Annotated in this window: 54 protein-coding genes; 21 read left to right on the top strand and 33 right to left on the bottom strand. The window is 42.6% G+C overall.

The features are described 5' to 3' along the window. The first annotated feature begins 49 nt into the window (after positions 1-49). Positions 50-598 carry a HEAT-like fold family protein gene (locus J3P43_RS07220; RefSeq protein ID WP_255900762.1) on the top strand — a complete coding sequence of 183 codons (549 nt, stop codon included), beginning with the start codon at positions 50-52 and terminating at the stop codon, positions 596-598. A 110-nt stretch (positions 599-708) separates the two neighbouring features. Next, positions 709-1,989 carry an MFS transporter gene (locus tag J3P43_RS07215; protein WP_255900759.1) on the top strand — a complete coding sequence of 427 codons (1,281 nt, stop codon included), beginning with the start codon at positions 709-711 and terminating at the stop codon, positions 1,987-1,989. Positions 1,990-2,037: 48 nt separating this feature from the next. Here the strand turns inward: J3P43_RS07215 and J3P43_RS07210 are convergent, their stop codons facing one another. From J3P43_RS07210 to J3P43_RS07170, 9 genes are all read right to left on the bottom strand, one after another. After that, positions 2,038-2,424 (bottom strand): VOC family protein, encoded by a 387-nt coding sequence (locus tag J3P43_RS07210; RefSeq protein ID WP_255900758.1) that lies wholly within the window; start codon positions 2,422-2,424, stop codon positions 2,038-2,040. Between the two features lie 15 nt (positions 2,425-2,439). Continuing rightward, positions 2,440-2,679 carry a hypothetical protein gene (locus J3P43_RS07205; protein ID WP_255900756.1) on the bottom strand — a complete coding sequence of 80 codons (240 nt, stop codon included), beginning with the start codon at positions 2,677-2,679 and terminating at the stop codon, positions 2,440-2,442. 22 nt (positions 2,680-2,701) lie between these two features. Next, positions 2,702-3,121: a DoxX family protein gene (locus J3P43_RS07200; RefSeq protein WP_255900754.1), complete on the bottom strand. Its 420-nt coding sequence runs from the start codon at positions 3,119-3,121 to the stop codon at positions 2,702-2,704. A 47-nt stretch (positions 3,122-3,168) separates the two neighbouring features. Further along, positions 3,169-3,564, bottom strand: a complete 396-nt coding sequence (locus J3P43_RS07195) for a DUF1801 domain-containing protein (protein ID WP_255900753.1) — start codon at positions 3,562-3,564, stop codon at positions 3,169-3,171. Further along, on the bottom strand, positions 3,561-4,112 hold the full coding sequence (locus J3P43_RS07190) for an SRPBCC family protein (RefSeq protein WP_255900752.1): 552 nt from the start codon (positions 4,110-4,112) through the stop codon (positions 3,561-3,563). Before J3P43_RS07190 ends, J3P43_RS07195 begins: the two co-directional genes overlap by 4 nt. A gap of 113 nt (positions 4,113-4,225) precedes the next feature. Then, complete coding sequence (locus J3P43_RS07185; RefSeq protein ID WP_255900749.1) at positions 4,226-4,759, bottom strand: SRPBCC family protein; 534 nt, start codon at positions 4,757-4,759, stop codon at positions 4,226-4,228. Positions 4,760-4,790: 31 nt separating this feature from the next. Beyond that, positions 4,791-5,282: an SRPBCC family protein gene (locus J3P43_RS07180; protein ID WP_255900748.1), complete on the bottom strand. Its 492-nt coding sequence runs from the start codon at positions 5,280-5,282 to the stop codon at positions 4,791-4,793. Continuing rightward, positions 5,279-5,599: an ArsR/SmtB family transcription factor gene (locus J3P43_RS07175; RefSeq protein ID WP_255900747.1), complete on the bottom strand. Its 321-nt coding sequence runs from the start codon at positions 5,597-5,599 to the stop codon at positions 5,279-5,281. Before J3P43_RS07175 ends, J3P43_RS07180 begins: the two co-directional genes overlap by 4 nt. Before the next feature lie 202 nt (positions 5,600-5,801). After that, positions 5,802-6,308 (bottom strand): DinB family protein, encoded by a 507-nt coding sequence (locus J3P43_RS07170; RefSeq protein WP_255900746.1) that lies wholly within the window; start codon positions 6,306-6,308, stop codon positions 5,802-5,804. Positions 6,309-6,602: 294 nt separating this feature from the next. On the opposite strand from J3P43_RS07170, the gene J3P43_RS07165 reads away from it, so the two are divergent. Together J3P43_RS07165 and J3P43_RS07160 are read left to right on the top strand one after the other, a co-directional pair. After that, positions 6,603-7,274 (top strand): lipid-binding SYLF domain-containing protein, encoded by a 672-nt coding sequence (locus tag J3P43_RS07165; protein WP_255900744.1) that lies wholly within the window; start codon positions 6,603-6,605, stop codon positions 7,272-7,274. Positions 7,275-7,319: 45 nt separating this feature from the next. Then, positions 7,320-7,790, top strand: coding sequence for a hypothetical protein (locus J3P43_RS07160; protein WP_255900743.1), 471 nt, complete (start codon positions 7,320-7,322; stop codon positions 7,788-7,790). A 42-nt stretch (positions 7,791-7,832) separates the two neighbouring features. On the opposite strand, the gene J3P43_RS07155 is transcribed toward J3P43_RS07160, so the two are convergent. Then, entirely contained in the window at positions 7,833-8,084 is a 252-nt protein-coding gene (locus tag J3P43_RS07155; protein WP_255900742.1) for a hypothetical protein, read from the bottom strand. A 204-nt stretch (positions 8,085-8,288) separates the two neighbouring features. Between J3P43_RS07155 and J3P43_RS07150 the strand changes: the two genes are divergently transcribed. Together J3P43_RS07150 and J3P43_RS07145 are read left to right on the top strand one after the other, a co-directional pair. Beyond that, positions 8,289-8,609 (top strand): hypothetical protein, encoded by a 321-nt coding sequence (locus tag J3P43_RS07150; RefSeq protein WP_255900740.1) that lies wholly within the window; start codon positions 8,289-8,291, stop codon positions 8,607-8,609. A gap of 387 nt (positions 8,610-8,996) precedes the next feature. Further along, positions 8,997-11,684: a glycoside hydrolase family 55 protein gene (locus tag J3P43_RS07145; protein WP_255900739.1), complete on the top strand. Its 2,688-nt coding sequence runs from the start codon at positions 8,997-8,999 to the stop codon at positions 11,682-11,684. A 17-nt stretch (positions 11,685-11,701) separates the two neighbouring features. On the opposite strand, the gene J3P43_RS07140 is transcribed toward J3P43_RS07145, so the two are convergent. Further along, positions 11,702-12,100, bottom strand: coding sequence for a response regulator (locus J3P43_RS07140; RefSeq protein WP_255900738.1), 399 nt, complete (start codon positions 12,098-12,100; stop codon positions 11,702-11,704). A 175-nt stretch (positions 12,101-12,275) separates the two neighbouring features. On the opposite strand from J3P43_RS07140, the gene J3P43_RS07135 reads away from it, so the two are divergent. Both J3P43_RS07135 and J3P43_RS07130 read left to right on the top strand, forming a co-directional pair. Then, the gene (locus J3P43_RS07135; protein ID WP_255900737.1) at positions 12,276-13,223 is read left to right on the top strand and encodes a hypothetical protein; all 948 of its coding nucleotides are present in this window, start codon (positions 12,276-12,278) and stop codon (positions 13,221-13,223) included. Between the two features lie 218 nt (positions 13,224-13,441). Then, the gene (locus J3P43_RS07130; RefSeq protein ID WP_255900735.1) at positions 13,442-13,879 is read left to right on the top strand and encodes a VOC family protein; all 438 of its coding nucleotides are present in this window, start codon (positions 13,442-13,444) and stop codon (positions 13,877-13,879) included. Between the two features lie 38 nt (positions 13,880-13,917). Here the strand turns inward: J3P43_RS07130 and J3P43_RS07125 are convergent, their stop codons facing one another. Both J3P43_RS07125 and J3P43_RS07120 read right to left on the bottom strand, forming a co-directional pair. After that, positions 13,918-14,181 (bottom strand): CBU_0592 family membrane protein, encoded by a 264-nt coding sequence (locus J3P43_RS07125; protein WP_255900734.1) that lies wholly within the window; start codon positions 14,179-14,181, stop codon positions 13,918-13,920. Positions 14,182-14,224: 43 nt separating this feature from the next. Further along, entirely contained in the window at positions 14,225-15,580 is a 1,356-nt protein-coding gene (locus tag J3P43_RS07120; protein ID WP_255900733.1) for a hypothetical protein, read from the bottom strand. A gap of 156 nt (positions 15,581-15,736) precedes the next feature. Here J3P43_RS07120 and J3P43_RS07115 point away from each other — a divergent pair, with 156 nt between their 5' ends. Together J3P43_RS07115 and J3P43_RS07110 are read left to right on the top strand one after the other, a co-directional pair. Then, entirely contained in the window at positions 15,737-17,092 is a 1,356-nt protein-coding gene (locus tag J3P43_RS07115; RefSeq protein ID WP_255900731.1) for a hypothetical protein, read from the top strand. Positions 17,093-17,157: 65 nt separating this feature from the next. Further along, positions 17,158-18,312 (top strand): PQQ-dependent sugar dehydrogenase, encoded by a 1,155-nt coding sequence (locus J3P43_RS07110; RefSeq protein WP_255900730.1) that lies wholly within the window; start codon positions 17,158-17,160, stop codon positions 18,310-18,312. Here J3P43_RS07110 and J3P43_RS07105 read toward each other — a convergent pair. Next, positions 18,309-18,761: an SRPBCC family protein gene (locus J3P43_RS07105; RefSeq protein WP_255900729.1), complete on the bottom strand. Its 453-nt coding sequence runs from the start codon at positions 18,759-18,761 to the stop codon at positions 18,309-18,311. The genes J3P43_RS07110 and J3P43_RS07105 overlap by 4 nt on opposite strands. 142 nt (positions 18,762-18,903) lie before the next feature. Here J3P43_RS07105 and J3P43_RS07100 point away from each other — a divergent pair, with 142 nt between their 5' ends. Beyond that, on the top strand, positions 18,904-19,329 hold the full coding sequence (locus tag J3P43_RS07100; protein ID WP_255900728.1) for an SRPBCC family protein: 426 nt from the start codon (positions 18,904-18,906) through the stop codon (positions 19,327-19,329). A gap of 69 nt (positions 19,330-19,398) precedes the next feature. Here the strand turns inward: J3P43_RS07100 and J3P43_RS07095 are convergent, their stop codons facing one another. The 4 genes from J3P43_RS07095 to J3P43_RS07080 form a co-directional block, all read right to left on the bottom strand. Then, positions 19,399-20,256 carry a FimB/Mfa2 family fimbrial subunit gene (locus J3P43_RS07095; protein WP_255900726.1) on the bottom strand — a complete coding sequence of 286 codons (858 nt, stop codon included), beginning with the start codon at positions 20,254-20,256 and terminating at the stop codon, positions 19,399-19,401. A gap of 140 nt (positions 20,257-20,396) precedes the next feature. After that, entirely contained in the window at positions 20,397-21,338 is a 942-nt protein-coding gene (locus J3P43_RS07090; RefSeq protein WP_255900725.1) for a YihY/virulence factor BrkB family protein, read from the bottom strand. 196 nt (positions 21,339-21,534) lie between these two features. Continuing rightward, positions 21,535-22,593 (bottom strand): PAS domain-containing sensor histidine kinase, encoded by a 1,059-nt coding sequence (locus J3P43_RS07085; protein ID WP_255900724.1) that lies wholly within the window; start codon positions 22,591-22,593, stop codon positions 21,535-21,537. 68 nt (positions 22,594-22,661) lie between these two features. Continuing rightward, a complete protein-coding gene (locus J3P43_RS07080) occupies positions 22,662-23,120 on the bottom strand; it encodes a hypothetical protein (protein WP_255900722.1) in 459 nt (152 codons plus the stop codon). Between the two features lie 210 nt (positions 23,121-23,330). On the opposite strand from J3P43_RS07080, the gene J3P43_RS07075 reads away from it, so the two are divergent. Then, positions 23,331-25,418, top strand: coding sequence for an LTA synthase family protein (locus tag J3P43_RS07075; RefSeq protein WP_255900721.1), 2,088 nt, complete (start codon positions 23,331-23,333; stop codon positions 25,416-25,418). Here J3P43_RS07075 and J3P43_RS07070 read toward each other — a convergent pair. Further along, positions 25,409-26,290 carry a bifunctional 5,10-methylenetetrahydrofolate dehydrogenase/5,10-methenyltetrahydrofolate cyclohydrolase gene (locus J3P43_RS07070; protein ID WP_255900720.1) on the bottom strand — a complete coding sequence of 294 codons (882 nt, stop codon included), beginning with the start codon at positions 26,288-26,290 and terminating at the stop codon, positions 25,409-25,411. The genes J3P43_RS07075 and J3P43_RS07070 overlap by 10 nt on opposite strands. Positions 26,291-26,372: 82 nt before the next feature. After that, the gene (gene lepA / locus J3P43_RS07065) at positions 26,373-28,160 is read right to left on the bottom strand and encodes a translation elongation factor 4 (RefSeq protein WP_255900718.1); all 1,788 of its coding nucleotides are present in this window, start codon (positions 28,158-28,160) and stop codon (positions 26,373-26,375) included. Between the two features lie 55 nt (positions 28,161-28,215). On the opposite strand from lepA, the gene J3P43_RS07060 reads away from it, so the two are divergent. After that, a complete protein-coding gene (locus J3P43_RS07060) occupies positions 28,216-29,103 on the top strand; it encodes a fructosamine kinase family protein (RefSeq protein ID WP_255900717.1) in 888 nt (295 codons plus the stop codon). A gap of 2 nt (positions 29,104-29,105) precedes the next feature. Here the strand turns inward: J3P43_RS07060 and J3P43_RS07055 are convergent, their stop codons facing one another. Both J3P43_RS07055 and J3P43_RS07050 read right to left on the bottom strand, forming a co-directional pair. Continuing rightward, a complete protein-coding gene (locus tag J3P43_RS07055) occupies positions 29,106-30,125 on the bottom strand; it encodes a cytochrome d ubiquinol oxidase subunit II (RefSeq protein ID WP_255900715.1) in 1,020 nt (339 codons plus the stop codon). Positions 30,126-30,135: 10 nt separating this feature from the next. Beyond that, on the bottom strand, positions 30,136-31,455 hold the full coding sequence (locus J3P43_RS07050; protein ID WP_255900712.1) for a cytochrome ubiquinol oxidase subunit I: 1,320 nt from the start codon (positions 31,453-31,455) through the stop codon (positions 30,136-30,138). A gap of 185 nt (positions 31,456-31,640) precedes the next feature. Here J3P43_RS07050 and J3P43_RS07045 point away from each other — a divergent pair, with 185 nt between their 5' ends. Together J3P43_RS07045 and J3P43_RS07040 are read left to right on the top strand one after the other, a co-directional pair. After that, a complete protein-coding gene (locus tag J3P43_RS07045; protein ID WP_255900711.1) occupies positions 31,641-32,072 on the top strand; it encodes a DUF983 domain-containing protein in 432 nt (143 codons plus the stop codon). Between the two features lie 79 nt (positions 32,073-32,151). Continuing rightward, positions 32,152-33,309 carry a putative sensor domain DACNV-containing protein gene (locus J3P43_RS07040; RefSeq protein ID WP_255900710.1) on the top strand — a complete coding sequence of 386 codons (1,158 nt, stop codon included), beginning with the start codon at positions 32,152-32,154 and terminating at the stop codon, positions 33,307-33,309. Between the two features lie 539 nt (positions 33,310-33,848). On the opposite strand, the gene J3P43_RS07035 is transcribed toward J3P43_RS07040, so the two are convergent. From J3P43_RS07035 to J3P43_RS07010, 6 genes are all read right to left on the bottom strand, one after another. Then, complete coding sequence (locus J3P43_RS07035; protein WP_255900707.1) at positions 33,849-34,310, bottom strand: hypothetical protein; 462 nt, start codon at positions 34,308-34,310, stop codon at positions 33,849-33,851. A 244-nt stretch (positions 34,311-34,554) separates the two neighbouring features. Continuing rightward, positions 34,555-35,526 carry a PorP/SprF family type IX secretion system membrane protein gene (locus tag J3P43_RS07030; protein WP_255900706.1) on the bottom strand — a complete coding sequence of 324 codons (972 nt, stop codon included), beginning with the start codon at positions 35,524-35,526 and terminating at the stop codon, positions 34,555-34,557. 7 nt (positions 35,527-35,533) lie between these two features. Then, a complete protein-coding gene (locus J3P43_RS07025; RefSeq protein ID WP_255900704.1) occupies positions 35,534-36,511 on the bottom strand; it encodes a T9SS type B sorting domain-containing protein in 978 nt (325 codons plus the stop codon). Between the two features lie 77 nt (positions 36,512-36,588). Beyond that, positions 36,589-37,353: a hypothetical protein gene (locus J3P43_RS07020; RefSeq protein ID WP_255900702.1), complete on the bottom strand. Its 765-nt coding sequence runs from the start codon at positions 37,351-37,353 to the stop codon at positions 36,589-36,591. Positions 37,354-37,367: 14 nt separating this feature from the next. After that, entirely contained in the window at positions 37,368-38,426 is a 1,059-nt protein-coding gene (locus tag J3P43_RS07015; RefSeq protein WP_255900700.1) for an immunoglobulin domain-containing protein, read from the bottom strand. Positions 38,427-38,464: 38 nt separating this feature from the next. Then, complete coding sequence (locus J3P43_RS07010; RefSeq protein WP_255900699.1) at positions 38,465-39,511, bottom strand: Ig-like domain-containing protein; 1,047 nt, start codon at positions 39,509-39,511, stop codon at positions 38,465-38,467. Between the two features lie 395 nt (positions 39,512-39,906). On the opposite strand from J3P43_RS07010, the gene J3P43_RS07005 reads away from it, so the two are divergent. Next, positions 39,907-40,494 carry a porin family protein gene (locus J3P43_RS07005; RefSeq protein ID WP_255900696.1) on the top strand — a complete coding sequence of 196 codons (588 nt, stop codon included), beginning with the start codon at positions 39,907-39,909 and terminating at the stop codon, positions 40,492-40,494. 105 nt (positions 40,495-40,599) lie between these two features. On the opposite strand, the gene J3P43_RS07000 is transcribed toward J3P43_RS07005, so the two are convergent. Together J3P43_RS07000 and ytxJ are read right to left on the bottom strand one after the other, a co-directional pair. After that, positions 40,600-41,700, bottom strand: coding sequence for a metallophosphoesterase (locus J3P43_RS07000; RefSeq protein WP_255900694.1), 1,101 nt, complete (start codon positions 41,698-41,700; stop codon positions 40,600-40,602). 40 nt (positions 41,701-41,740) lie between these two features. Then, the gene (ytxJ, locus tag J3P43_RS06995) at positions 41,741-42,094 is read right to left on the bottom strand and encodes a bacillithiol system redox-active protein YtxJ (RefSeq protein WP_255900692.1); all 354 of its coding nucleotides are present in this window, start codon (positions 42,092-42,094) and stop codon (positions 41,741-41,743) included. A 449-nt stretch (positions 42,095-42,543) separates the two neighbouring features. On the opposite strand from ytxJ, the gene J3P43_RS06990 reads away from it, so the two are divergent. The 5 genes from J3P43_RS06990 to J3P43_RS06970 all read left to right on the top strand — a co-directional run bounded on the left by J3P43_RS06990 (position 42,544) and on the right by J3P43_RS06970 (position 51,797). Continuing rightward, entirely contained in the window at positions 42,544-48,267 is a 5,724-nt protein-coding gene (locus J3P43_RS06990) for a HAMP domain-containing protein (protein ID WP_255900690.1), read from the top strand. Positions 48,268-48,336: 69 nt separating this feature from the next. Next, positions 48,337-49,575: a hybrid sensor histidine kinase/response regulator gene (locus J3P43_RS06985; protein WP_255900689.1), complete on the top strand. Its 1,239-nt coding sequence runs from the start codon at positions 48,337-48,339 to the stop codon at positions 49,573-49,575. A 9-nt stretch (positions 49,576-49,584) separates the two neighbouring features. Next, the gene (locus J3P43_RS06980; protein WP_255900685.1) at positions 49,585-51,042 is read left to right on the top strand and encodes a sensor histidine kinase; all 1,458 of its coding nucleotides are present in this window, start codon (positions 49,585-49,587) and stop codon (positions 51,040-51,042) included. Positions 51,043-51,045: 3 nt separating this feature from the next. Continuing rightward, complete coding sequence (locus J3P43_RS06975; protein WP_255900684.1) at positions 51,046-51,489, top strand: response regulator; 444 nt, start codon at positions 51,046-51,048, stop codon at positions 51,487-51,489. 59 nt (positions 51,490-51,548) lie between these two features. Then, on the top strand, positions 51,549-51,797 hold the full coding sequence (locus J3P43_RS06970) for a hypothetical protein (protein ID WP_255900683.1): 249 nt from the start codon (positions 51,549-51,551) through the stop codon (positions 51,795-51,797). Between the two features lie 18 nt (positions 51,798-51,815). Here the strand turns inward: J3P43_RS06970 and J3P43_RS06965 are convergent, their stop codons facing one another. The 3 genes from J3P43_RS06965 to J3P43_RS06955 all read right to left on the bottom strand — a co-directional run bounded on the left by J3P43_RS06965 (position 51,816) and on the right by J3P43_RS06955 (position 57,612). Continuing rightward, entirely contained in the window at positions 51,816-52,820 is a 1,005-nt protein-coding gene (locus J3P43_RS06965) for a PorP/SprF family type IX secretion system membrane protein (RefSeq protein WP_255900681.1), read from the bottom strand. 3 nt (positions 52,821-52,823) lie between these two features. Next, a complete protein-coding gene (locus J3P43_RS06960) occupies positions 52,824-56,885 on the bottom strand; it encodes a PKD domain-containing protein (RefSeq protein WP_255900680.1) in 4,062 nt (1,353 codons plus the stop codon). 127 nt (positions 56,886-57,012) lie between these two features. Continuing rightward, positions 57,013-57,612: a DinB family protein gene (locus J3P43_RS06955; protein WP_255900679.1), complete on the bottom strand. Its 600-nt coding sequence runs from the start codon at positions 57,610-57,612 to the stop codon at positions 57,013-57,015. Between the last annotated feature and the right edge of the window lie 59 nt (positions 57,613-57,671).

Here is a 57,671-nt window from a genome sequence, read left to right as displayed (position 1 = left end):
CGTAAACAGTTGATACACGACGCGGAAGAATTATTTTTACTGAATTGATATGACAGAAAAGGAGCTCTTAAAGATTTTCAAAAAGCCTATCGGTAAAAAGGATGTTCTGTCTCTGGCACATCAGTATTCTGAATTTCCTGATTTTACAAGACACCTCATCGAACTATCTTTTCATTCTGAACAAGAAGTCGCCTTTCGATCCGCCTGGGTTCTCGAGTACTGTATGATGTTGTATCCTAAGGCCATGACTGACCATCTGGATTATTTCCTTGAGGCTTATCCCAAACAAAACAACCTAAGTTGCAAGCGCCATTTTACTAAACTTATGATGTCTCTTTCTGAACCTGGTAATCACAAGCTCCTACATCAATGTAATTTGAATCCGGTAATTGAAACGACTTTTGAGTGGTTGATTAATCCCGGGACACCGGTAGCCGTACAGGTAAACTGCTTAGATATTCTCTTTAACTTAAGATCCCATGGCGATTGGATTGAAGGGGAATTGAACGCACAGATCGAGTTTTTGCTCAAAGATGGGACTGCGGCGATGCAGAGCAGGGGCAAAAGAGTTTTAAAACAATTGAATAGCATTAAATAAAAGACGGTATTTTAGGCTACCTCCAACAGATTGGCTGTAATATTGAGTAAGAAGATTGAAACGATCTGCGAAGATCTTGAATGTAATTGCAACGATTATTAAATGATTAAATGGAAATGAAATCCAAGGAAAAAGTATTTACAAAATACCAGGTTTTTATTATTGCTGTTTTGGCGGTACTGCAATTCACCATTGTGCTTGATTTTATGGTGCTTTCTCCTTTAGGGGCCATTCTCTTAAAAGAACTGGACATCAGCACTTCACAGTTTGGCCTGGTGGTCTCGGCTTATGCTTTCAGCGCCGGCGCTTCGGGCCTTCTTGCTGCCGGTTTTGCCGATAAATACGATAGAAAGAAGCTCCTGATGTTTTTTTATACAGGCTTTATTCTGGGTACGGCTTTATGTGCCATGGCTCCTAATTATTCTCTGTTATTAATTGCACGTATTATTACCGGCATCTTCGGCGGAGTGATAAGTTCTGTGAGCTTTGCCATTATAAGTGATTTATTTAAGCTTGAAGTTCGCGGGAAAGTTATGGGCTTTGTTCAATCCGCTTTCGCGGGAAGTCAGGTATTTGGAATTCCTGTTGGATTGCTTCTTGCCGATAAGTTTGGATGGCATGCACCGTTTTGGCTGATAGTGGGCTTTGGTCTTGCTCTCGGCATTATCATTATGGCTTATATGAAGCCTGTGGATGCTCATCTTCAGATTAAATCGGACAGGAACGCCTTGCAGCACTTGTTCAAGACACTTCGAAACCGCGATTATATTAAGGCCTTTACCGGAACCACCTTACTTGCAACCGGCGGTTTTATGTTAATGCCCTTTGCCGCCGCCTTTTGTGTGTACAATGTTGGTATAACTAATCAGCAACTTACGTTATTGTATTTTATCACCGGCGTTTTTTCAATGATTTTTGGACCCATTATAGGTTCGATGAGCGATAAGGCAGGCAAATACCAAACGTTTGTAGTAGGCTCTCTCATTAGCATGGTGATGGTGGTAATTTACACCAATCTCGGAATTACGCCGCTTTGGATTTTGATCTCGGTTAACGTGGTATTATTTGTTGGTATTGCATCCAGGATGATCTCTGCCTCGGCTTTGATAACGGCTATGCCCAGCCTTCAGGACCGGGGCGCGTTCATGAGTGTTAACTCGGCCGTTCAGCAAATCTCGGGCGGAATAGCAGCCGCCATTGCGGGGTTGATCGCCATGAAACATAGTTCGGGAAGGATTGAGCACTACGATACGCTTGGCTACCTGGTGGTGCTTACCATGATTATAGCAATGGGACTATTTTATGTGATAAACCGGCATATCCAGAAAAACGCTCAAAGTGCTGATGCTTCGCCTGTGGTTTCGGAAGTTTTATCGTCGGACCCGCTTTAACTGGTAATCAATTTGACAAGTGCCGATCGCGATTACCCATCGGACAGCTTAAACGTTCTTGTTTTGTAAAATAGACAAAATGTTTCCTGCAGGATCTTTAAACCAGGCGATATCGAGTTCGCCGCCACGGAGAATATGATTCTGATCGGTTTGTATACTCCCGTCGTTATAATTTTCGAAAGTAACACCACGCGCTGATAGTTCCGCCACGGCCCGATCTATATTATCCACCGGAAAATTCAAAATAGTAAATGTAGCCGGACTATGGTTGGTTTTAGGATAGATAAGTATGGGATTGCTGTTTGCGATTTGAAGTTCAAGCAATCCCATAGTGTTGTATATAACTTCGAAGCCGAGCACTTCAGTGTAAAACCGGTGCGCTTCTTCCAGTTGATCTACCGAAAAGCTGCTGAAGGTGTTTTGTAGATGTAGCATTATTTTTTTTATCAATTATCCAGCCAGCAGATCGGCTTCGTCGGGTAATATTTCTGCAATACACCCAAAAGTTTTAAGGAAATCAACAATCAACTGCGAATCGATATATCCAGCCCTGTACTCAACCCGTAAAATTTTGTCACAATCATCGAGATCAAAATTCACATCGTAGTCTACAAAGGCCATCCGCAGTTGATCGATCAGCACATCCGCCTGAGCGTGGTTAATCACATTTGTTTTAAATACCTCAACCATATGCTTTTTTAATGATGATGTTTCAATAATTGTCTTTGCCGCCGAAGAGGAACCGGTCAACAGAGTATCTGCCGCTTCCGGCAACGGATACTACAATAGATAAAGTCATAAATACGAAGGCTAATTCTTTTGTCTGAAAAGGATCTTTGCCATGTGCGATAAAGAATGCCACAACCATGGTAATGAAGATTGGGATAACTGAAAGCCGTGTTAAGAAACCAAAAACGATGAACAGGGCACAGAAAAACTCGGCGAAAATAACCAGGTTGAACGAAAGCTTTGACCCAATGCCGATGATGTCGCCAAACATGGGGAGAATCTGATCGTAAGCGATGAGTTTAGAATAACCATGATGAGCCATTAGGCCACCGAAAACGAGGCGCAATAGCAAAATTGCAGTGTCTGTGTTTAGAGGATGATAACTGAGAATGCGATTTTTCATTTTGTAGTAGTATATAGATTGATGTGTTTCTGAATTTTGGCTGGAATTTAAGAATTAGATATGATTTCAACCCAGGTATTTACCGCTCGAACAAGTTCCTTTTTTTTTGACTCAATATCCTCCATGCTGTAAAAGTAGGCCATGCGTCGATCTTTGTAATCGCCCTGAAGAAGGCCGCTTTGATCGTTAAGAATAATGCCGTTATGAAAAACCAGGTGAACATACTTCGGCTGTCGGTGATTAAATGTGGCCATTCCGGTTTTATCTAACCCGGCAGTGCAAAAGAAACTCGGGGCTGCCCATTTTATATGCTCGGCAATGGCACTATTGGCATCCATAACTATTTTCCTAACAGCTTCTATTTCAGCTTTAAGCGGATGTTTCAGTTTAAGCATCCATTCATTCACCTCGTCCGATTTGTTTTCTGGTAGCTTGTTCTTCATAATGATTTTGCCGGTACGGTTGTTTGATTTTTTTCAAGAATGTTCTTCAAATTATTCAGGCTTATTTCCAGGTCTTTCTTCAATGTGCCTTTTAGTAAGAGCGTCATCAGATTTAAGGGATAGTTATTTCTGCCCGTCATTTTCCAGGTAACCCTCGTTTTATTGTCCTCCACCGCCTGAGTGGTTATTGAGGTATATGCTTTCCCCTCGAATGGGCGTTTAAATCTTATTTCTAGATCCAATTTTTCATTTTCCGTTATTCCAGTAATTTCCTGTTCGCCCTCGCCGGCTTTATTGTTGCCGTTCCAGGCATAAATAAAACCTGGAGATCCGTCAGCTCCCCTGTATTCTCTTTTCATTTCCAGGTCGGCCATCACCCATTTACTGTATAGTTCCTGGTTTTTGATATACCTGATATAGTTAAAAACATTCTCGCTCCGTTTGTTGACTACGGTTTCTGCCTCAACACCATAATCTTTACTTAAAAAGAGGGCGATAATAAGCGGAGCTCCGATGATGACTGCGAGTACAATTAAAGTTGTTTCCATTTTCCGTGTTATCTATAGCTGCAAACATATAGATGCTGATTGATGTGAGCAGGGTGTAAACACGGCAATTAAGGGGCTGATAACGACATCAAGTCCACGCGACCTAGCGATATTTACGGGGTTAAGTCGCCAATCATTTTAAATAGATGCTCTTCCAATTGGTCAAATGTTCCGCCGTAGCCTTCTTGCATAGAACTATGTCCGGCTGTGAACGTGCGTTGCTGATCTGGATTCGCGTTTACAGGATAGCTTCTCAGGTTCATTATCGTGTTATTATCCTGTTCATGAAAGGTAAATTCATTTACAATTTCTAATGGCCAGTCGTCGCTAAATGGTGGCCTGGTAATATTGCCATCTGGATCGGAAAAGGAGTTGATAAACACTATTCGATTGGGATATGCTATTTCCTTAAAATGAAAAATTCCCCACATTTCCGAACTATCACTCGATTTCATATTATAGTGAAATGTACCGCCCGGTCTCAGATCGAGTTTGTGTATAGTGATGCTGAATCCCTTCGGTCCCCACCACTGCGCCAGATGTTCGGCTTCGGTGAAGGCTTTGAATACAAGTTCGAGAGGAGCGTTAAACGTCCGGGTGATAATCAATTCATTGTTTGCTGACTGGTCTTTCATTTCTGTCGACATATTACCTTGTTTTATGTTGCTTAATCTCCTTTTATAGCGTTTGTTCCAAACGATTCAACATATCAACCCAGCTAGGATAAGCGCCGGTGCGTTTAGCCAGCTCTTCAGCTACAGTTTGGTAAAGCGTCAGTTTGGTTTTACCGTCCTGTTCAGAAAAAATCACCGTTACCGTGGTCTCCATAGGCCATTCAGGGTCCATGCCTGCCTGCACGGCATCTATCAGATTCCCAGCTTCATCAGCAATAGCCATTGTATAAACAATCTTTTCGTTTTCAACTAACTGTTTGTATACACCTTTGCACCAGCAGTCTCCGTAACCTGGACTATTAACGCAGGAATGAAAGGTTCCTCCCTCACGGATATCAAGTTCGCGGAAGCTGATAGTGCAGCCGCCTGGAGCAAACCAGTTTTTGAGATGGTTGGGGTCGGTCCAGGCTTTGTAAACCAGGTCTATGGGGGCGTCAAAAATCTTAGTAATGATTACCTCCTGATCTGTCTTGGGTTTAGCTGTTGTGTTTTTCATTTCTCTTTCGTTTGTATTTGAATTAAATAATCATCAAGGGAATCTAGTCTTTCAGTCCAGATTTTTCTATACTGTTCTACCCAATCCGCCACTTCCTTCAGTTTATCAAGCTTTGCTTCACAATAGCGCTCGCGGCCTTGTTGCTTTACCGTGATAAGGCCGCATTCGGTAAGTATTTTGATGTGTTTGTAAATCGCAGTTCGGCTTACGTCGAATTTTTCCGTTACTGAGTTTATATTTAACGGCTTATAAGCGATCATTTGAAGGATCTCTCGTCTGGTAGGGTCAGCTATAGCCTGGAATGAATCACGTCGCATTATGGAACCTTTTGGTTTCACAAATATTATGAAACCTTTTGGTTTCCTAAAAATTATCTGAAAATAAATATTGATGGTGATTGCGCCGGCTCAAAAGGGGAAGTAAGGGCGGAGTAGGTGGTAATACGCAGTCGTTTGATTTGACTTACGATATGACAACGTAAAGAATCTCGTAGAGTGCAGAACACTCTACGAAATATTATTACATATATTTCATGGCTTCATATCCCATTAATCTTCTCCATAGAGCAATCTGTCCGATACAATTCGCTTCACGATAGATGATAAAAGTGATAAGTTCGTAATAGGTCATGTTTACCCCGGGCATCATCTCAAAGAACGTATCGAGTTTTTCTGTGCTGACGCTTGACAAAGCCTCTCGCAGTTCGGGACTGATTTGATCCCAATCCTGCCGGAAAGTATTGAGCGAAGGATACTTTACATCGTCTTTGATACCCTGGTTGTCTTTGAAAAGATCTTCTGCCTGTTGTTTTCTCTGAATACCCAGGGCATTTGCAAGTTCAAATCGTTGTTGCACTAAACTGCCGGTAAGCCAGGCGACGTGATTCGCCCTTGTGTTTAAGCGGTTATGGGCGTCCTCGTCCGATATACCTTCAAGTGCACTTTCCAGAAAAGTGGTGTGCATATCATAAAGACTCATCAACGACTGCATCCTGCTGTCGGTTACTGTTAGGCTTGCTGTTTCCATTTTCTTGATGTTTGATTTACACAAACTTACGTCCTTTTTTACATTAACTGCAGGTGTTTTTACGTCAATAAGAGGGTCTAATCCGACCGTCTTAAGAAAAAAAATTATTTCTCTTTCGATGTCACATATTGTTGATTTTCAGCGTTTAATATATATGTCCTGCTGAAGGGCATGTTTTCATAGGTAGATAAGCCGGTTAGCGATAACCGGCTTCTTTTTTTAGTTAAATCTGTAATATGTTTCCGACAGGGCACGGACTTTGCTTCGACAAGCTCGGAAAACAAACGATTTGCCATGAAAACACTTAGTTATTTCTATCCGGTATTTTTTTTAATGTTGTCGGTTCCATCGGTTTTTGCGCAGGAGAAACAGGATGAAAAGCTTCAAAAGTCGGCGGCGGTTTTACGAGATTTCGCTGACATGAAGGAGAGTATCCCGGTTCAGCTGATGCAGAAGGCCGAAGGAATAGTGGTGATTCCTAATCTCATCAAAGCCGGCTTAGGTATTGGAGGTCAAAGAGGGAAGGGCGTTGCGATGCTCAAAAGAGCTGATGGAAGCTGGAGTGATCCGGTTTTTGTAACCCTGACCGGCGGAAGCATAGGGTTTCAGGCAGGGGTTCAGGCAATCGATCTGGTTATGGTTTTTACAAAAGGCAGTACCTTGAACAATCTTACAGATGGTGAATTTACGCTCGGAGGAGCTATTGGAGTAGCTGCCGGCCCCGTTGGCAGAAGCTCATCGGCAACAACCGATACTAAATTAGATGCAGAAATTTATTCCTACTCGCGAACTAAAGGTCTTTTTGCGGGTTTAACTTTAAATGGTTCGCGCCTTTCGGCTGATGACGATGCAAATAAAGCATTTTATAAGGCTGACCACGCGCCCGCATCAATTTTTAGCAGAGGATCAAATTCTGATCATATGGCTGTGATATCGTTAAAAAACGCCTTAAAGGCTTTCTATTAACTCAGATTTATCGAGCCAGCAGCAGCTGGCTCGTATTTTTTCAAAATGAAAAAGGATAAGCAAAAAAAGAGTAAGAAGTTAAATCAAGACTCGCTTCGGGAAGAACTGATTCAACGAATAAACCAATCGGTAGAAACATTAGGTTTTAATTCCAAAAAATTGAGGGCCGAGGTAGAGCAAGCTGCAAAGCGCATCGCAAAGCAAATTGCCAAAACTGCGAAGAAAAAGAGGGAGGGTCTTCATGAAATAGTAAAGGCTGGCACCGAAAGCAGAAAGCAGCCGCATGAATTTGAATTGCATGATACCGAGACATTTGCTGACGAGACCTCAAAAAGCGACTCTCCATCGTTTGCTGTTATAAATGAGCGGGAAAATTATTCGAATATCAAAAGAGCAGTGAAGAGCAGCAATAGAAACGCGAATATAAGCCCCGTGGCTTCGGCGCACGGGAAGGCAGTCGACAAGGTCGAAAGCGAAGAAACAGATCTGGATAGCCAGATTGGTTCTGTTTCCTGATTTTTGCTGTTAAGATTATTGTGACGGAACATTTATTCTTATTCAAGAGTGGAACAGCTCTTGAAAATCCGTATCAAAGTCAAGTTCATGATTCTGCGTAGTGCTGAAAAATACCCTTTGACCAGTGATTAATACTATATATGCTACTTTACAAAACCTGGGTATGCTTTCTCGTTTTAGCCTTTTCGGGATATTTAGCCGTACCATAAACTCGCCGCCATACACAGACCTATAAAAGTTGAATGTTTCGTCGGTGTTTCCGTTGAAGGTGATATAAAGTTGTGCTTTTTTCAAAAGTTCTACCTCTGTTCGAACGGGCTGATCTAATCAAAGATAAGTAGCTTGAAAGAGGTTTTTAACGGTACAACGCGTCAAAAATAGGGCAGAAACCGACACGCGGTAAACTACTCAGCCTTTGGGGCTGCATTCTTATAACCATAATCGTAACATTGTTAAGAACATAGCTTAGACACGATTGTTCCTAAGTAAATATCCACCATGATACAACAGAACAAAGGAAAGATCAGTATTCGCCATGGAAAGAAAAATGGAGAGCAATTAGTTTGGAGTGATATAATCGGTGAAAAGGAATATCTCTACCCAGGCGAAGCCCGTGAGGCTTTAGAAGAAGTTACATGGGACACAGCGGAACAGATTTGTAATCAGAAACTTAATGATTCATACGCTCTTCTATTTGAGCTTTCGGCAAAAAAAGATGACGATTGGGAGAAATTAGATGAACGATTGTTGCTCTATTTTATTGAAGAAGAGCAGGAAAGCATCAATCAGGCAAAGGCAAGGATCGAGCGCCCATCCTGAAATTTACCTCAGCGATAGAAATTTAATCCATTGCCCGGCCTGAAAGCCTTGTTCCGCGATCCAGATCAGTAAGACCAATATGATAAGCGTAATAACTACAGTTTGAAATTTATTTTGAACTTCAGTTGTCATGTTGTTGGTTTATATTTAAAAGTATAAAATTATTTGAAGAAAGACGGTCTGTGTTATAAGCGATCGCTGATGTCGCTATGTTGCTGATATTCAATTCGCCTTTTAACCTGATTAAACCTTTTCTTGTCTTATACCATAGCCAAATCATCCCCTTCAGACCTCTTGTCAGAAAACGTTTACATTCCCATTAAGAACTTGGTAAACAATAAAGCCTGTAATAAGTTATTTAGTGACCTATCTATTTTGTGAGTACGAATGACTTTAGAAAGAAGCAATTGGATTTTCTTGTGTGTGATCTTTTTGTCGCTTTGGGCTTGTAAGGTTAACATTCCTACAGAACTGCCCGCTTATACCGACTATAAAATGCCTATGCCCGGCCTTGCTGCACCCGGCGAACCTTTTACACCAGTGATGGCTGGGCCGGCTAAAGACAACACGCCCTTATCCGGCGAATGGACGCGTACAGCCGGGCCAGACGAGTCGGTTATTTTAAGCGGAGAGGCACTCACGGCCTATCGGAGGGCGAATGAAGGCAAGGATTCGCGATTTAAAGTCTATAGTTCTGGCGGCTCAATAACCGATGCAAACGTGCTTCGGGCAGAGTCGGATAAAGCCGTTATCACGATCAATAAAAATATTCAAAAATGGGGAATGTATCTGGTGTGGCCGGGGAATAAGGCAGGATATGGAAAACCAATCGCTATTAATAAGACAGAAGCGTGGTGGATTGGCCCGGCGGAGGTAAGTCGCGGAAGCAGGGTTTCTGTTTACGGGCGCAACCTTTCTCAATATAATGATACAATTTCATCCTTTATATATCTAAAGTCTTCACAAGGCTATGGACTATGGGCCAAAATCGTGAAAGTGAATCCCTACAAGGTTGATTTCATGATTCCTCCCAATATGCCAGAGGGCGATTATGAAGTCTGGGCTCATAATGGACATGGCGGTAAATATGGGTGGAGTGCACCGCTGAAGCTAAAGATAGCGAGAGAATATCAATGGAGTGATAAGGTGTTTAATGTGAAGAATTATGGCGCATCAGGGAATGGTGTAAGTGACGACACAAAAGCAATTCACCGGGCTCTGGCCGAGGCCAAAAACACTCCGGGCTCAACTGTGTATTTCCCGGAAGGTACATATCTGATAAGCGGGATGCTTAGTATTTCGGATAATTCGAGATGGCGGGGAGTCCAAAAAGATCGCAGCATTATTAAATGCGGCCCCAATTTTTTTACAAGGAACGCCGTGGTTTCTGGCAGGGCTACCAATTTTCAGATAAGCAACCTTACATTCGACGCGAACAATAATATCAAGGGAGAGGGCCCTGAATTCAGAGAGGAAGCCATAAATCTTGACGTAAGTTCTAAAGTGAAATTGGATAATCTGAAGATTCTGTGTAAAGGTTATAGTGCCTTAAGACTTGATCATGCCAACAACGTCGAGATAACAAATACTACAGTTATAGCACGCAAATCGTTTCTCGGCAGCTGTTCCAACCTGATAATCGATAAGTGTGATTTTTATCTTACTAATGATGCGGAAATGGCCCTCCATTCCTGGGACGGAGTGAACATAAGTGTTACCAACTCTACTTGTCGCGACTTGGATAATCGCGATGTTAATAATGGTCAGGGGTGGGGGAAAGGGCGTTTTTTCCATTCGGCAGGAAATGGAGGCAGCACAAGGCATACATATCTGGAAAATAACAGAACCCTTGATCTCGCAGTTCGGCCGGTTGGAACGGATCAGAATTCGGGGGAGCAGTTTTTATGGGAAGGCTTCTCGGCTAAGTGGTATGGTAAGGTAGTGTCATCAAAACCTTCTTCAACCACCTTACACAAATTTTCTAAGGCCTTAGTTCCCTTCAAAACTACAGCTGTGATAACCAAAGGCCGGGGCGTGGGCCAATCCCGTCTTATTTCGGCTGTTAAAGATGGAATTATTCTCTTGGATCGGCCCTGGAATCTCCCGCCAGATAAATCAAGCACTATCGCTATTGGACATTTCGCCGACAGAATAGTGATGTACAAGAATTACATAGATGGAAAAGCCGAATCAGTGCATAGCGAAAATATCACGGCATCCACAGGAATACAGCCTTACGGCGGAGTGTTAAATTTTATTGCCGACGGTAATATTATAACCGAAGTCAGGTCGGGATTGGCTAACTGGTCTACTCAACATTCCATAGGTATTGATCCCAATTATTTTAACTTATATGTTAATAACAAAATCACGCTCAGCAGATGGGGCATTGTTAACGCCCTGCTTGAAGTAAAGCGTCCGGAAATGGGATTAATGGGTACTACATACCGCCGAAATGTGATAAATACGGCGTTGGAGGCGGGGATTAAAGTTTGGTTAAGTCCCTCCGCAAAGCCAATAATGGATAATTTTTTATACGAGCATAATTCATTTATCAACGTCCCGAAAGGATTTTTGAAAAGCAATGGCGCGAACCTTTCAACACAAACATTATATAAGAACCAGTTTAGGTCTATGCGTGGATCAGCAGCCGTCGATTTAAGTCCCGGAATTAAACTCTTTAGCAACTCTTATACCGGTTTCGCGAGCGCTTATTCAGGAACCCCCAGGCAACTGGTCGTGGCTCCGCTGCGTGTTATCGAAATCTATGGCGTAAGTAAGGGTAGCGTTTCGTCCGTGCCGTTTGTGCTTTGGAATACAGGTACATCAAGGTCGAGAGTGCGTATTAATACAAATGCACCATGGCTAAAAGTATCAGATGCAAACCCTTTGATCGAGACGGAAAAGACAGGGGTGGTCACCTTGGAAGCGGACCCGGAAAAATTGCCTGCAGATACTCATACCACGAGTGTTTCAGTAATTTCCGGTAAAGAAGAGAAAAAATATACCGTGATTTTTAATGTTGCTGAATCGGCAGAAAAGATGATTAACAAACAGGCGGGCAACGACTTTTAACTGAAGCTCAATAGGGTTTAGAGCTCTGTCACCATTTTTTCCAAATCAGTAATTGCGAACGGCTTGTTGATATAGCCATCGGCAAATGACCTTTTTGCAATCTCTGCCAGTCCGTCTACTCCCGAAATAAGTACTACGGGCACTGTTCGTAACTGATTAATTGATTTTAAAATCACACAAAGTTCGCTTCCCTTAACGCCAATTAGCCATTCATCCAGAATAATTACATCGGGAGCGATGTCGATGATTTGCTGAATAGTCTCCGAGGTCCAGGTTGGAAAGGCATAGGTCTCGTAACCAAGATCGTTAACAACCATTTGCATAATTTCCAGACATGACACATCATCGTCTATCATTAAAACTTTTTTTGGCTTCGCAATTGAAAAGCCGTTTTGACTCAAAGATTCGTTTGTCAATTTTGTTGGTGCTTAGCTAGTCAGTTCATAAACACTTAAAACGGTAAATTGATTGCATTCGTGACGGCTTTTTTAATTTTTTATTTTCAAAAAGGCTTGCAACACAGTTTAATGGCTTGCTAATTTCTATATTTATCCCAGAATATTACTTAAACAAGCTGGTTGTTGCCCAAAAATGTCAAAGGTTCTGATCCGTCGCATTACGCTGATTATATTGACTGTTATCACTTTTAACTCTTGCCAAAAAGACGGTTTTTATATTTCTAAGCCAGTGGCTGAAAATGAAGCTCAAGCCGATATTTCTACTAGTTCAAGCCCTTCGGGAACGACATATAACCATTATCACGGCCTTTACATAGACTCGACATCATCTATTATGGGCGATACAGTAAAAGAAAACAGCTTATTGCGATGGTGTCTCAGCAAGCGCATTAATACACTTAGCTTTTACGATTTGACACAAGCCATGACTCCAGCAAAAGCCGGGCACCTGGCCAGGTTTTTGAAACTTGCTAAAACGCAGTACGGGATAAAGGAGAATACCGCTGTTGTAGGGTCGGATGCTTTTATTTCGAGTTACCTGGATTCTTTTAATCGCTCAAAAACAGACACCCTTGAGCGTTTTAATACCCTGAACCTCGAAAAAGAATGGTGGAATGGTGACGGTACTTTCAAAAACTATGTAAAAATTCTCACCAAACTGAAGCAATGGGGGCGGGCACAAACTCCAATGGTTAAAACCGAGGAATATATAGGATGGTTTGTGAGGCCCTCGGGGAAAGAATTGTACATGGCCAATGAGTTGGTTAAAAACAGCGACCGGATACTGGTACATGTTTATCAACAGGCATTATCATTTCAATATGTCCTTGGCAGGCTCAGCTATCTCGGGCAGGCAGCAAAATCGCAAGGGAAAATCTTTCCAATAGTGATTATCTTCAGCGCTGAGCCAGGTTTTTCTGCTGACTATTTCAGGATTTATGATTTCGAAGATGCTTATGGAATCATTACCAGTGGATATTTAAATTCAGATTTTCCGGGTAAAGAAAATATTAAACTAGTTGGTTATCAGATTTTTGACTACTCTTATGCAAAGAGTGTTAAGCCAATAATGTTGTGGTAATCAGATCATCTGACGTCTGAAATTTCCTTCGATTGAGCTGTGCCTTTAGTTTGCTCACCTTTTTTTAAGAAGCTGTTCCGGGATGAGCGGTCTGATATACTTGATGTCAGTAGCCCTTAACAGCCCAATTGACGGATTCCACCCTATATATTGTCGCTAATAAGTCTTTGCAGCCAATGCCAACCGTGTTACCTTTGGAGAAATGAAAGCTAAATATTATGGCACGCACAAGCACCTATCTTAATTTTCAGCGTAACACCGAAGAAGTGTTTAATTTTTACAAAACCGTTTTTGGAGGAGAATTTATAGGCGGTATAAATCGTTTTGGCGATATTCCGCCTTCAGACGAGACGCCTCCGGTTGCAGATGAGGACAAAAAGCTGATTATGCATATTGAACTTGCGATTGTTGGCGAACATGTGTTAATGGGTACAGATGCACCTGAGAGCATGGGTTTCAGCGTAAAATTCGGAAACAATGTGCATATAAATCTTGAACCCGATACCAGGAGCGAAACTAAAAGGTTATTCGACGCCTTGTCTGCCGACGGGCAGGTGACTATGGAACTTCAGGATATGTTCTGGGGCGCTTACTACGGCAGTTGTACCGATAAATTCGGAGTGCAGTGGATGTTTAATTGCGTTGAGAAGAAGTAAAAATAAGATTCCGCAAAGTTGAAGGGCTTTGCGGAGTTTTACGGTATCTGCAGTAAGCCTACCGTTCTTAGTATTCCAACTATTCCAACCAGGATCCAAAAGCCGTTCAGCACGGTATAAGCTTTTTCTTTCTTCAAAATGGCGCACCACGAAAGAAGCAGGGCATCGGCGGTATTGAATATCCAAACAAACAGAAAGGGACTTTCAGGTCCAAGCCAGCTTACCAGTGTGAAACTGATGATGCGCATGATCACACCGATCATTTCCAGGGTGCCGATATGCTTTAAAATATATAGATTCAACTTATTCACTTAACAACTGATACTTTCCCGTGCATTAATGAATCTAATAATTAGTATAGAACTGTCTGATCTTGGCTGTTAGCTGCTGATAAATCGGCTGAGTAAACTCCATGAACAAATCCTGCGGAGCCGGTGGCGGAACTTCTTTGTTTTTTATGATTTGATGATGCTGTTTTTCAAGCGCACGCTGATCTCCGTTGTAATACCCCCATTGCGATTGCCAAACGAAGGCTCCCGGCAATTTTTCCTGGCTAATTACTCTTTTGGTAAAGCCGTCTAAGATTCTGAAATCCAGCAAGCCTTTTGACTCTACCGTTCTGGTAAAGACATGCATAGTTGCTTTTGCCTGCCCATAAACCTTCCTGACGTCTTTTTTAGTTCCGCCGCCTGAACCTGGCTGAGGAGAACTGCTGTTACAGGAGCCCATTTTATCGCCATGTTCCAAATGTGCTTTTAGTGCACTTTCGGCAATTTCCAGAGTTTGAGCTTTATCGGAACCCGGAACGGTATGGCAGATTGTTACCTTGCTTTCCTTAGAACTGGTGCTAGCAGCGTTTTGCGTGCTAGTCTGCGGAACTTCTACCTCGTATGTAGCTAAAAGAATGCTGTCTTTTATAAGCGCCATTTCTTTTTCATGCATATAGGTCTGCCCAACTACAAAATCATCGAACGCTAGTTGTATAACGTGATGCGGCTTGGTGATACCAAGACGTTTTGCCTCTTTAACCGTATAGAACTTTACAAATCGATTAACCGGCGCCTGTAATAAAAACTCATTGATCTTATTGTCAAAAAATTCGTTGCTCAGCTTGAGCGCCTGACTTTGCATTGGTATTGGTTCGACTATTACATTAATTGATGCATAATATTCAGCTTCCTTGAGCTTCTCGGTTACATCTTTATAAGCTCTCAGCCAATTGTTGGCTTCCATAAAATGGTTAAATGCAATTTTCGCTTCATTTCGATCCCCTGATTTTCCTTTGTCAAGCGCTAATAAGCCGGCCTCGTATCTGTCGGCTGCAGCTTTCAGTTTTGCACTCTCATATTCCATAGTGTAGTTCACCGGCGAAGCGACAGCAGACAGGCATCCCGGACAGCGGGAAATTTCGTCGTACAAGGTGTTAAGCAGAGCATACTCACGGGCTATAGGTTCCCATTTGAAACGTTCGTACGAAATCTCAAGATTTTTAATCCGGTTTAAGTGCCATTGCCGGGCCAGAGGGTAAGTTTGTCCCAGAGTCTCCTGCGACTTTTTATGCGTGTTGTTACTGCGCAATCTTTTAACAGCTTTGTACACGGCCTCGTCGTAATTCCCCTGTTGAAGGGCTTTTTTACCGGACGTGCAGGAGGCAGCAAAGAGCAAACCAGAAACGAGGAAAAAAATAATAGATCTAGTCATGTGTGATAAGCAGAACAAATTAAAGAAATTTAAACCCTCTATACGCTTCCAGGGCTAAAATGGTTGCACTGAACCTGCGATAGGGAAATATTTGACTTGTTCTAGTGCCTTTTGTTTTTCATCCGATTATGTATTTTAGAAAACTAAATCCTCACAATGAAATCTATCCTCTATGTTTCTCTGTTCGCCTTTTCAATTTCTAATGTTATTGCTCAAGGCATCCGGTTTGAAAAAGATTCAGTCGAAACCCTTATTATCAAATCCAAACAAATCTCTAAGCCTGTAATGATACTCGTCGACGGTCCCAGTCCAGCAAAATCCAGCGAGGCTGCCCGGCAAAGAAAATTTCTTAATAAGCCGGAACTGGTCAAAATCTACGAACAAAACTTTCTGAACCTAAAGGCAGACTATGGAAGTCCTTTATCGCAACGATTAGCTACTGAGTATAAAATTACAAGGTATCCTGCATTCGTGTTTTTAAGCAATGGCATAGAGGTTCATAAGAGCTTCGGCTACCTTGGTGATGAAAAGAAATATCTCAGTCTGGCTACAACGGTACTTAAAATGATAGAAAGCCAGCAAAATATGGCCGCATACAAAATGCGGTACGACGCAGGTGATCGTACAAAGCCCCTTATCATGAGATATATCAAGTCGCGCATACGACTGGGATATTACGACAATTCAGATCTTATTAATGAATACATTCAGCACCTTACCCTCGCTGAGATCAATCAATTTAAAGAGATGTTATTCATTATAGAAGCCGGACCGGTGGCAGGAAGTCAGGCGCTGCAATTGTCGCATATGTATAAACAACTGCGAGATAGTATTTACCGAACCATTCCGAAATCTCTTGCTATTGCCATTAATAACCGCACAATCAAAAACTCCTTAGATCGGGCTATTGCTAAGAAAGATCACAATCTGGCCCAGCAAGCAGCGAGCTTCGCATCTGCAAGCCATGGTGCCGATTACAAAAGGGGACAACGATCTTATCAGTCTAATATGCTTGTGTTTCAAAGATCTATAAAAGATACTTCCAGTTATTTTAGAGCCGCCGGCTACTTTTATGATCAATATTATATGAGCCTCGGTGTTGATTCCGCACAACGCAGGCATAAGCGTCACCTTGACTCATTGAAACTGGTTCGGAAGCAGCTGGAACGTAAAAAAACAGATTCATTAAGCTTGGTTTACAGAATCAGCCATATGGCAAATCCGACCGCGGTTGAGCTGAACAGAGCTGCATGGCAGCATTATTTAACAGGTACGAAAAACCCCGACCATTTGTTAAAGGCAATTTCCTGGAGCCGACGTTCGCTAGCGATTGAGCCAGCCTATTATACTCATGATACGCAGGCTCACTTACTATACCGTTTAGGATTCTATGCTGAAGCGGAATATGAGCAACGAAAAGCCATAAAACTGGCCAAAGAAAAGAAGATGAGCAGCCAAACAATCAAGCGGTTAAATAGCGAACTTCATAAAATCACTTCAAAAACTCTATGATCTTACCAAGCCAGATATTTTCGAAGCAATTTCGGGCATCGATTGTTAGATAAAAAAACATCAATATGAGTATGTTCCCAGTAATTCTGTTTACGGTCCTATCATTGTCTTCATGCAGTGCAGATTCGCCTTCGTCAAGTGGTACTGCGGATACATTGGCTACTAACGAGCAAACAAATTCAACGCAAAACTCTGCACCTGTTAAAGTGGTTACTCTTTATTCCGGCCTAACAAATCCCTGGGGCATGACCTGGCTGCCCGACGGGCGTCTGCTGATAACAGAAAAACGTGGAGAGATCCTGGTTTTTAAAGATGATAAGTTTACGGGCGAAAAGATTTCCGGAGTGCCCAAGGTATCAACCCGCGGACAGGGCGGCTTGATGGATATTCAGCTTCATCCCAATTATCGGGAAACCGGCTGGATCTATTTTGCCTATTCTAAACCCCTGGAAGTTGGCGCGGCAACGGCCGTCATGCGGGCCAAATTGCAAGGCAATCAGTTAGTGCAGCACCAGGAATTATTTGTAGCGGGACCTGCGCTTTCATCAGGTATTCACTATGGAAGCAGGATTTCTTTTGATAACGAAGGTTATATGTATGTAGTAGCAGGAGAGCGTGGGACTAACAAGCGTGTCCAGGATCTGAGTACTAACTACGGTAAGATCCATCGTCTGTTTGACGACGGAAGGGTTCCTACAGACAATCCTTTTGTGAACCAGGCTGATGCGAAGCCCTCTATCTGGTCTTATGGTCACCGAAATCCTCAGGGAATGGCTTATGATAAGGAAAATAACCGTTTATGGGCAGTCGAACATGGTCCGAGGGGAGGAGACGAGCTTAATCTGATCGAAAAAGGGAAAAATTATGGATGGCCGCTGGTGACTTATGGTATAAATTACAACGGTACTAAAATATCTGACAAGCAGGAGATGGAGGGTGTGCAAAATCCTGTTAAATATTGGGTTCCATCTCCGGCACCTTGCGGGATGGCCCTGGTAACCAGCGACAAATATCCGGGTTGGAAAGGGAATTTACTTATTGCCAATCTGGCTTTCAGATTCCTGAATCGCGTTAGCCTCGATGGAACCAGGTTTGCTTCCGAAGAGAAGTTGATGGAAGATTTTGCCAGAATAAGGCATGTAGCACAAAGTCCCGATGGGTACATTTATGTAATTACCGAAGCTCCCGGTAAGCTGGTAAAGTTAATGCCCGGAAGCTAGCGCTTAAACCGGTCTTCGAGTACTTTTTGGCGATAACTGAAAATTTCGCGAACTTTTTTGTGAACAAATAATTTCCCTGCAACCCAGCCGAAAACGGATTTTCCAATACGATAATCCAGGGTATCTGTCATTAAAACCCCTTCGTTCAATGCTTCAAAGCGATGCTCGTGCCGCCAAAGGGCGTATGGGCCTTTTCGCTGTTCATCCACAAATACTTCTTTTTCTTTAACCAGAGTTATTTCCGTACACCACTTAGTTGAGATGTTAAGCATGGGCTTAATTTTGTAAGTGATCATTAAACCTTCATAAATAGTTTCAGGAACCTCCGATGTAATTTCAAACACCAGATTTGAAGGTGTTATTTTATTTAGATTTTTTGGATTTGAGAAAAAATTCCAGGCTTCTTCTAAACTAATGGGTAAAAACTGCTGTTGTTTTAGCTTATGCATGTGTTGTTAAATACGTGGTAGGTTCATAAATGGTTTTAATGTCGGAAAATTACCGCTTAATGTCGTTCTCAGACATGGTGCTTCGCATCAAACACAGGTATGTTTGTATCAAAGGAACAACATAAACTCAAGATCTAAAAAGATGGAAACAGTTAAAACAAACACAATTACTGTAGAAGCTACAGTTAATGCCCCGGTTTCAAAAGTTTGGAAGTTATGGACGGGTGCCGAACATATTACCAACTGGTGCAATGCTTCCGACGACTGGCACGCTCCGTATGCAGAAAATGATTTAAAAGTTGGGGGAAAGTTTACTACTACCATGGCTGCAAAAGATGGAAGTTTTAGTTTTGATTTTGGAGGTATCTATGATGTGGTGGAAGAAAATAAACTGATCGAATACACCATGGGCGATGGCAGGCATGTAAGCGTTACATTTGAGCAGCAAGGAAATCAAACGAAAGTGGTAGAAACATTTGACGCAGAAAATCAGAATTCGGAAGAAATGCAGCGAAGTGGCTGGCAAGCCATCCTTGACAATTTTAAAAAGTATACCGAGGCTAATTAGAAAAAAATGCACGGTCGGTGCTCTTAAACACGAACCGTGCATTTTGTAGCTCATAGGTTGAGCCTCTTTTTATAAAGCGGCTGCCGATAGTGTATTTTTACCCAGGTCAACTGCTGAATTAAATTCCGCATTCGCCGGACCGAACAAGTATCCGGAAAGAGTGGTCTTTCCATTCTTAAAGCACTTTACACTGCTTATCTCCCTCCCGGGAACGTAGTTGCCTTTCTTATCTACATAACTTATATATATAGAGAGAGGAGTGGATGTGTTGAAAACGTTAATAGACAGTTTCTCTGTTTTGCGGATGTTGGCTGCGGCTGTCAGGCTTATGTTTTTTTGCTTCCGTGCAGGTGTAAACGATACGCCGTCAAAATCTATATATTTATTGTCAAACCAGGTAACCTGGATATTCTCAACATTATCCGGGATAAATTCATCCAGCAAATCAATTTCAAGCGAAGCGTTTAAGCGATCTAAGTTTACGTTCTGGTTTATTTTTGCCTCTGCAACCGTTACCTCAACTGTTTTATGATATACATTGAAGGTACTGGCATAGATAAAACTCGAAATTTCGCCGGGTGTGTCTGCGATATGAGTATCCAGTGGCTTGTCGGAAGCAAAAAACACATATTTATATTTTCCAGGTGGAAGATTTTCCTTTACAGTAACTAAGGTAGGCGACTGGATCAGCTGTCTGTCGGCGCTGCTGCGGATCCGGTAACCCTCAGAATTATAAATAAAATAGTGAAAGTTTTTGAGAGTGTCCGCTACAGAGGTCGCAGCGTCCGTTTTTTCGGATGTGTATGATACTGAAAAAGATACATCGAATTTTTCATCTTCAAGGTCTGGGACGGCCTCGGCATTCTTTTCACAGCCAAAAAGCAAAGAAATACAAACAAACAGGGGAAAAAATAACATTTTCATCATACGCGCCTAATCTTTAACGATGTTATATTGAAGTAAATGGATTGATGCAGGCTCTTTTCGAAATTGAAAAAGAAGCTTTGTTATTAGCAGGCAATTGTGATGCCAGCAAATTCACCTTAGGTTCGAAAAGTTGAATAATCTTATATTGGGTCTTTTTTCTCTCTTAAATTGCCTTCGGCTAAGTGATCATCGTCAATGCGAATGGCGTTTGCATTAGGCTCGATGCTGTGACCATATTTTTTAGCGTATACCTGTGTGAATTCTGCTCCGAAAAACATAATTAAGCACGAGTAGGATACCCAAAGCAAGATCAGGATAATTGAACCCGCGGCACCATAGGTAGAACCTGGTTCAGCCTGTCCAAAATAGAAAGCCAGTGCATACTTTCCAAGCACAAAAAGCAATGCTGTAATTATTGCACCGGTCCAAACGCTGCGCCATTCTATTTTTACGTCTGGAAGAAATCTGAATAATAAAGCGAATAAAAGACTGATAATACCGAGAGTAATTAGAAAATTAATTACATAAAATAGGTAGAGGAAGATGTCAGGCAGACGCAGTTTTATCCAGTCGCTTAAAGCGGTGAGTCCCGCAGTTAACGTTAATGATATTAACAACAGAAAACCAATAGCCAGGATAATTCCGAAGGAAACAGCCCTGGCTTTGACAAGTGTTTTTATTCCTGATTTTTTCGGGTCGGCTTTTACTTCCCAAACCCTGTTTAACGATTTTTGCAGGGCCATAAAAACTCCGGTTGCACCAAACAGCAGTGTAGCAATACCAATAATTAGTGCAATTCCTTTATTGTCTTGTTGTTGAGAGCTCACAATCATGGCCTGAACATCTTTAGCCGTATCGGCGCCGATCATGCTTCCTATTTGTCCTGATAATTGATTTTGAACCTCCTCACGTCCAAAAGCGATCCCAGCAACTGTTACTATGATAATAAGAAGCGCCGGCAGCGAAAAAATGGAATAATAAGCCACGATAGCACTTAAATCGAAGGGCTCATCGTCCATCCAGTCTTTATATGTCTCCTTGAGCAGATTCGGTATATCCCTTATTTTAAACTTATTTTCCATGGGCAGATGTTTCGGTTTAAACAGGGGGAAATATTGAATGTTTAAGAAGAGTTGAATTTGGAGCGTGGGAATTGGTGTGGAGCTTTGGTCTTGAGATAAGCAGAGTTCATATAATGGATTACAAATCCGGTGTTAAAGCATCTGGATTACCCATCCCGACGGAGCGATGCGAAATTGACGGCCGCATGCCCCCCAATTATCCCTTAGGTATTTCTACATAAAACGTCGTACCCTCGCCCTCTTTGCTTTGAACCCTGATAGAGCCATTATGCCAACCCAAAATTGTTTTCACAACAGACAGACCCGTTCCTGTCGTGGGTTCTCCTTTCAATCCTATTCTGCCAACTCCAGAGAATTCCTCGAACAGGACAGGAAGAAATTTTTCCGGTATCCCAATGCCATTATCCGAAAAGGTAAAGAGAATAGAGTCGATACTTTCAGTCACCTCTACTGCTATAATTCCACCGTCATCGTGTGTGAATTTGAGTGCATTGGTTACCAGGTTGTTCACTACCTGGAAGAATTTAGACTCGTCAATATTAATAAACACTGCTTCGGAAGAGCTTGAGAATTTAAACGTCCTTTTGGAATTCTTTTGAGAGCGCTGAAGCTCTTCTATATATTCCTTAAATTTTAATGCGATATTCACCCGGCTTTTCACTAATTCGACTTCCGCAGTTTCTAAAAATTCCCGCGATGTAAGATCTTTTATTAAGCTTATAGACTGCCTGATGATTTTTGAAACGGTTTGAGTCAGTTCCAGGAGATGCGGGTCATCGATCTTCTTATCGATCACCTGGGTTATTGTATTTGCAATTCCAAGGGGCCCTCGCAAGTCGTGCGAAAGGATATTAAGTACAGAGTTTTTTTTATTTGCGAATTTTTTTAGTGTGTTAAAGTTGTGGTTCTCGGCGGTGATGTCTGCTGCATATCCGATAATCAGTTTTTTTGAGCCCGGGGCCATCAGCGAGGCCGACAGCCTGAGCCAACGCTCTTCATTATTGACTGACATCCGTAATTCGATGTTTTCTTTTTGGTCGCCTTGTAACAGTTCCCAATAAAATTTCCTCAGGTAGTCTCGTTCGTCTGCCGGAATTAATCTCCAAACAGCATCTCCGGAAACAGGTCCGTCATCGCAACCGATTAAACGTCTGAAGGACCGATTGAAATACGTGAACTGTTCAGCGCCAGGGTCGTAAACGAAATTAATGAGCGGAGAATGTTCAACTATAGTACTATAAATATCTTCAGACATATGCTATCTGTGATCCTGTTTAATCAGCAAACACAAATGGAACACCTAAGTAAAATTAAAGTTTTTAACTAGTTAGATGTTACTACTGTCAGGTGTTGAAAGTTTCTTGATGGTAAATCTTCTTTGAAATTGTCGTCAGAACTGTAAACTGCCATGCCCAGTTCAGTAATATATCGGCAGTTTCCGGGATGTTCTGGTGAAAAAAACATGGGCATATCAAAACCAAGCTGAACGTAATACTGAGTAATGAAATTTTGAATAGGCAATCTGTTAGCCGTTTCTCTAATCGTTTCGGTGAGCATTTTGAGTGGTTTCAGCACGAGTTTAATGTCATAGAGCTCAAAATTATCGTAAAGGGGGATCCATCTGTTCTGCTTTTCAATACTAATTTGGATGGAATGCGAATTTACTCCCATAAGAACTCCTTCTACAGTGTCAACTCCCACTTCTTTGCTTGTTAAAATAACTTTATGCCCGATATACCTGGTATATACTTTCAGCCTGTCCGAGATACTTAATTCAACCATAATATTTAGGTGAGCAAATATAATGCTAAAAATATTAGTATATTGAAATTGTTTAAAAATCATCCGGCATGCGTCGGAAGTTTTTAGTATTCAAGGTATTAAGAAGTGTGTTTTGGTCCTTGACAAGGCGTAGTTAACAAATAACACCTGCAATTGATTTAAATGTTTTACAATTAATTAATAATGCGTTAATTTGCAGGTTAAATTACCATGGACTATCAAATTAATCGGTTTTTCAACAATTTTTATCGACTGTTTAAAATTTATGTTTTCTACCTGGCGGTATTCACATTGTTCCGGCTCTGGTTTTTAGTCAGATTAGGCGATTTTAAGGAACTCATAAAGCTGCCGGGCGACATTTCACTTGCATTTTTAAGAGGAATGCAGTTCGATACCATGATTATCTGTTACCTGCTCTTAATACCTTTCCTCATTTACCTTGCAGGCATTTTTATCAGCAGCAAAGAATATACCCGCAAATCAACTTCTTTTATTATTTGGTATACCGGAATCATGCTCGCCTTATCGCTTGTGATTCTGTTTATCGACCAATATTACTATAACTATTTTCAGACGCATATTAGTGTGATCATTTTTGGTTTGGCCGACGATGATTCACAGACGGTGATGAGCTCGGTTTGGACAGATTACCCGATCATCAGGATAGCTATGGCCTGGTTGGGATTGATATTTGCTTTCAAATACTATCTTAAACGCATCAATGCCCGCCCGGATCTCAATTTTAACGTTAATTCAAATCTTAAAGTTGCCAGTGTAATTATTCTTATGGGTATATATTTTCTCGGCATCAGAGAATCTCTGGGAACATACCCACTTCGTATCGAAGACTCTCATGTGTCGGATAATAAGTTTATCAACTTCTTAACCATCAATGGGATATATGCTTTTAAGAACTCGTACAGGGAGCGTAAGCAAAGCGAAAATATTGTAGAAAACGAGTTGAAGAATCTTAAAGCACTCGGGTATGAGAGTCCTGCTTCAGCTGCAAGAGATTACTTCGTTGCTGATTCACTTGCTCACATTTCTGACGAAACGGCCTTTGAAAAATTGTTTGACAAAACGCCTTATAATCCTCAGCTTGAGAAAAATAAACCAAACGTGGTGTTTGTTTTTATGGAGAGCATGAGCAACCACAACATGGATTTTGACTCTGAGCAAATGAATGTGTTGGGAAACCTGAGGAAGCATTTCAAGGAAGATGTGCTTTACCGAAATTTCGTATCGAGCGGCAATACCACCATTCAGAGTTTGGAGTATTTGATGGTCAATTCGCCGATCAGTCTCTCACAGTCAAAATATCGCTTCACACAGTTTCCGTCATCCGTAGCAATCCCGTTTAAGAATGCAGGTTACCAGACTAACTTTATTACCGGAGGAAAGGTTAATTGGCGTGAGATGGATAAATTCGCAGCCAAACAGCGTTTCGATCGAATTAAAGGCATGAAACACATTCAGGCGGAACTCGCAAAATGCGAGGCAAACAAATGGGGTGTGTATGATGAATATCTCTTTAATTACGTTTACGAACAATTATCGGCAGAGAAAGAGCAACCCAAGTTTTTCTTCGTTCAAACTACTACTAACCATACACCTTTCGAGCTTCCCTTGTCTTACAAGCCCTATAAAATTAATATTGCTGATAGTTTAAAAGAAAAGTTGCTGGTTAAGGAGGAATTGGCAGTAAAAAATCTGAATGCCTATCAATATGCTAACAACAGCCTTGGAATTTTTCTGGACAAGATCAAAAATTCGGACTTAGGGAGGAATACTATAGTGGTAATGACCGGCGATCATAACAATTTAATGTTGTTTGATTTTGACGAGTTGCATCAGTTGCAGCAACGCGGAGTGCCTTTGTATATGTACATTCCAGAGAAATACAAACCTCAAGCCGCTTTAGACACGTCCGTATTTGCTTCGCATAAAGATGTATTTCCTACAATCTTCAATCTTGCACTTTCCAATCAGACCTATTTTAGCGTAGGCAACAATTTATTGAAAGCCACAGATGCTGATAAAGCAAAATACTTCGCCATGAATATCGGTTCATCCACTTCGTTCAGCGATTATGCTGCAGTTAATTATTCAACCTTAAGTGCGTTTTATAACTGGCAGAATAAAAATACCAAAGTGTTGGGTAAGGTTAGGCGATCAGCGGAAGCTGACGAGTTATTACGCCGCTCGCGCGCCAATTATGCTCTTTCCATGTTCTATATCCTGGATCAAATAAGCAAGGATAAAAAACAAACGAAGGGAAGAAAGTTAGCTCAGCTATAAATTTCTTTTTTGGCAGAAGCCAGGGTGTTTTTCAACAGGCCGATGATGGTCATTAAACCAACACCTCCCGGAACCGGCGTAATCCATGAAGCTTTTGGAGCCACGTTCTCAAAGTCAACGTCACCGTAAAGTTTGTATCCAGATTTAGTTAGGGTTGACGTTTCTCGATTAATTCCAACATCAATAACAACGGCGCCATCTTTCACCATGTCGGCTGTAATGAAATTCTTTTTGCCGATGGCCGCTACGATGATATCTGCAGAGCGCACGGTTTCTTCCAGATTTCTTGTTCTGCTGTGAGTGAGTGTAACGGTGCAATTGCCCGGATATGCATTACGAGCCATTAAAATACTCATAGGGCTGCCAACAATATTGCTTCTACCTACCACTACGCAATGCTTGCCCGAAGTTTCTATTTTATATTCCTCCAGCATCAATAAGATCCCGTAAGGAGTAGCTGGAATAAAGCAGGGGAGGTTACGCATCATTCTTCCGAGGTTTACCGGATGAAAACCGTCCACATCTTTTCTGTAGTCGATTGTTTCGGTAACCTTTTCGGGATCGATATGCTTGGGAAGAGGAAGCTGAACAATCAATCCATCCACATCAGAATCTTTGTTGATCTCTTCGATTTTAGCCAATAATTCTGCTTCGCTTACCGATTCATCATAACGGAAAAGAGATGATTTAAAGCCTACTTTCTCGCAGTTCTTCATTTTGCTAGCTACGTAAGTTTCACTTCCGCCATCGTTGCCAACCAGGATCGCAACTAAGTGCGGTTTGCGTCCTGTAGTCGCTAAAACTGCAGCAGCTTCTCTGGTGATCTCTTCTTTAAGTTTTTCTGATACGAATTTTCCGTCTAGTAATTCCATGCCCCAAGCCCCCTAAAGGGGGAAATTAAGTGTTTAATGTTTATTTCATGATACCCTGCACCCCCCTTCAGGGGGGCGGGGGTTAATCTAATTTCAACACCGCCATAAACGCCGACTGGGGTATTTCTACGTTACCAACCTGGCGCATGCGTTTCTTTCCTTTTTTCTGTTTTTCTAGGAGCTTTCGTTTCCGGGATATATCACCACCGTAGCATTTTGCCGTCACGTCTTTACGTAAAGCTTTTACGGTTTCGCGGGCAATGATCTTGGCCCCGATAGAAGCTTGAATAATGATCTCAAACTGCTGACGGGGGATGAGTTCTCTTAGTTTTTCGCAGATCCTCTTACCGAAATCATAAGAGTTTGTACGGTGAATCAACGACGATAGCGCATCCACAGGTTCAGCGTTTAAGCGGATATCCAAACGCACCAGATCTGATTTACGATAGCCAATCTGATGATAATCAAAAGAAGCGTAGCCTTTAGAGATAGTTTTTAAACGATCATAAAAATCGAACACTATTTCTCCCATAGGAAGTTCGAATACCAGTTCTACTCTGTCTGAAGTAAGGTATGATTGATTGACAATTATTCCTCTTTTCTGAATACAAAGCGACATTACCGGTCCTACAAACTCAGATTTCGTGATGATATTGGCCTTGATAAAAGGCTCTTCAACAAAATCTATTTTAGATGGATCGGGTAAATCAGAAGGGTTGTTTACCAAAATTTCTTCTCCCCGGGTGGTGAATGCTTTGTACGATACGTTGGGTACGGTGGTGATCACCGTCATATCGAACTCACGCTCCAGGCGCTCCTGGATGATTTCCATGTGAAGCATTCCAAGGAATCCGCAGCGAAACCCAAAACCAAGAGCTGCCGATGATTCTGGCTCGAATACGATTGATGCATCGTTCAACTGTAGCTTATGCATGCTTTCGCGAAGCTCTTCAAATTCGTCGGTATCTACAGGATAAATACCAGCAAAAACCATCGGTTTTACCTCTTCAAAACCCTGGATGGCATCTTTGGCCGGGCGGTCTTTATGAGTGATGGTATCTCCAACTTTAACTTCACGCGCTTCTTTAATACCTGAAATGATGTAGCCGACATCTCCGGTTTTAATAACATCTTTAGGTTGTTGCTGAAGCTTTAATGTTCCCACCTCGTCGGCAATATATTCTTTGCCAGTAGCCACAAACTTTACTTTGTCACCTTTGCGTATTTCTCCGTGAACCACTTTGAAATAGGCAACAATACCGCGGAAAGAATTATATACAGAGTCGAAAATCAAAGCCTGCAATTCGGCCTCGGGATTGCCTTGAGGCGGATGAACGCGCTCAATAATTGCCCTTAAGATATCATGTACCCCCATCCCGGTCTTACCTGAAGCAGGAATAATTTCTTCGCGTTTACAGCCAATGAGCTCAACAATCTGGTCTTTTACTTCCTCCGGCATCGCTCCGGGAAGGTCCATTTTATTTAAGATCGGGATGATTTCAAGATCCTGCTCAAGAGCAAGGTAAAGATTCGAAATGGTTTGAGCCTGAATGCCTTGTGCTGCATCGACAATCAGTAAAGCACCCTCGCAGGCTGCTATTGAACGCGATACTTCGTATGAAAAATCTACGTGTCCCGGCGTGTCAATCAGGTTTAAAACATAATCTTGTCCGTCCAGTTGATAATTCATCTGGATAGCATGGCTTTTTATCGTGATGCCGCGCTCGCGCTCAAGGTCCATGTCGTCTAATAACTGGGCCTGCGATTCACGCTGAGTGATAGTATTGGTGTATTCAAGCAGCCGATCAGCTAATGTGCTCTTTCCGTGATCGATGTGCGCTATAATGCAAAAATTCCGAATATGCTTCATTGAAGCGCAAAGATAGTTTTTTGAAGGGATATTTGATGGCTAAGCTTAATTTTGAATGATGTTTTTAACGGAGCAATCAAGGGGTTTGATAACTGATGCGGTAAAGAGATATACCGGTCGGCTGGAGGAGTTACAGTTGCTTAGACCCGTTCATGGCGGGAGCATAAATAAGTGTTACCAGATGGGGTATGGTGAGGCTCGTTTCTTTCTAAAGGTTAATTCTGCCAGGCAGTACCCGGGAATGCTGCGGGCGGAGGCAAAGGGGCTGCGAACAATCGCCGACACACACACAACTAAGGTTCCGCTGATTATTGAAGTTTTTGAAACTCAAGAGGAACAGGTTCTGGTATTGGAATGGATAGAAAGTGGTCCGAACACTTCTTCATCTCAGGAATCGCTGGGCCGTTCGCTCGCTAATTTGCATTCTCATACGAGTGATCATTTCGGACTCGAATATGATAATTACATGGGCTCTCTGCCACAATCTAATACAATGGCGGTTTCCTGGAGCGATTTTTTTATTAATCAACGACTTAAACCGCAAGTAGAATTAGGACAGAGAAGCGGGGTGTTGAGCAAAGAGATTTTATCTCTTTTCGATTCGTTATACCAAGGCCTTGATGGTCTTTCGCCTGCCGAAAAACCGGCTTTTATTCATGGAGATCTGTGGGGCGGAAATTACATGATTAGCAGCGAGGGGGAGCCGGCGTTGATAGACCCTGCCGTGTGTTATTCAAACCGTGAAGCGGATATTGCAATGACCATGCTGTTCGGCGGTTTCCAAAGTCTGTTTTACGAAGCATATAATGAGGTTTTTCCTCTGGAGCCGGGTTGGAAAGAGCGCCTGGATTTATGGAATTTATACCCGCTTCTGGTTCACCTTAATTTATTTGGCGTCTCATATCTGCCTCAGATTAAAGCGATATTGATAAAATACGTATGACGTTAATGCATGACAGTTTCTGACGCTTTCTTTTGGAAACTATATATCAGATAACCTAAGGCGGGAAGTATGAATAAGCTTCCCAACAGCAGCGCCCAGGCAAGTGCTTCTATGGTTTTATCGTGCCCCCGATGCTCAAGCAATGACAGGTAGTCGCCGTTCTTTAGTATGACGATATTAGGGAAATGGCGGTAGGTGGTGGTTAATAAAATCATACTCACCTGAAAACCGGCGAGGATACGAAGGATGCGGGTCTTTCCCTGGTTCAGCAATCGCCAGAATACAACCAGAGAAATGGTGGCTGCAGCAATGGCCGTTATTCCTACTATATCTCCGAAAACCCAGTCAACCAAAGGAATTCCTTCAAAATGTGCGGCGATGAAAACTAAAGCTCCGCAAGCAAATGCAGCAATATTCATAAAACGGGCTTTTTGCATGAACCTGCGCTTATCCAGATCGTTATCCGTTTCGCCAATGATATAAACCGCTGCAAGAAATCCACAAATCGAAACGGTGAAAAATCCTACAGCGACAGAAAACCAATTAAGCCAACTGGCAATATAGGCTTCCTCAAAGGTGCTTGCATTAGGGTTAATCTGACCCGAAACAGCGCTGGCAGCTATTATTCCCAAAAATAAGGGGGTGATAAAACTTGAGTAAACGAATATGCGGTTGTAGATATGCTGCATATCGTCAACAACTGCATCATAGTGCCGGAATGTAAATGCCGTTCCTCTGGCGATAATTCCGAGCAGCATGATAAGAAGCGGAATATGCAGATGTACAGACATTGTAGTATAAATATCGGGGAACCCAACAAATAAGATTACGATAGCAATAATTAACCACATGTGATTGGCTTCCCAAATTGGGCCAATTGCCCTGTACATGGTTTTTCTTGTCCTGTTAAGGTTTTTCTCCGAGGTGAAAAGTTCGACGATCCCGGCGCCAAAATCAGCTCCGCCCATTAAAAGATAAAGCAGGATAGCGGTCCAGAGAAAAATTATGACTACATATAACATATATATCAGATTAGTTGTGCCCGGGAGTGTCGTAAAGCTTGCCTACCATTTTAATTTGCCGGTAAAGCATAAATGCAACAATTACGGATAGCGAAAGATACACTGCTGTAAATAAATAAAACGAATACACGATCCCTGGCATTGGGGTTACCGCATCAGCTGTTCGCATTACGCCGTATATAATCCAGGGTTGACGACCCACCTCAGTTACTGTCCAGCCGGCTTCAACCGCTATAAACCCCAGCGGAGTGGAAGCTACGAACAGTTTTAAAAGCCACTTAGTTCCCAGCCATTTTTTCTTCTTCCAAATGCCGATAAAATAGAGAACCGACACAAGCATCATCAGCATTCCCATACCTACCATGATCTGGAATGCATAATGCGTAATAGCAACCGGGGGATGATTTTCTTTAGGGATTTTATCGAGCCCCGTTACCTCGGTGTTAAAATCGCCGTGTGCCAGATAACTTAAGGCTCCGGGTATTTTTATAGCATACTTTACGGTCTGACTTTCCTCATCAGGGATTCCTCCAATAATAAGAGATGCCTTTTCCTCGGTTTTGAAATGAGCCTCCATGGCAGCCAGTTTAGCAGGTTGACGCTGTGCAACATCTTTTGCCGAGATATCTCCGCTGAGCGGTTGAAGAACAGCTGCCACTGTGCCAAATATCGCAGCGATCTTAAAAGATTTGCTGTGAAACAGAATGTTTTTTCCTTTTAAGATCATTAATGCGTGAACGCCTGCAACGGCAAAGCCCGTTGCGGCAAATGCGGCGATAGACATATGGAGGGCCTGGGAGAACCAGGCATCATTAAACATGGCTTTTATAGGATCGATGTTAATATATTGGCCGTTTACGTAGTCAAATCCGGCGGGACTGTTCATCCAGCCGTTTGCCGCTACCACGAGTATCCCGGACAGTAATCCGCTTACTCCGACAATTACACCGGTAAACCAATGAAACCATGGATTAAAGCGATCCCAGCCGTATAGAAAAAAGCCAAGTGCGATGGCTTCAATGAAAAATGCAGTTCCCTCGAGCGAAAAAGGCATGCCGAAGATAGGGCCGGCATGCTTCATGAATTCTGGCCATAATAAACCCAGCTCAAAGGATAGGACCGTGCCTGATACAGCTCCGGTCGCGAAGAAAATTGCCACACCTTTGCTCCATGCCTTGGTGATGTTTTTGTACGTTATGTCCCTTGTTTTAAGCCAGTAATAATGAGATACCGCCATAAAGAATGGCATAACCATCCCGATACAGGAAAAAATAATATGAAAGCCAAGCGATAATGCCATTTGGGATCTGGCTGCGATAAAATCATCCATAATGAGAGAATATGGATCAAATATAGACTGAATTGAGATGGTTTAAATCAGGAAATGAACCAAATGCGTTCTGAATTGTAATTTATATTGTTTCTATTTTACATTTTGCTGAAATAGATTCATCAAAAGGATATATACTTTTACTCTGCTTTGGGAATTAGCCCGGCTTTTGTAGATAACATATTATGGAAGACCTCCATTTAGATAATCAAGTGCCATCAGAGTTCTCGGCGGCTTTGCAGGCAAAATGCCCCAGATGCAGACGAGGAGATATGTTTTCAACTTCTATGTATGGTTTTAAGCTTCAGAAGATGAATGAAACCTGTCCGCATTGCGGTTTGAAATTTGAGCGAGAGCCGGGGTATTTTTATGTCTCGATGTTTATTAGCTACGCAATGAACGTGATACAAATGATTATTGCGGCCGTCCTGACATATCTGGTAACGAAGAACCTTGAGGATCCGCTCCTGTATATTGTAGTGATTTTCCCCCTGATATTTTTTCTTTCACCTGTTAATTACCGGTTTTCAAGAGTTATCTTGCTTTATTGGTTAACTCCGGGGCTGTATTATAATCCGGATATGAGCCGCGATAAGAGTAACTCTTTAAAAGCTTAATAGTCTCTGTCTCTGCGGTTTTCTTATAAATAGAGAATCACCACAAAGAAAATTATTTTTAATTCTTAAAATACAACCGATGAATACACAGTCCGGTTTGTCTGAACCCACGTATAAAGCGGCGCATTTAGTCTCTGAAACTATCGCCGCTCATTTTATAAGTCATTTAAAGGAAGCGCGGGAGGAAGGCGAACCCGACCTGGCGCCTGAACCGTCGCCAGAGGTAATTGAAGCGATTATTGATGTTGGCTTTTGGACAAGCTTGCGAAAAGAAGAGGGACATTCTCCACGGATATCTATGGCTTATTTGCCTCCGGAAAAGGCCGCCGAACCGTTAGTTTTTGGCGAACGTTTACCGTTGAAACCCAAAACGTTGACAAAACTGGCTCCAGGGATTGAACGTGCAGGTATTCATTTGGGTATTTGGCATGACGAGAACGGGTTTTATGCCTGGGGAACCACCCGCAAGCTTCCGGCGTTTTGTTTCGTTTTGGAAATGGTCGAGCCCGGTTTGTTGGTGGTAAAGCATAGACGCTTTCACGGCTACGGAAAGTTTGTTAACGTGGCTATTTTAAAAGGTGATGAGATAAAGATTGTAGATGAGCAAACCGGTGTAATGCCAGATTGCCCTGCGCTTTTGAGCTCTCTGCTGGGTTTCAACCTCAACAACTCCTGGCACAATTCGGTAAATGTGCTTATCCAGTTAGCAACGTCGATGAAAGCGCATGGGCGGGGAGGAACACTTTTGGTTGTACCAGCGGGCGATGAATCCTGGCGTGATTCTATCATTCATCCCATCACTTATCCTGTAGTGCCTCCGTTTTGTCAGTTAACTGATCTCATGAAGCAGGATGAATCGTGGCGTGAGAATAAATCGTGGCAGGCAGAGTTAAACAGGCAGGTAGAAAGTGTAGCCGGATTAACTGCGATTGATGGCGCTACTATAATAAGCGATCAGTACGAAGTTCTCGCGTTCGGCGCCAAAATTCAGCGATCGGAGAAAAGTACTAACGTGGAGGAAGTTATGTTTACTGAGCCCGTGTTGGATACGGAGGTAATGGTTGTTCATCCTACCAAAATCGGCGGAACGCGGCATCTTTCTGCTTCTCAGTTTGTATTCGACCAACGGAGGGCTATTGCACTTGTTGCTTCGCAGGATGGCCGGTTTACAGTGTTTGGCTGGTCTCCTTGTGATGGGATGGTGCATGCACATCGGATTGATACCTTGTTGCTGTAATTCTGCTGTCAGCGCGCGACTGAATTTATTTGCGCTTGCTTTAATACACAGATCTTTAAGTTTTAGCTACGAAATCACAAAGGCATAAAGCGGAGCGTCGGGCCTTGGTTTAAAAAAGTCAGCTACAGAAGCCTGACTCCGATTGATGGTTATTAGGTTATTTAGATATTGATATCTTTGTGTCCACTAAACCTATCATTATGAACCAAACCAAAATTTTCGCCCCTGTACTCTTACCGCGAATTTTTAGAGAATATAAAGTGCTGTGAGGATAGCCTTATAGAATCAATTACCGTTTAACTGCTTATACATATCAAGCTACAGGTTATTTCTCCCATGAAGAGCGGAGATAGACCGGGTCAAAGTCTCTATAAGGTCCCGGTAAGGTCTCTATAATGTCTCTGTGATTTGCTTGAAATTCCGAACTGATGTGCCGGAGGATTCCGGTTTAGAGGGGTTGACTAAATAGATCAGAAAATCCTGCAAAAGGCAAGTGCTTTCTGATCAGAAGCGTATCTTGTTGAAGATTGAGCCTCAATCTATGAGGACGGGCAATCTACAGCACGGTATTTAATAGAAAAGGTGGATGTATCTGTAAGCTTTTGTCTGCCTGTATTTTTATCAAATCCAAAGGTCTTCTGGTATAATGCATCATCCTTAATTAAAAACTCAACTGAAATCGTATCATTCATGCCTTCTTGCATAAAAGACCAGAGAGCTCTGATTGTGTCGTCTTTTCTAGTCCCCGCAATAGTGCCTTTTCGGGAGTCTTTTTCGTAGGGAAGATGATTGAACGTGCCGTCTATCGAATCGCCGTTGATTTTGATGTGGATTATGGAGCTGTCGCGTTTTGATGCACCTTCCAAACGCAGGAAGCATAATGTTTTTTCTTGTGTAAGCAACACAGCACTGTCCGTTTGGGCGTCAGCAGAACCTGTTTTATGATCTGTATTGCATGAAGTAAACACAAAGGCTAATAAAATGACTACTGCATATTTCATGAGATGGTGTTTAACAAATAAGAAATCGAGCGCAATTATGTTTTAATAAAAGGGGTACAGGCCAAGTTCGAATCTGTATTATAGATATAATTAATTGCCTGGGTTTTAAGAACGATGCCTTGCCAGCTAAACCGGATAGCAACGGAAAGGCAGGGGAGGGCTGGTGATTTCGGGCCTTGAAGTGTATAGCCGGGCTGCAGGAAATTTTGGAAACGAAACCTGCTTTTCGAAAAATAAAAATCATTTAAAAATAACACTTCGGTCCTTCACGCCTTCTGGAGCTTAAGGCAAAGCCGATAGAGATTTCGTGAGAGCCATAGTTGTAATTTCGGAGGTTAGAAAGAGAATAATCGAAGGCATATCCCAATCGGAGGTTTTCGTTGACAAAGAAATCGCCAATCACACCCACACCATTTTTTTTCTGAAGGCCGGCATCAAGATGGGGCTTGTCGTAAATTTTAACCGCGGTGCGATAAAAGCCGCCAATCCATATCCTGTCGTATAAAAGAGCGAAGGCGTTCAGATCCAAGCTTGTAAATGTCTGCTTGTCGTCTTTTAGCAACACGGTAGGTTTGATCTTTACATCGTAGTTTAGTTTGAAAAGAGCACCGGCCGTGAAGTAATAATGACGATTGATTTTGGGTAAAAGAATGTTTTTAGCGTGGTTTTCTGACTGAAAATAACTGGCCAGCAGGTTATCTGCAGAGAGGCCCACAAATACATTTGGAGTGGAATAAAAAACACCAAACCGTGCATCGGGGAAAGATTCGGTTGGTTTTCCAAGAGGGACGTACTGGTCGTATTCGATCGATGATAACTTGTCGCCGTCTATGCCGTGTTGTACGAGACCTGCCGCGAGACCGAAGGATAATCTGGAAAATCCTGATTCGCCGATTTGAATACGGTATGCATAGTTAACGTAAGCCGAGAAATTACTTTGCGCACCGGTGAAATCATTGGAAAGAAGCAAGCCGAGACCCACATTTCCGTCTTTAAGTACCATGTCTCCGGCAACCGACATGGTTTGAGGTGCACCTTCAAAGCCGGTCCATTGAGAGCGGTAGAAGGAATGAATATTTGCCTGTTCTTTGTATCCGGCGTAGGCTGGATTAATGTACAGGCCATTAAACATATATTGACTGAACTGTGCATCTTGCTGTGAAAAAGATGCCAGCGCCAGTAAAAGTATCGTGATAATTATTATTAATCTTTTCATTAGTCCACTATTGCGCAGTTTTACTTCTTAAAAGGGTGATATAACCTTTATATGCTTGCCATGTACCGGTGGCATTTTTTACTTTCAATACAAAAAAGTATGTGCCTTCATCCAGCCCGGTTCCATCCCACAGGTTTTGATAATCTTTCTTTTCGTACACAGAATTTCCCCAGCGGTTTATAATAGAAATCTCGTTCTCTTTGTAGAACTCGAGGTTTTTTATTTCAAACCGATCGTTCACACCATCGCCGTTAGGTGTGAATACATTGGGGATGGTTAAATCTGTGATCGATTTGGTATCGGTGGATGAATTGTCTGACAGGTCTGGGTCGGCTTCAGTAGCTGATACGGTTGCCGTATTTACCACCGAACCAGGATTGACGGCCTCGGTTACAAATCGCAGTTCAGACATGTCAGCCGAGTTAAGTTTATCAATGGTCCACGTTAACGTACGCGCGGCAGCGTTATAGTCAAATTTGCCCTGCAAAGCCATAGTCATGTTCTTGAAAATTAGCCCTTCAGGGAGAATGTCTTTTATTATAACTTCCGTCGCCGGATCGGGGCCGCTATTTTTGACGGTAATCAGGTATTCGTAAGGGTCGTTGATTGATGTGGCCTTTGTCTCAGATTTTTTCTCGACGCTTAAGTTAGCCTGTTTTACAAGGACGCTAGTTTTGACTGTTACGATAAAGCCATCGGATATTTCTGAGGTACAGTTTAAGTTGTTTTGTGCAAGAACTTTATATTCTCCCGGTTCGGAAACGTTTAATGTTGGCGATGTAGCACCTGAAATGGGATTTCCATCTTTGAACCATTGGTATGCGGACCCGGGCGTAGAAGTGGCCTTAAAGTTGATTGATTTTCCGGGTTCAATCTCGACGGTTTGCACAGTGTTTCCACCTGCGTTTCCTTGTGAGAAAGCAGCCAGCCTGATAAAGAGAATCAGGAAGAAAGTTATGTATTTTCTATAGGCTGTATACAACATAAAATATACCACAGGCTTGCGTATGCAAAGCCTGTGGGTTTAACAATTAAACTTTATGAATAAGCTCTTTCTACACTTTATGAAATTTCAATTGTAGGTTTGGCTGGCTTAGCTTTAACAGTAACCTTTTTCGGCGATGCGGTAGGGAACTGTGCAGGTGTTGCACCAAGCTTTACTGTTCCGGGATTTCCATCAAGCTTGAAGTAAGATGCTTTAACAGTAAATAAGTATACTCCGACGTTTTCAGTGGTCATAGTAAATGTTGAAGTAGTTTCTCTGGTGGATGTTCCGGCCAGGGCTGTTAACGTTCCGGCGTCAGCATGAGTGGCAGCTACACCGTCTTTGGTGATGGTCCATTCATAATTATAGCCAATACCGTCCGGCAAAGCAATAGTTACCGGAGCTGCCGAAGCCACGATTGTTTTCGAAGGAGATCCTACATTTTCGCAATAGTCTTCATCAGTTGCGTTGGCAAAAGTGACGGTTGTTGCTGGGAGGATAAAGACGGTTTTAGCGTCAGACGGATCACTGTCGCAGCCAGTAGTTCCAGATCGTACTCGCATCGTGAACGTATGCAGTCCGGGTGAGTAACTTGTTGTATTTACAACTAAATCAGGGGATGTATACGCCTGCGGAGCAAGATCGCTGGGAGTACCGTTGTATGTATCGGTCCAGATCACCTGATCGCCAGCTGCGAATGCAGTGCCTGCAGCGGGTTTTATGGTTCCGGTAGTACCGTTATGCAGGTATAAATCGTAATACGTCTGTGAAAAGATTTTACCCGGTGCAACTATAATTAATAGTACAAGGGCGATTTTAAAAAGTGTAAAGGTTGTTTTCATAATATTTAATTAGTTTAATTTGTTATTAAAATTGCAGGAGTGTTGGGTTTAGATAATACTGTTACTGTTATTTTATGCTTTGGCGATTCGGCAACACAGCCAAGTTTTGTGGCAGAGACATGAAATACATGTGTGCCCGGTGTTAAAGCAGGATTGTAAATTGACGAGCCTCCATTAGCGATTTCTACTAAAGCGGAGTTGTACCATTTGTAAGTTACATCGTTCGATGTGTTGCTGATTGCCAGGGTGACTATACCTTCGCAACCGGCAAATTCGCTTTCTCCGCCACTGGTAGCTTCTTCAGTGGTTGGCGGCGGTGGTGTGAGCTGCACATGGTGAAGATTTAAATCCGCATCATGATTTCCATTAGAGTTTGCTGTTACACCTATTTTAATCCGGTTAAATATTACTCCGGGATTAAATACAATCTCTGTAGGGGTACCCACAGCTGGAGGTGATGGTAATACACTTATACTACTAATAGGTTGCAGCGGTCCGACCGGCGTTCCATTGCCAGTGCCATCTGCCGGAACCCAGTAATATGCCTGTGCGGTAATATCATGATTCTGTAAGGTTGCTTTTAATGAAAGATAAATTTTCACGATATCGCTCGCGGAAGCGGTAGTAGTAAATGAAATGATTTGTGAAACTTCAACTCCTATCTGATGCCCCTCAATATGATGCGTGGAGTAGGTACTCATGTCGTTGTCGACGGCTTTTCCTTCGTCTATTACCCTGCTACCAGAGTTAATACTCGTTCCGGAACGTACCTGAATCGCACTTGCACCTGATCCGCAATCAGGATCTATCACCTTATTAAAGTTGCTTTGAACTGATTTTAGTTTTTTACCCGTATGGATTGCGTGTAGCAGGGAGGTGCCCGCCATAAGATTTAATCGGGCATAGGTTTTTTGCTGAGAGAATGCAGCGTAGAAATGAAAAAAAAGAAATGTGGTAAATAAAGTAAAACAGCGTATTCCTTTGGCCATAATACTCCCAGTCTTTTTCAAGGTCAAACTAAAATATTTCGTGATTGTACGGCGGAGAGTTGGAGAAGTTACAACTTTCACCATGGCTATATTCTTGATATTTAGCTGGTTTTTCAATTTTTTTAGAAGATGATAATGGTAGGTGATACCGGCTTCTGAAATACACCAATTGTTGCATTTGTTCTTTTTGATTCCGATGTACAGCCAGCTTTAATAGCTGCAACGCTAATGGTATATGGATTTGTAGCAGAGGTCAGATTTGCGCTATAAGTAGATGAGGTGGCCCCGGATATTGGATTATTATTGTTATACCATTGATATCGGATTGCGGCATCAGTGTTTGTTACCTGCAGGGTTATCGACGCTGAGGTTCCGCAAATCGTCAGGCTGTTTTGATTAAGCGTAGGCGGCTCTGGCACAAGCTGTACATTGTGAATGTTCACATGTCCGGTTTGAGCACCATTGTTATTAGCTTTAATGCTAATTCTAACCCGGTCAATATAACTTCCGGGACTTATATAAATTTTAACTGGGCCGGTAGATACATTCACTTGAGAAGTGATATTTTGCTTGCTTCCTACTGCCGTTAAACCAAAGTAAGCCTGTGCCTCTATCACATAATCAGCCGGATTGAAAACGCTGTTTACCGACGCTTTTACCTGTACTATATTGCTGATATACGATGCAGCAGGAAAATATATCGTTTGTGAAACCTGAAGGTTTTGCTGGTTAGCGGTTAATTGTAGTGTGGAATAAGAAGAAGTATCACTGTCAATTGCGCGTCCGGGATTCCGAACCTGGCTCGCCGGTGCCGCGCCCATGCTTTTTTCTCCAATATCAGCAGCCCATCCAGCGCCGCAATCTGCACCATCAGAGCCGTTATAAAAACTATAAAATACCCGAAGGGCATTCGGGTTAAGTTGAAAATTTGGAGTTGACACCTTTATTCGTACAGAGTTATATTGAACTGAAGGTGTAACAGCCAGGTAGGTGTAGTTTTGATCCTGAACAACAGAAATTGTAGGTGAAGCAACCAGGTTTCCGTCAGACGTGGCATTCGCGGTATTGTAGGCTTCTATGGTGACAATGTCGTTTATAATAGATGAGAGGGTGAATCCTGGAGCTTCTACTCTTATGAATGATGTAGTGCCGGCATTTAAAATGTTCATGTATTTCAGTTGAATCCAAGCCTCTCCCCAATAAGAATACACTGTTGCGTAGTTGTTGTCATTTACTTTTGCAGATGCCCTCGAATCTACCCCGATTGGGAATCCCCAGGGAGAAGGGCTTTGTGACGGCTCTATGCTGGCAATTATTGGCTGGTGCGCCCAGGCCGTTAGTTGACAGCACAGGCATACAAGAAAAGTTAGATAGCACCTTTTGTAAAGAGTAGTCATAAGTATTTCACTGCTGCATTTTGTACGAACGTTCAGCGTTTGAGTTGCTACTAATGTGAATTTATTTCCCAGTCTGGGTAATTGTTTCTCTTTTGCGTGTGTTGCTAAAAAAATCAGACAAAAGCCATTTACAATTGTTATAGAATGGTTGGTTTAATTATGTTATCATGAAAAGATTTACTCTCATTCTTGGAGTTTTCCTTGCAAGCACAGTTGCCAGGGCTCAAATTATCCCAAACTTCGACTTTGGGTTGAAAGCAGGGGTTAACCTTTCCAAACTTTCCGAACAAAATAGCTTTAGTTCTGAGAATCGTGCCGGGTATCTTGCTGGCGTGTGGGCAAGAATGGGTGCGATGGGGCTGCATCTCCAGCCTGAGTTATATTACACCGTAAAAACTACTGATATTAAAGATGCCAACGGGCAATCTGGTAGTATAGATTTTGCAAGTGTGGACCTTCCCATCCTGATAGGAACGAAAATAGGAGCGGTAGGCATTGGCGGCCGGATCAATACAGGTCCCGTAATATCCTTTATTGTTAATGAGGAGCAGTCCTTCAGTGATGCACTGAGTAATGCGGCCAAATTCAATTACAAGGATCAGGCGCTAGCCTGGCAGTTTGGTGTCGGGCTCGATATTCGAAAAATATCATTCGACTTACGTTATGAGCATGGTTTAAGTAAGATCAGCAGACCGGGCTTTGAAGATACCAAACTAAGACTTTACAATTTTAGTTTGGGATACAAGCTCTATTGATGCGTGTAGAAGCGGAAGAGCGTTATGTGTCTGATCTGCATACTTAAATTGTGTGTCTCATTTTCGCATTGCAGGCTCATTAATGTATAAATATAAACGGTTGTACTAAGAAGTAACAAAGTTCTTGATGAGATTGTCGAGTTTTGTCTCCTCCAGTACAAACCGCTCAGACTGTTCCTTATCGTTATACTCCCATTTAATCAGACGGATATAGCCTTCGGAAATCTCAATTCCCGTAATGTCGCCATCGTTAAAACAGCAGCAGCCGGTATTGAAATACGTGGGTTCGTAAGCAGAGAAATCGGTTGTGCTTTCGTGTTTTATCTTTCGAAGCTTAATTTGCGCTTTAATCTCCTCAATCTCTGCAAGGTTATTTGACTGTTCTGCTTTGAGAAGCCGGCTAAACAACCTTTCTAAAAATGTAAGAGACAAAAAAACTGGTTGATGGGTATGCCCCGTGATGAGAAGCATATTCTTTTGCGGAGCCACCCATTCGTACATAAAATGATTGTGAGTGGTTTTGAGGTTATTGTCTTGGGCCGGTGTGTTTAAATTTAGTTCCAAATACATCTGTAACGGAGCCCAGATGGTTGAGATGAACCATTTGCTCAGCCAGTTTCCATCGCTTTGCTTATCGCCCTGGTGTCCATGGGTTAAGAAAATGTTTAGGGGTTGGCCATGCACGGTTGTTTGAAGAACAGCGCCCTCATAGATTTTTATCGTCCTTCCGAAAATACTCTGAAGCATCACCGGTGCCAGCGGATCATTATCCCAGTAGAGATCATGATTGCCAAAAATTTTAATAAACGCATTTCTATGTAAGAAATTTTTTTCTGCCCCGAACGAAGCGGTATTATGTTTTTTCACTGAAATGATATTGTTTTCCCAAAGTTCTTCACTATCGCCCAGGTTGATCAGAGAAAAATTCTGATTATGGTAATAAGAAAGTGCCCTGACATAGTTCTTTTCTGCAAACGAGAAGTCGTCCGAACCGTTTTTAGCTCCTTTATGCTGATCGGAAAAAATAATAAAACGGTCTGTTTCGGAAAACCGGATCAGTGGCCCTTTTTCTCCCGGCTTATTCAGGATGCTGTTGTAGAGCTGGGTGAGAGAATGGTGGACTAGTGATTTATCCGGGCGTGAGGCATATCTGTCAGCCAGTTTGCTAACCGGTTTTCTTAGAACTCTTTGCAGGAGTTGACGCATGGCTTTTATTCTGATACGAACTAGCTCATTGTAGGATTATCTAGGCTGACAACTGACCGCCTCCCGAGCGTATTGCCGCTGCGGCGTCTTCCGCAGAGATATCGTAGTGTGATTGATGAAACCGGCATTCGCCTTCCGAAATTACCAGTATTTGTGGCGACTCGTGCTTTACCTTAAACCGGTCGGCGATGGCGTCAGAAAGCTCGCGATAGCTTAACAGGTCTAGAAAATAGATGTTGGTCCCTTCAGGAAGCGAACTTGCATTTTTTTCAAAAGCAGCCAGGGTGTTCTTGCTGATAGGGCATGAAGTATTATGCTTAAAGATAACTGAACAACCGCCAGACGATTTCAAGTTTTCAAGTTGTTCAAAGGTTTCAAGAGAGAACGTTTTCATAGACTAATATTTCCATTCTTAACCCTGCAATCTCTTTCATGTTTTAAGTAAATCAAATCTAAATATGACACATTTTGTAAGTGCCAGGATTTTTTCAACAGGATTAAAACAAAAGAATAATGAACAATGTTATTTGTACGTTCATGTTGTAAAAAGCATGAGATTTATACCCATTTTAAAAAAACGCGAATGCCTGGATTGGTCTTACCGGAAAAAGGACTATCTTGTGATTGCATGATTGAAGTGGGGTCTATATAAAATTTATAGAATTGAGGGAAAAAAATTCTTGCACTGTATGTTTGTTTACAGACGATAATCCACTATTCTGGTGGCCTGAAAATCTTATATCTATTTCTAACCAATTCCGCTCTCCATCTTATGTTAATATACTGACGGGCTTTTTACGCCCATCATTAACGTTTGTCCTCTAGTTTTAAAACTCCTTACGTATGGAACAAGATTACCTTGAAACCTTAGTTAAAAAACCTAAAAAGAAAGCGCACCTTAATGGGGCAGAAGATGAAGCCCTGAATCTCAAGGAATTGCTTAAAATCTTGTCGCAGGTAAAAAACGGAAAGCTTAATCTCCGTGTCCCCGTTACTCAGGCCGGTCTTGGCGGCAAAATCTGCGAAGTAATTAACGATATCATTGATATTAACGAACGGCTTGTAAATGAAATTTGCACTGCAGAAAAAACCATAGGTCAGAGGGGGAACCTTTCTAAGCGGTTGGATTTACCCGATTTTAAGGGGGAGTATGCCGTAGGCGTAAAATCACTCAATAACCTTATTACCGATTTAACATACCCTACTTTGGAGATAGCAGGTCTGATTAAATCGGTGGCCAACGGTAATCTCTCTAATGAGGTTCCATTAGAAATAAACGGCCAGCCCTTAAAAGGTGAGTTCTTGCGCATCGCAAAAGAATCCAACGGCATGGTTTCGCAGCTTCGTCTCTTTACACAAGAGGTAACACGGGTTGCACGTCAGGTAGGGTCTGAAGGGCAACTGGGAGAGCAGGCAAAAATTAAAGGTGTGGCCGGGGTGTGGGAAGAACTGACCGACTCTGTAAACCAGATGGCGGGTAACTTAACAGCTCAGGTACGTAATATCGCAACGGTGACAACGGCGGTGGCGAAGGGTGACTTATCACGGAAGATTACCGTGGAGGCGAAAGGAGAGATCCTTGAGCTGAAAAACACGATTAATACCATGGTGGATCAGCTGAACTCCTTCTCATCTGAGGTAACGCGTGTGGCACTCGAGGTAGGTACAGAAGGTAAACTCGGAGGCCAGGCGAAAGTACCGGGAGTTGCGGGAACATGGAAGGATTTAACGGATTCGGTAAACCGGATGGCGGGTAACCTTACCTCGCAGGTACGTAACATTGCGGGTGTAACCACAGCGGTGGCCAACGGGGATTTATCCAAAAAGATTACGGTGGACGTAAAAGGGGAAATGCTTGAGCTGAAGAAAACCATTAATACGATGGTGGATCAGCTGAACTCATTCGCCTCTGAGGTAACGCGTGTGGCACTTGAGGTGGGTACAGAAGGAAAACTAGGGGGACAAGCGAAGGTAAAAGGTGTCGGCGGGGTTTGGAAAGATCTGACCGACTCTGTAAACCAAATGGGTTCTAACCTTACCGACCAGGTGCGTAACATCGCGGGTGTGACGACGGCGGTAGCTAAGGGTGACTTATCCCGGAAGATTACGGTAGATGCAAAAGGTGAGCTCTTAGAGCTAAAAAATACAATCAATACGATGGTGGATCAGCTGAACTCGTTCTCATCCGAGGTAACTCGTGTGGCGAGGGAGGTAGGTTCCGAGGGTCAGTTAGGAGGTCAGGCGAACGTACCGGGTGTAGGTGGTACCTGGAAAGATTTAACTGACTCGGTAAACCAAATGGCGGGTAACTTAACTGGTCAGGTGCGTAACATTGCCGAGGTAACAACGGCGGTGGCCAAGGGTGACCTTTCCAAGAAGATTACGGTGGATGTTAAGGGTGAGATGCTCGAGCTGAAGGTCACGATCAATACGATGGTGGATCAGCTGAACTCATTCGGTTCCGAGGTAACCCGTGTGGCGAGGGAGGTAGGTTCCGAAGGGCAGCTTGGTGGTCAGGCGAATGTACCTGGAGTAGGTGGTACCTGGAAAGATTTAACAGACTCGGTAAATAAAATGGCCGATAACTTAACATCACAGGTACGTAACATTGCAGAGGTAACAACGGCCGTAGCCAAGGGTGACCTTTCAAGAAAGATTACGGTAAATGCCAAAGGTGAGCTTTTGGAGTTGAAGAACACAATCAATACGATGGTGGATCAGCTCCGGGGATTTGCATCGGAGGTAACAAGGGTGGCACGTGAGGTAGGTTCGGAAGGGCAGCTCGGAGGTCAGGCGAACGTACCGGGTGTGGATGGTACCTGGAAAGATTTAACAGATAGTGTAAATAAAATGGCCGGTAACTTAACGGCCCAGTTAAGAAATATAGCGGATGTATCCATCGCGGTAGCGAATGGTGACTTGTCCAAAAAAATTACGGTTGACGTACGAGGCGAGATTCTTCAGCTTAAAGAAACCATTAATACGATGGTGGATCAGCTGAGAGGTTTCGCATCCGAGGTAACGCGTGTGGCGAGGGAGGTAGGCACCGACGGTAACTTGGGTGGACAAGCCTTCGTACCGGGTGTTGCGGGAACCTGGAAAGATTTAACGGATTCGGTGAATCAGATGTCATCCAACTTGACATCACAGGTGCGTAACATTGCCGAGGTAACAAAAGCGGTGGCATCGGGTGACTTAAGTAAAACAGTAATCATCGATGCGAAAGGGGAGGTATTGGAGCTTAAGAACACGATCAACACGATGGTGGATCAGCTGAACTCGTTTGCATCCGAGGTAACTCGTGTGGCGAGGGAGGTAGGAACCGAGGGTAAGCTAGGTGGACAAGCACACGTAAAAGGTGTTGCGGGTACATGGAAAGATTTAACTGACTCGGTAAACCAGATGGCATCCAACTTAACGGTTCAGATTCGGGGTATCTCTAAAGTGGCAACTTCGGTGGCGAAAGGTAACCTGAAGCAGCGACTTTCCATTAATGCGTTAGGAGAGGTGGCGCAGCTTACTGATACCATTAACGAGATGATTGACACCCTTGCGGTATTCGCCGAGCAGGTAACTACGGTGGCACGTGAGGTGGGTGTACAGGGTCGTTTGGGTGGTCAGGCGAGTGTACCGGGAGCATCAGGAACCTGGAAAGATTTAACGGAAAACGTGAATCAGCTGGCACAGAACTTAACGGTTCAGGTACGTTCGATTTCCGAGGTGGCATCTGCGGTAACCAAGGGTGACTTAACGCGAACCATTCGTGTGGATGCGAAAGGAGAGCTTGAGGCCTTGAAGGATACGATCAATCAGATGATTGCCAACCTTAAAGGAACAACATTACGTAACCACGAGCAGGATTGGCTAAAATCCAACCTTGCGAAGTTTGCTCAGATGCTTCAGGGACAGCGAGATAGGAATGCGGTGGCAAATAAGATTCTATCAGAGCTTGCTGAACTGGTAAATGCGAAATACGGAGCGTTCTATATTCTCGAGCAGCCTGAAGGCACTAATGATGAGCCAACTTTGAAACTTTTCGCAGGCTATGCTCAGAACAGTAAAAAAACTATAAATACCGAGTTTGCATTAAGTGAAGGATTAGTAGGACAGTGCGCCACCGACAAGGAGCGTATTCTATTAACCAATGTACCGGGAGACTACCTGCAAATAAGCTCGGGTATCGGAACGGCCAGCCCCTCTGCTTTGGTAATTCTTCCGGTATTATTCGAGAACAATGTTAAAGCGGTAATTGAGCTTGCATCATTTGATAATTTCAGCCCGACCCACTTAGACTTTTTGGATCAGTTAACAGAGTCTATCGGTATCGTATTGAATAACATCGAAACAAATACTCGTACCGAGGAACTTCTTTCTCAGTCTCAATCACTTTCTGGTGACTTGAAAGCACAGCAGGAAGAGTTACGCCGCGCGAATGATGAGCTCCACGACAAGGCACAACTTCTTGAGAAACAAAAAGAAGAGGTGGAGCAGATTAACAAAGAGGTTGAGGAAGCAAGAAGATCGCTGGAAGAGAAAGCAGAGCAACTTACCTTAACATCTAAATACAAATCTGAGTTCCTTGCAAACATGTCGCACGAGTTACGTACTCCGCTCAACAGTTTGTTGATTCTTGCACAGCAATTGTTTGAGAATCATGAAGGTAACTTGACAGAGAAGCAGATCAGATACGCTAAAACTATTCACTCCTGCGGAGATGACTTGATTCAGCTGATCAATGATATCCTCGATCTTTCTAAAATTGAGTCGGGGGTTATTTCGGCGGATATTATGCCGGTTAGCTTTAAAGAGATTGCTTCTTTCGTAGAATCAACCTTTAAACCGATCTCCGAAACTAAAAATCTTAACTTCGAAATTGACGTAGATGAATCCCTTCCAGAAATCCTCGAAACAGATATTCAGCGTCTGAACCAGATCCTTAAAAACTTGTTGTCGAACGCGTTTAAATTTACCGAGAAAGGAAGTATCAGATTAAAGATGCAACGTCCGAAAGCTGGTCAAAGAAATCCGTTGACTGGAATTAATGAGGTTATAGCATTCTCTATTGAAGACTCTGGGATCGGTATTTCTAAGAAAACACAAGGTATTATCTTTGAAGCATTCCAGCAAGCAGAGGGCTCTACTTCACGTAAATACGGCGGTACAGGATTAGGTCTTTCTATCAGTAAAGGTTTTGCAGAATTGTTGGGAGGTACTATCACGGTGGAAAGTGAACTTGGAAAGGGAAGTACCTTTACTCTGTTCCTGCCTCTGAAATACCAGGAGGGCACAAAATCAATTTCGGATAACATCAAACAACCTTATCTGGCTGCGGCCACTAAGGCGACAATGACGGCCGAGATCACTGAGCCAATGATTGATGATGACAGACATACGATCCAGTCGGAAGACCGGGTGATTCTGGTGATCGAAGACGACATCCGCTTTACAAAAATTATGATCGATAAAGTTCATGATTTCGGGTTGAAGGCCATCGTGGCAACAAATTATCTGGAGATATTTGATTGTATCACAAACTATCATCCAATAGCTATTACGCTTGATGTTAATATGCCTGAATCCAATGGCTGGAAAATCTTAAGGTTGTTGAAAAATGACCTGAATCTTCGTCATATTCCTATCCATCTGGTTTCGGGTGAAGACAACCGAGCGCTCGCCATAAAGAGTGGAGCGAAAAGCTTCCACTTGAAGCCGCTTTCAAATAAATCCTTAGACGAGTTGATATCCAGCATCATCTCTTTTGATGAGGCGAAGGTTAAAAAGATCTTGCTTATTGAAGAAGATAAGGAGGAGCTAAAGCATCTTTCAGACTTGCTTAACAACGATTCTGTGGCTATAACCGCTGTTCCGTCGGCTAAGAAGGGCGTTGCTTTGCTTAAGTCGGAGGCTTTTGACTGTATCATTATCGACTATACATTGTCTGACGCCAAACTGCTGCCAAATTATTTGAATTTGCATAAACATACTCAAACGGCTATTATCATTCATTCGGCGAAAGACTTTACGCAGGAAGAGCTGATCAATCTTAAACGTTTAAACTATAAATCAATTAATAAGAATCCTGATTCTTATATTGATTTATTGGATGAGGTAATGCAAACACTTCACGTGGAAACGAAAATGTTGCCTGCAGATAAGGTAAAAATGATCCAGAATTCGAAATACACCGGAGATATCCTTGACGGGAAAAAGGTGTTGGTTGTGGATGACGACGTGAGAAATTTGTTTGCTTTAACCGCTGCCTTCGAACGTTCTAAATTAGAAGTGATTACGGCAGAGAGCGGGCGGGAAGCGTTAGAGATTTTGAATGCTCAGAAAGATATCGATATCGTATTGATGGATATTATGATGCCTGAAATGGATGGATACGAAACTATCCAATGGATAAGAAAGGAAAACCGGCATAAACAATTGCCAATAATAGCCGTTACTGCAAAAGCTATGATCGGCGACCGCCAGAAATGTATTGCCTCGGGTGCGTCTGATTACATAACAAAACCAGTAAAAACTCCGCAATTGTTATCTTTGATGCGCGTGTGGCTGTGTTAATGCCTTATCAAAACCCTCTCCCAAAGGGGAGGGCATTTTTAATTTTCACTTTTTAACTTTTAATTTAAGTTGGCTGACGATACTACAATAAAAATCCTTCTCGTTGACGACAGGCCTGATAACCTGATGTCTATGGAGATTGTTCTGGAGAATCAAGGCTATAAATTTTATAAGGCTACATCCGGAAAGGATGCTTTGAAGATTCTTTTGAAAGAAGAGGATTTCTCGCTGATTTTGCTCGATGTGCGGATGCCGATAATGGATGGCTATGAAACTGCGGAGCTGATTTATTCAAGGGAGAAGCTCCGGCTGGTGCCTATTATCTTTATCACCGGACAAGATTACGAAGAGACCGCTATGTTTAAGGGGTACCAGGCAGGCGCCGTTGATTATATCCGAAAGCCATTTAATCCTCAGATTCTTCGATCTAAAGTGGCTGTTTTTGCAGAACTTCACCGGAAAAACCAGCTTTTAAGCAAGCAGGAAGAAAAGCTAAGGGTGATTAATGAAGATTTAATGCGCCTCAACGCAGAGCTCGAGAACCGTGTTAAAGAACGGACTTCTCAACTCGAGACGCTGAATTCGGAATTGAAAGATCTCAACTTGTCGAAGGATAAATTTCTGTCGGTAATCTCTCATGATCTTCGAAACCCCGCTACAGCGCTTATCGCGACATCCGAAAAGTTGAACCGGGATATCGAGAAACTATCGAAGAATGATATTAAGAATTTATCCAGCATCATTCATCGTACCGCACATAAAATTGTTCAGCAGCTTAACGAACTGGTTGACTGGGCGAAAAAACAGCGCGATAAAACAAGTTTCACTCCACAGAGGATTCACCTTCTCGAAGGGATGAATGATTCTTTAGAGTTATTGAAGGCAAACGCAGCCCAAAAGGAGATTAGTTTGTTTAATGAGGTTCCTGAAGAGATATATGTGAACGCCGATTCGTTAATGCTTCGTTCCATTGTGCAAAATCTGGTTACTAATGCCATAAAATACACACCGCAGCACGGTTCGATAACGATCAGTGCCGCCCGGCAGGATAAAATGGTGGAGATTTGTGTGGCGGATACGGGCGTAGGTATGAGCGTGGATACGATGGGGAAAGTGTTTGATGAAGTAAGTTCCTCTGTAAAAGGTACAAACAATGAACATGGCACCGGTTTAGGATTGATCCTGGTTAAAGATTTTGTTACCCAACACGGTGGTACGATCGGCGTAGAAAGTAGCGAAGGGACGGGCACCTGCTTTAAATTTACAATTCCCGCTGCTATTTACGAAGATGCGTCTTCTTTAATTTAATTATTATTAATGAGATTAGCCGCTCAGATCTTTCTCGGATTTTCTGTCGTGATTGGTATTTCAATCACCGACTCTTACGTGAACTATAATCTGTCCGAGAAGGTTAACAAAAACACGGAATATGTAGCCAGGTCTGAAACCATAATCCGGAATTCAAGTCGCCTGCACAGAAGTATTATTGAAATGCAAAGCGCTTTCCGGGGATATTTATTAACCAGCGACACCACATTTCTGGGTGCTTACTTCGAAGGAAGCGAAATTATGCCGCAACTGTTTAATGAGCAGCGTGTCTTACTCCGGAATTCGCCAAGTCAGTTGAAAAGGCTGGATAAAATAGCTGCCCTGCATCAGAGTTGGATTGGTTATAGCGACCAGCTGATTAATGCAAAAAGGGGTGTCGCCACCAATCCATCCGTGTATCAAGATCTTTTCGAAAATAAATTACGTAAGCAGGTTGGAAAGAAGATAAACGACCAGATTAGTCTGATATTCAAAGATCTGGATAAGTCCGAATATCGGGTTCGGGCTGTACGCCGTGATGCCCTGAATCAATCAGTAGAGCGCACACGCAGGTTTTCCTTGATATTCTTACTCTTAACAGTCGTAATCGGAATTGTCAGCACCTTATACATCGTTCGGTTAATTACCAAACGAATTGCTTCGATGGTGAATCTTGCCGATAATATTTCTAAAGGGGAGTTTGCAATAGTAAAGGATGATAAAAATGACGAGCTAACGAGTTTGTCGATTTCTTTGAACTCCATGTCCGAAACCCTCAATAAAAATATAAAGGAACTTGAAAAACGAAACAAAGAGCTCAATCAGTTTGCATACGTTGTTTCGCACGATTTAAAGGCGCCTATCCGGGGGATTTATAATGTTACACAATGGATTGAGGAAGATTTAGGTGGCGAGGTGTCTCCTCAGATGCGTAAATACCTTAATATTATTCCCGACCGGATTAAACGGATGGAAGATTTAATTCACGGCTTGCTCGATTATGCGCGCATAAGCCGCGAAAAGCCACTCAAAGAAAGAGTTGATGTAGATAAGCTGGTAAGGGATATTGCAGAACTCATTGTGCCTGAAAATTTCGAAGTTCAAACGATGAATTTGCCGGTGCTCTCTACCGAAAAGATCCGCCTGGAGCAGGTGTTTAGCAATTTGATGAGTAATGCGGTGAAATATTCCAAACCGGAACAAAACGGAAAGATTTCAATTAGCTGTATTGAGCTGGATGATTTTTATCAATTTTCTATCGCCGATAACGGTATTGGTATCGAGCCGCAATTTCATTCAAAAATCTTTGAAATATTTCAAACTCTTAGGGAAAAGCATGCAAAGGAAAGTACAGGTATAGGATTAGCTATCGTTAAAAAGATTATTGATGATCAGCATTGTACTATAAATGTGCATTCTGAACTTGGAGAAGGCTCTGTATTTACGTTCACTTGGCCAAAATTTTAAAAAATGAATTCGAAAAATATTATTCTATTAGTTGATGACGATGAGTTGGATGTGATTAGTGTTGAGCGGTCATTAAAAAAACTTGATCAGGATTACGAGCTTTTTACCGCATACAACGGTATTGAAGCTCTGGAAATTTTGAAATCTCAACTAGAGGAGGGTAAGGGGCATTTGCCTGACGTTATTTTGCTTGATTTGAACATGCCAAAAATGAACGGTATAGAGTTTTTGAAGGTACTGAGGGGAGATGACAAGCTAAAGCATCTCAAAGTATTTGTGATGACTACTTCGGGCGAGGAAGCCGATAGAAAAGCAACCGAGCAGTTAGGGGTCTCGGGATATCTGATCAAGCCCCTTAATTTCAATAATAATACCAAAAGATCCGACTCGATGGACGGGTTCGTTCAGTTTCATCTGCGTAAAATTCTGGCTTCGAAGGGCTTGTAGGAATGTTTTTTTACATGTACAAACAAGTGCCCCACGGACCTGTTTATGTGTAAAAAGCTATGAAAAGATTTAAAGTCGAATATTCAATAAACGGAGAAGAATTAGAACTTTACGCCGAACCTATGGACGAGCATCATCGTATGTATTCTCTGGAACGTAAATTGATGGATCCGCACCCTTTGTTAATAGAGCATGATGAACAGGGCTGGCACGTTACTTCGCAGGATAACTGGGGCTTGAGCCCGGAAGAGGTCAATACGCTGGGCAACTATCTGGAAAAAGAATACCCAAATCGGCCTCAGCAATAAAGGAGCTGTTTAGATATCCTAATAAAAATCATAACATTTTACGGTGCTATATCCCTTGTTCTGGCTTTCACCCGTTTCAAAGCCAAAACTCACTTCAGATGTGCCGCTTGTATTACCGTAATTTAATTTACTGGTTGTAGCATCATGACTAACCCCGAAACGATATTTTTGATTCTTCGCATTCTTAGAGAAGAGATCAAAAATGAAGGAAACGACAAGTGCGTCGGAACTTCCGCTTCCGGCGGTACGATACCATACTCCCGCATTCACGGCTCTGTATTTAAATTGCATTCCACCGCTTATTGAAGTTGCCTGGCTCTGTTTGTAATAAACTACTGATGGGATAAGGTAACTGCCCTCATCATCGGTGCTTAAGGGAACCCGGTAGCTTGCATGTACGGCCGTACGGATCGGGGTGGGGACAACACTTCCGGTGAACGATTCATCGGGCTTGTTTAGGTGCAACACCGAGGCTCCGATCATAGCATTGCCGATGACAAAGTTAGCGCCGGTTCCTGCGTCAAAGTAATACTTATTGTCATTAAGCGGCGATTCTGCAGATGTGGAGGCGCCGGTAAGGCCCAGTCTCGAATCCAACTGATCGGAAAAGATAAGGCTGCTAAAGTCCATTTTTCGATTTGTGATTCCGGCTTGAAGACCGAATGAGGCGCTAAAATTGTCGCCGCCAATGATATAAGAATAAATTCCGGAAATATTATTCTTCTTTAGGTACGCCACTCCTTCCGCGGAGTTGTTGAACATCAAACCAAGGCCACCTGCGTTATTAGGAAGCTGATAATCCATAGAGGCGGAGATATATCGTAAGTCTCCCGACATCGCCGACCATTGATTTCTGTAAATCATATTTACCCTGAAAGAACCGTCAAACTGTCCGGCAAGAGCCGGATTAAGGTATATCGGCGCATTAAAGAATTGCGAATAGATATGATCCTGAGCTTTGGCCGTTTGGCAAAGCAATACCAGTAATAAAAAACTATAAGGTTTAAAAATCATCTTCAACATAGCCTAGCGTATTAAGTTTATAGTTCCAGTTTTTTTAGGTTCTGAACCATTGTATGATATTCCGGCCCATTCCGTGCCGTTCTTGTATTTCGCGGTAACCTCCCAGAAGTAAATTCCCTGCGGTGCAGGACTGCCGAACATGTTGCCGTCCCAGCCTTCGATTGGGACGCCTCTTTCATTCAGAAGGGTAGTGTTCCAGATCAATTCGCCCCATTTATTAAAAATCCGCATTTGCCAGGTTTGCATTCCAGAACCTTTTGCTTTAAAGGTCCGTAGTTCTTCGGTTAAGCTATTAGGCATAAATGCATTCGGGATAAATAAGCTGCCGGGAGTACCGGTAATTCTCACTGTTTTAATTGCAGTATCAGAACAGCCAGAGCTGTTTATTACTGTCAGTTTTACTTTGTAAACGCCGGTATCTGCGTAAGTATGCTCGGGGTCTTTTTGGGAAGAGGCCGATCCATCACCGAAATCCCATCTCCATTGGGTATCCTTTCCCTGATCCGAGTTTTTGAAAGAGAAGTGGTGGTCGGGATATTGAATTGTGAGTCCGGGTTGTACCTGAAACTCGGCTATCGGCGGCGACTGTACCTTTATATAATCCTCCATCTCGAGTGTGTCTTTGCAGCCAAAAGAACTGGTAGTGATTAAGCGAACTGTATAGCTCGGTTTTTTTGTGCCAAAGGTGTGTGTGGGATTGGCTTCTGTCGAAACGGTTCCATCGTCAAAATCCCATAAATAAGATAGAGCGCCTGTGCTTTTATTGCTAAACTTAACCTTAACGGATAAGCAGCCTTCTCTCACATCGGCAGAAAAATTAGTAATCGCCTGGGGATATACGGTGATTGTTTCTGACGTAGTAGTGTCAGAACATCCATTAGATGCCGTTAGGGTTACTTTGTATTTGCCACCTTTTGTGAAGGTGTGGACGATGGTTTCGGGCGAGCGATTCGTCTCAATAATGGTTCCGTCGCCAAAATCATATTTAAAAAGAGTTGCACCTTTCGAGTTGTTAAAAAACTTGACGGTATGGGGGGCACAACCTTCATATTCATTGCCGTTCACTACTAGTTCGGGTTCAACAGTATTGGGCGATATGTTGATGGTGTATTCGCTGGTGTATTTACCACAATCTGTTTCGGTAATCAACCGCGCAGTAAAAGTTTTCGAAACTGCTGAAGAGTATACGTGATTCACAGCGCTATTGTCCTTCGTTACCAGCTTTTGCCCATCTCCAAAATCCCAATAATATGTGTTCGCAGAACCCACTGTATTGTTTTTAAAGTTTACGGAAAGCGGAGAGCATCCCTTTGTTTTATCGGGTGAAAAAGTGGTCAATCCAGGCGACGCAGACACATTTATTTTAATAGTGATGGGTTCTCCCGCACAGCCACTAGTATTTTCCGGTGTGATGGTATAACTTACAAAGCCGGTGGTTGATCCTGCATTGGTTAAGCTTTCTACTATCCTGTCGAGCGCTACAGGCGTGGTTTGTTTACTGTTGCCGGTAATATTTCCGCTTACAGTACTTGTCCATGTGTACCGCATCCCGCTTAAATTAGAGGTAAGATTTATTCTGACCTCTTTACCGGAGCAAATAGTACCTGTCTCTGCTGCTGCAGCTACGGTAGGTTTGGCGGTAACGGTGACCGTTAATGTGAAAGGCTCACCTTTGCAGCCATTGTTTTCGGGGGTTAATATATATCTGACCTCCGCACTTTGAACCGGATCCGAATTGGTCAATACATCTTTTATTGCCCCAGAACCGCTGGTTGAATAACCTGTCGCGTTTTGCGAACCCGATGCGGTCCAGGTAATAACACTTCCATCGAATAATGCTTCGGGGATATAATTCACTGAATTACCGGTGCAAATGGTTTTGGTCCCGGCACTTTTGATTTTATTAAGAGGATTTATCTTAATTACCATCAGATCTTCGACAATATTACACGGAGCCGGATTCATTGTAGTAACCGACAATTTCAACTGTACTTGCCCGGATAAAATTTCCTCCTGGCTGGGGATGTAAACCGGGTTAAGTGAACTTCGGGATGGGCTGAATTGACCATTCCCACCAATCCAAACATAGCCAGCCGCCTGTTCTCCGGAAATGGAACCTTCGAGCGTAACGCTGTTTCCGGCACAAATTACTTTGTCGGCTCCGGCAGATATTGTGGGAGATTCATTAAAACGTATTGTTTTCGTTAGGACTTCGGTGCCGCAGTTATTTTTGTGTGTAATCCTGATGGTATAGGTTCCATAATCTTCAAAGAAAATGGTGGGTGTTTTGCTTCGGGAGGTAGAGTTCGATTTGAATGAGAATGCTCCTCCGCTAATTTCCCAGATATATGTATCAGCATTTTCTTTGGCCGTTCCTGTGAAAGTTGTTTTTAATAGGTTGCCGGCTTTACTATCAAAAGTCAGCAACTGGCCTCGTCCGCATAAATTACCAGGCCACTCTGCCGATATACCCGGCTTTTTGTTAATGATTACCACTTGTTCTTTAAAAATCTCGCCACAGGGAGAAGTAATGCCCAATCGGATAGTATATACCCCCTCTGCTGAAAATTTAAATTCAGGGTTTTTGCTGGAGCTCGTGCTGCCGTTAACAAAACTTACATTGGATGGTCCGCTAACTGTCCACTTATAGGTGTTTTTTGCTTGCTCCGAGAGGTCGATGACCGATTTATCCGTCGCCCTGATGGTAGCGTCGGCGCAAGCCAACGTTTCTGATAAGGTGAAATCGGGTTCAGGAAGTGTTTGAACATAGACGGTCCGCTCAAGCGGCGCCGCCTGGCAGTTTGAATTACTTTCTGATTCGAGCCGGATTTTATGGAATCCAGGAGTAGTGAACTTGTGATTCAAGGCATAAGTAATTGGAACTCCCTGTGGAGTAACCGCTACGTCATCAACATACCAGTAATATACTATCTCATTATTCCTGCACTCAGCAGAATTTGAACTGGGATTATCACCTGTTATCGAGGTGTTGTTGATTACCATGTTAGTATTTATACAAACGCTCGGCCCAATGGCAAACCTGTTTTCGGGTTGTGTGATAACCTTGGCTTGCGTAGATAAAGGAACGCTTACCAGACCGCAGAATGGGCTGTTTACCTGATAAATGATTCCAAAAACGTTATAGTAAGTGATATCGTTTATTTTTATCTGCTTTCCGCAGGAAGACTGAATATAGGTGTGTCTTACTTTTCCGCCTTCCAAAAGAATTTGTGCGGGCGTGAGGTTTTCAATGTTATTGTCTCCCCAATTTATCTGATAGGAATAGCCGGGGAAATTATTCTGGATGCCATTTGAGGAAGCAGTTTCTATATTGTATTCAAGACTGGCAGGTAAACACACCGTGTTGTTGGCCGGGGGACTAAATCCTGACTTAATTATATTATTTATTAGAAAAAAGCCTTTTGTTCCAATAACTCCGTTTAATTCGGCCTTAACGAAGATGGTATAGTGACTTGGATCCGCCTGGAAAGTGATTGTAGGTGTGGTAAATGCCGATTCTTTGACGTCGCCTTCGTTCAATCCGTTACGAAAACTTGCGATTACACTGGCTCCTGATGTAGATGAGTTTGTGAATTTAAAACTGACGCTTCTTTCCGGCTTGCAAACTCCGAAGGTTTTTGGGGCGTTGCTGATCACCTGGCTGGCCGGGGCGTCGATGTCGGCCAGAACACCTGCAGAAGCATTTACTTTAAATATTTCGGATGGAGCACTAACACTTAGGGTGCTACTGTTCTTAACTCGCACTTTATAATCGCCGGGTGCGAGATCCGCTGGCAGAATGCCGTTTATAAACGTGGTAAAGAAACCTTTGTAGCTACCGATCTCTTTTTCGGATGCAAAGCTTCCGGATGCATCCGAGATATATAACTTGAAGACATTGTCTATTTTGAACTTAGCCTCAGGATCCGCCAGGCGAACTGGCACCGAAATGCTCGAACCTCTTCCGTACGGACCTGCATCAATAGCATTGATGCTAACCGTTTGACTAAAGGTTGTAAAAGTAAATCCAAAAAATAGAAAGAAAATAGTTAAAATCCTGATCATCCGCCACATTCCCAACAGTATAGGTAAACTGTAATACGGGCGTTATACGCGGATATCGGAATAAGGATACAGCTAATTTGATAAAACAGAAGCAGTTATCGAAAACTCTTCTGCCTTATCAAGTTATTCAGACTGCCAATTCGTCGATGTAATTAGATAGCCTTGGTAGGTAAATGACGTTGTTTTGTTGTCCAAGTTCAGCCGACCAGAAACCTCCGGCAAGTTTAAATATCCTAAATAACTGATTCGATTCGTGTAACAGGAAGAACTCAAGCCACTGACTGATGTTCATGCGGCCCAACACCGAGTGAGTACCCACACGTGCAAAATTTTCAGATGGCAGATTTTCAATCCTCAAAATAATGTCGCTTCGCAGGCGATAGAGCTCATGCAATAAAGAGCCGGTTGATTTGGCACAGGTGAAATGAAATTCCGAATCATCGTCAGGTTTGTAGACCTCAAAATAGGGATTTACTTCGTCCATCATCCTTACCAGACGATTTAAAAAGATATGATGGTAGCGGGTGAGGTATGATATGGTTTCGTGGATAGAAAATTTATCAGAACTTAAACGATTGTAGATTGCCTCGGGAGGCAGATCATCTATATAGCATTTTAAAGTTTTGTGCTGATGACACAGCCGCTCTACGGTATGCGGATAAAGATTCATATTAGAAAGATTATTGGGTTGCAGTTCATTGATCAACATAGAACAGTATGTTTTCATTACGTATCCATGAATAGTGCCAAAATACTTTCACATTGTTAACTTTCGGTTGCGTTTAC

The sequence above is a fragment of the Paradesertivirga mongoliensis genome (genome assembly GCF_024436395.1).
Taxonomy (GTDB): domain Bacteria; phylum Bacteroidota; class Bacteroidia; order Sphingobacteriales; family Sphingobacteriaceae; genus Paradesertivirga; species Paradesertivirga mongoliensis.
This window is presented reverse-complemented; position numbering and strand designations above follow the sequence as displayed.

Coding starts and splice junctions, on each gene's coding strand:
- J3P43_RS07220 (WP_255900762.1), top strand. CDS start 50: ATGACAGAAAAGGAGCTCTTAAAGATTTTCAAAAAGCCTATCGGTAAA.
- J3P43_RS07215 (WP_255900759.1), top strand. CDS start 709: ATGGAAATGAAATCCAAGGAAAAAGTATTTACAAAATACCAGGTTTTT.
- J3P43_RS07210 (WP_255900758.1), bottom strand. CDS start 2,424: ATGCTACATCTACAAAACACCTTCAGCAGCTTTTCGGTAGATCAACTG.
- J3P43_RS07205 (WP_255900756.1), bottom strand. CDS start 2,679: ATGGTTGAGGTATTTAAAACAAATGTGATTAACCACGCTCAGGCGGAT.
- J3P43_RS07200 (WP_255900754.1), bottom strand. CDS start 3,121: ATGAAAAATCGCATTCTCAGTTATCATCCTCTAAACACAGACACTGCA.
- J3P43_RS07195 (WP_255900753.1), bottom strand. CDS start 3,564: ATGAAGAACAAGCTACCAGAAAACAAATCGGACGAGGTGAATGAATGG.
- J3P43_RS07190 (WP_255900752.1), bottom strand. CDS start 4,112: ATGGAAACAACTTTAATTGTACTCGCAGTCATCATCGGAGCTCCGCTT.
- J3P43_RS07185 (WP_255900749.1), bottom strand. CDS start 4,759: ATGTCGACAGAAATGAAAGACCAGTCAGCAAACAATGAATTGATTATC.
- J3P43_RS07180 (WP_255900748.1), bottom strand. CDS start 5,282: ATGAAAAACACAACAGCTAAACCCAAGACAGATCAGGAGGTAATCATT.
- J3P43_RS07175 (WP_255900747.1), bottom strand. CDS start 5,599: ATGCGACGTGATTCATTCCAGGCTATAGCTGACCCTACCAGACGAGAG.
- J3P43_RS07170 (WP_255900746.1), bottom strand. CDS start 6,308: ATGGAAACAGCAAGCCTAACAGTAACCGACAGCAGGATGCAGTCGTTG.
- J3P43_RS07165 (WP_255900744.1), top strand. CDS start 6,603: ATGAAAACACTTAGTTATTTCTATCCGGTATTTTTTTTAATGTTGTCG.
- J3P43_RS07160 (WP_255900743.1), top strand. CDS start 7,320: ATGAAAAAGGATAAGCAAAAAAAGAGTAAGAAGTTAAATCAAGACTCG.
- J3P43_RS07150 (WP_255900740.1), top strand. CDS start 8,289: ATGATACAACAGAACAAAGGAAAGATCAGTATTCGCCATGGAAAGAAA.
- J3P43_RS07145 (WP_255900739.1), top strand. CDS start 8,997: ATGACTTTAGAAAGAAGCAATTGGATTTTCTTGTGTGTGATCTTTTTG.
- J3P43_RS07135 (WP_255900737.1), top strand. CDS start 12,276: ATGTCAAAGGTTCTGATCCGTCGCATTACGCTGATTATATTGACTGTT.
- J3P43_RS07130 (WP_255900735.1), top strand. CDS start 13,442: ATGGCACGCACAAGCACCTATCTTAATTTTCAGCGTAACACCGAAGAA.
- J3P43_RS07120 (WP_255900733.1), bottom strand. CDS start 15,580: ATGACTAGATCTATTATTTTTTTCCTCGTTTCTGGTTTGCTCTTTGCT.
- J3P43_RS07115 (WP_255900731.1), top strand. CDS start 15,737: ATGAAATCTATCCTCTATGTTTCTCTGTTCGCCTTTTCAATTTCTAAT.
- J3P43_RS07110 (WP_255900730.1), top strand. CDS start 17,158: ATGAGTATGTTCCCAGTAATTCTGTTTACGGTCCTATCATTGTCTTCA.
- J3P43_RS07105 (WP_255900729.1), bottom strand. CDS start 18,761: ATGCATAAGCTAAAACAACAGCAGTTTTTACCCATTAGTTTAGAAGAA.
- J3P43_RS07100 (WP_255900728.1), top strand. CDS start 18,904: ATGGAAACAGTTAAAACAAACACAATTACTGTAGAAGCTACAGTTAAT.
- J3P43_RS07095 (WP_255900726.1), bottom strand. CDS start 20,256: ATGATGAAAATGTTATTTTTTCCCCTGTTTGTTTGTATTTCTTTGCTT.
- J3P43_RS07090 (WP_255900725.1), bottom strand. CDS start 21,338: ATGGAAAATAAGTTTAAAATAAGGGATATACCGAATCTGCTCAAGGAG.
- J3P43_RS07085 (WP_255900724.1), bottom strand. CDS start 22,593: ATGTCTGAAGATATTTATAGTACTATAGTTGAACATTCTCCGCTCATT.
- J3P43_RS07080 (WP_255900722.1), bottom strand. CDS start 23,120: ATGGTTGAATTAAGTATCTCGGACAGGCTGAAAGTATATACCAGGTAT.
- J3P43_RS07075 (WP_255900721.1), top strand. CDS start 23,331: ATGGACTATCAAATTAATCGGTTTTTCAACAATTTTTATCGACTGTTT.
- J3P43_RS07070 (WP_255900720.1), bottom strand. CDS start 26,290: ATGGAATTACTAGACGGAAAATTCGTATCAGAAAAACTTAAAGAAGAG.
- lepA (WP_255900718.1), bottom strand. CDS start 28,160: ATGAAGCATATTCGGAATTTTTGCATTATAGCGCACATCGATCACGGA.
- J3P43_RS07060 (WP_255900717.1), top strand. CDS start 28,216: ATGATGTTTTTAACGGAGCAATCAAGGGGTTTGATAACTGATGCGGTA.
- J3P43_RS07055 (WP_255900715.1), bottom strand. CDS start 30,125: ATGTTATATGTAGTCATAATTTTTCTCTGGACCGCTATCCTGCTTTAT.
- J3P43_RS07050 (WP_255900712.1), bottom strand. CDS start 31,455: ATGGATGATTTTATCGCAGCCAGATCCCAAATGGCATTATCGCTTGGC.
- J3P43_RS07045 (WP_255900711.1), top strand. CDS start 31,641: ATGGAAGACCTCCATTTAGATAATCAAGTGCCATCAGAGTTCTCGGCG.
- J3P43_RS07040 (WP_255900710.1), top strand. CDS start 32,152: ATGAATACACAGTCCGGTTTGTCTGAACCCACGTATAAAGCGGCGCAT.
- J3P43_RS07035 (WP_255900707.1), bottom strand. CDS start 34,310: ATGAAATATGCAGTAGTCATTTTATTAGCCTTTGTGTTTACTTCATGC.
- J3P43_RS07030 (WP_255900706.1), bottom strand. CDS start 35,526: ATGAAAAGATTAATAATAATTATCACGATACTTTTACTGGCGCTGGCA.
- J3P43_RS07025 (WP_255900704.1), bottom strand. CDS start 36,511: ATGTTGTATACAGCCTATAGAAAATACATAACTTTCTTCCTGATTCTC.
- J3P43_RS07020 (WP_255900702.1), bottom strand. CDS start 37,353: ATGAAAACAACCTTTACACTTTTTAAAATCGCCCTTGTACTATTAATT.
- J3P43_RS07015 (WP_255900700.1), bottom strand. CDS start 38,426: ATGGTGAAAGTTGTAACTTCTCCAACTCTCCGCCGTACAATCACGAAA.
- J3P43_RS07010 (WP_255900699.1), bottom strand. CDS start 39,511: ATGAACATTTTAAATGCCGGCACTACATCATTCATAAGAGTAGAAGCT.
- J3P43_RS07005 (WP_255900696.1), top strand. CDS start 39,907: ATGAAAAGATTTACTCTCATTCTTGGAGTTTTCCTTGCAAGCACAGTT.
- J3P43_RS07000 (WP_255900694.1), bottom strand. CDS start 41,700: ATGCGTCAACTCCTGCAAAGAGTTCTAAGAAAACCGGTTAGCAAACTG.
- ytxJ (WP_255900692.1), bottom strand. CDS start 42,094: ATGAAAACGTTCTCTCTTGAAACCTTTGAACAACTTGAAAACTTGAAA.
- J3P43_RS06990 (WP_255900690.1), top strand. CDS start 42,544: ATGGAACAAGATTACCTTGAAACCTTAGTTAAAAAACCTAAAAAGAAA.
- J3P43_RS06980 (WP_255900685.1), top strand. CDS start 49,585: ATGAGATTAGCCGCTCAGATCTTTCTCGGATTTTCTGTCGTGATTGGT.
- J3P43_RS06975 (WP_255900684.1), top strand. CDS start 51,046: ATGAATTCGAAAAATATTATTCTATTAGTTGATGACGATGAGTTGGAT.
- J3P43_RS06970 (WP_255900683.1), top strand. CDS start 51,549: ATGAAAAGATTTAAAGTCGAATATTCAATAAACGGAGAAGAATTAGAA.
- J3P43_RS06965 (WP_255900681.1), bottom strand. CDS start 52,820: ATGTTGAAGATGATTTTTAAACCTTATAGTTTTTTATTACTGGTATTG.
- J3P43_RS06960 (WP_255900680.1), bottom strand. CDS start 56,885: ATGATCAGGATTTTAACTATTTTCTTTCTATTTTTTGGATTTACTTTT.
- J3P43_RS06955 (WP_255900679.1), bottom strand. CDS start 57,612: ATGAAAACATACTGTTCTATGTTGATCAATGAACTGCAACCCAATAAT.